General features: G+C 63.8%; 52 protein-coding genes and 1 tRNA gene (1 of these 53 cut by a window edge). 28 read left to right on the forward strand and 25 right to left on the reverse strand.

Features of this window, described 5'->3' with window-relative positions; genetic code table 11:
• Window positions 1-294 precede the first annotated feature (294 nt).
• Window positions 295-1,620, reverse strand: a complete 1,326-nt coding sequence (gene nhaD, locus ACH5N8_RS08905; RefSeq protein ID WP_460028732.1) for a sodium:proton antiporter NhaD — start codon at window positions 1,618-1,620, stop codon at window positions 295-297.
• 346 nt (window positions 1,621-1,966) lie between these two features.
• Between nhaD and ACH5N8_RS08910 the strand changes: the two genes are divergently transcribed.
• The 4 genes from ACH5N8_RS08910 (at window position 1,967) to ACH5N8_RS08925 (ending at window position 6,442) form a co-directional block, all read left to right on the forward strand.
• A complete protein-coding gene (locus ACH5N8_RS08910; protein ID WP_483281054.1) occupies window positions 1,967-3,619 on the forward strand; it encodes a nitrite/sulfite reductase in 1,653 nt (550 codons plus the stop codon).
• On the forward strand, window positions 3,606-4,088 hold the full coding sequence (locus tag ACH5N8_RS08915) for a DUF934 domain-containing protein (RefSeq protein ID WP_483281055.1): 483 nt from the start codon (window positions 3,606-3,608) through the stop codon (window positions 4,086-4,088). Before ACH5N8_RS08910 ends, ACH5N8_RS08915 begins: the two co-directional genes overlap by 14 nt.
• A 76-nt stretch (window positions 4,089-4,164) precedes the next feature.
• Entirely contained in the window at window positions 4,165-4,584 is a 420-nt protein-coding gene (locus ACH5N8_RS08920) for a putative lipoprotein (RefSeq protein ID WP_483281056.1), read from the forward strand.
• A gap of 1 nt (window position 4,585) precedes the next feature.
• The gene (locus ACH5N8_RS08925) at window positions 4,586-6,442 is read left to right on the forward strand and encodes a hypothetical protein (RefSeq protein ID WP_483281057.1); all 1,857 of its coding nucleotides are present in this window, start codon (window positions 4,586-4,588) and stop codon (window positions 6,440-6,442) included.
• A 66-nt stretch (window positions 6,443-6,508) separates the two neighbouring features.
• Here ACH5N8_RS08925 and chrA read toward each other — a convergent pair whose 3' ends face one another.
• Window positions 6,509-7,732, reverse strand: coding sequence for a chromate efflux transporter (gene chrA / locus ACH5N8_RS08930; protein ID WP_483281058.1), 1,224 nt, complete (start codon window positions 7,730-7,732; stop codon window positions 6,509-6,511).
• A 227-nt stretch (window positions 7,733-7,959) separates the two neighbouring features.
• Between chrA and mutY the strand changes: the two genes are divergently transcribed.
• Together mutY and ACH5N8_RS08940 are read left to right on the forward strand one after the other, a co-directional pair.
• A complete protein-coding gene (mutY, locus tag ACH5N8_RS08935) occupies window positions 7,960-9,000 on the forward strand; it encodes an A/G-specific adenine glycosylase (protein WP_483281059.1) in 1,041 nt (346 codons plus the stop codon).
• Between the two features lie 51 nt (window positions 9,001-9,051).
• Window positions 9,052-9,324, forward strand: a complete 273-nt coding sequence (locus ACH5N8_RS08940) for an oxidative damage protection protein (protein WP_460028724.1) — start codon at window positions 9,052-9,054, stop codon at window positions 9,322-9,324.
• A 12-nt stretch (window positions 9,325-9,336) separates the two neighbouring features.
• On the opposite strand, the gene ACH5N8_RS08945 is transcribed toward ACH5N8_RS08940, so the two are convergent.
• The 3 genes from ACH5N8_RS08945 to ACH5N8_RS08955 all read right to left on the reverse strand — a co-directional run bounded on the left by ACH5N8_RS08945 (window position 9,337) and on the right by ACH5N8_RS08955 (window position 12,529).
• The gene (locus ACH5N8_RS08945; protein WP_483281060.1) at window positions 9,337-11,055 is read right to left on the reverse strand and encodes a L,D-transpeptidase family protein; all 1,719 of its coding nucleotides are present in this window, start codon (window positions 11,053-11,055) and stop codon (window positions 9,337-9,339) included.
• Window positions 11,056-11,070: 15 nt separating this feature from the next.
• Window positions 11,071-11,988 (reverse strand): recombination-associated protein RdgC, encoded by a 918-nt coding sequence (gene rdgC / locus ACH5N8_RS08950; protein ID WP_460028722.1) that lies wholly within the window; start codon window positions 11,986-11,988, stop codon window positions 11,071-11,073.
• A 304-nt stretch (window positions 11,989-12,292) separates the two neighbouring features.
• A complete protein-coding gene (locus ACH5N8_RS08955) occupies window positions 12,293-12,529 on the reverse strand; it encodes a hypothetical protein (RefSeq protein ID WP_483281061.1) in 237 nt (78 codons plus the stop codon).
• An 843-nt stretch (window positions 12,530-13,372) separates the two neighbouring features.
• Here ACH5N8_RS08955 and ACH5N8_RS08960 point away from each other — a divergent pair.
• Entirely contained in the window at window positions 13,373-14,134 is a 762-nt protein-coding gene (locus ACH5N8_RS08960; RefSeq protein ID WP_483281062.1) for a DUF2490 domain-containing protein, read from the forward strand.
• Window positions 14,135-14,140: 6 nt separating this feature from the next.
• On the opposite strand, the gene ACH5N8_RS08965 is transcribed toward ACH5N8_RS08960, so the two are convergent.
• The 3 genes from ACH5N8_RS08965 to ACH5N8_RS08975 form a co-directional block, all read right to left on the reverse strand.
• Window positions 14,141-15,517 carry a VpsF family polysaccharide biosynthesis protein gene (locus ACH5N8_RS08965; RefSeq protein WP_483281063.1) on the reverse strand — a complete coding sequence of 459 codons (1,377 nt, stop codon included), beginning with the start codon at window positions 15,515-15,517 and terminating at the stop codon, window positions 14,141-14,143.
• A 24-nt stretch (window positions 15,518-15,541) separates the two neighbouring features.
• Window positions 15,542-16,996: an oligosaccharide flippase family protein gene (locus ACH5N8_RS08970; RefSeq protein WP_483281064.1), complete on the reverse strand. Its 1,455-nt coding sequence runs from the start codon at window positions 16,994-16,996 to the stop codon at window positions 15,542-15,544.
• A 100-nt stretch (window positions 16,997-17,096) separates the two neighbouring features.
• Window positions 17,097-18,710: a GumC family protein gene (locus ACH5N8_RS08975; RefSeq protein WP_483281065.1), complete on the reverse strand. Its 1,614-nt coding sequence runs from the start codon at window positions 18,708-18,710 to the stop codon at window positions 17,097-17,099.
• 263 nt (window positions 18,711-18,973) lie between these two features.
• On the opposite strand from ACH5N8_RS08975, the gene ACH5N8_RS08980 reads away from it, so the two are divergent.
• From ACH5N8_RS08980 to ACH5N8_RS08995, 4 genes are all read left to right on the forward strand, one after another.
• Window positions 18,974-20,383 (forward strand): undecaprenyl-phosphate glucose phosphotransferase, encoded by a 1,410-nt coding sequence (locus ACH5N8_RS08980; RefSeq protein ID WP_460026393.1) that lies wholly within the window; start codon window positions 18,974-18,976, stop codon window positions 20,381-20,383.
• A gap of 84 nt (window positions 20,384-20,467) precedes the next feature.
• Window positions 20,468-21,691, forward strand: coding sequence for a glycoside hydrolase family 5 protein (locus ACH5N8_RS08985; protein WP_483281066.1), 1,224 nt, complete (start codon window positions 20,468-20,470; stop codon window positions 21,689-21,691).
• 371 nt (window positions 21,692-22,062) lie between these two features.
• Window positions 22,063-23,136 (forward strand): glycosyltransferase, encoded by a 1,074-nt coding sequence (locus ACH5N8_RS08990; protein ID WP_483281067.1) that lies wholly within the window; start codon window positions 22,063-22,065, stop codon window positions 23,134-23,136.
• Between the two features lie 104 nt (window positions 23,137-23,240).
• Complete coding sequence (locus ACH5N8_RS08995) at window positions 23,241-23,687, forward strand: DapH/DapD/GlmU-related protein (protein WP_483281068.1); 447 nt, start codon at window positions 23,241-23,243, stop codon at window positions 23,685-23,687.
• Between the two features lie 163 nt (window positions 23,688-23,850).
• Here ACH5N8_RS08995 and ACH5N8_RS09000 read toward each other — a convergent pair whose 3' ends face one another.
• The 5 genes from ACH5N8_RS09000 to speE all read right to left on the reverse strand — a co-directional run bounded on the left by ACH5N8_RS09000 (window position 23,851) and on the right by speE (window position 29,341).
• Window positions 23,851-24,942, reverse strand: a complete 1,092-nt coding sequence (locus tag ACH5N8_RS09000; RefSeq protein WP_483281069.1) for a glycosyltransferase — start codon at window positions 24,940-24,942, stop codon at window positions 23,851-23,853.
• A 173-nt stretch (window positions 24,943-25,115) separates the two neighbouring features.
• Entirely contained in the window at window positions 25,116-27,542 is a 2,427-nt protein-coding gene (gene ppsA / locus ACH5N8_RS09005) for a phosphoenolpyruvate synthase (protein ID WP_483281070.1), read from the reverse strand.
• Window positions 27,543-27,630: 88 nt separating this feature from the next.
• The gene (locus ACH5N8_RS09010; RefSeq protein WP_483281071.1) at window positions 27,631-28,134 is read right to left on the reverse strand and encodes a peroxiredoxin family protein; all 504 of its coding nucleotides are present in this window, start codon (window positions 28,132-28,134) and stop codon (window positions 27,631-27,633) included.
• A 52-nt stretch (window positions 28,135-28,186) separates the two neighbouring features.
• Window positions 28,187-28,450, reverse strand: a complete 264-nt coding sequence (locus ACH5N8_RS09015) for a DUF4404 family protein (protein ID WP_460026386.1) — start codon at window positions 28,448-28,450, stop codon at window positions 28,187-28,189.
• 36 nt (window positions 28,451-28,486) lie between these two features.
• Entirely contained in the window at window positions 28,487-29,341 is an 855-nt protein-coding gene (gene speE, locus ACH5N8_RS09020) for a polyamine aminopropyltransferase (RefSeq protein WP_483281072.1), read from the reverse strand.
• A gap of 69 nt (window positions 29,342-29,410) precedes the next feature.
• Here speE and speA point away from each other — a divergent pair, with 69 nt between their 5' ends.
• The 16 genes from speA (at window position 29,411) to fdxA (ending at window position 43,524) form a co-directional block, all read left to right on the forward strand.
• Window positions 29,411-31,291: a biosynthetic arginine decarboxylase gene (gene speA / locus ACH5N8_RS09025; protein WP_483281073.1), complete on the forward strand. Its 1,881-nt coding sequence runs from the start codon at window positions 29,411-29,413 to the stop codon at window positions 31,289-31,291.
• Between the two features lie 8 nt (window positions 31,292-31,299).
• Complete coding sequence (locus ACH5N8_RS09030; protein WP_483281074.1) at window positions 31,300-32,187, forward strand: NAD(P)-dependent oxidoreductase; 888 nt, start codon at window positions 31,300-31,302, stop codon at window positions 32,185-32,187.
• A complete protein-coding gene (locus tag ACH5N8_RS09035; protein ID WP_460026382.1) occupies window positions 32,184-33,320 on the forward strand; it encodes an ABC transporter permease in 1,137 nt (378 codons plus the stop codon). Before ACH5N8_RS09030 ends, ACH5N8_RS09035 begins: the two co-directional genes overlap by 4 nt.
• A gap of 11 nt (window positions 33,321-33,331) precedes the next feature.
• A complete protein-coding gene (locus tag ACH5N8_RS09040; protein ID WP_483281075.1) occupies window positions 33,332-34,186 on the forward strand; it encodes an ABC transporter ATP-binding protein in 855 nt (284 codons plus the stop codon).
• Entirely contained in the window at window positions 34,179-35,228 is a 1,050-nt protein-coding gene (locus tag ACH5N8_RS09045; protein ID WP_483281076.1) for an MlaD family protein, read from the forward strand. The genes ACH5N8_RS09040 and ACH5N8_RS09045 overlap by 8 nt, the downstream gene beginning before the upstream one ends.
• Before the next feature lie 88 nt (window positions 35,229-35,316).
• On the forward strand, window positions 35,317-36,327 hold the full coding sequence (locus ACH5N8_RS09050) for a KpsF/GutQ family sugar-phosphate isomerase (protein ID WP_483281077.1): 1,011 nt from the start codon (window positions 35,317-35,319) through the stop codon (window positions 36,325-36,327).
• A complete protein-coding gene (kdsC, locus tag ACH5N8_RS09055) occupies window positions 36,324-36,863 on the forward strand; it encodes a 3-deoxy-manno-octulosonate-8-phosphatase KdsC (RefSeq protein ID WP_483281078.1) in 540 nt (179 codons plus the stop codon). Before ACH5N8_RS09050 ends, kdsC begins: the two co-directional genes overlap by 4 nt.
• A complete protein-coding gene (gene lptC / locus ACH5N8_RS09060) occupies window positions 36,841-37,440 on the forward strand; it encodes an LPS export ABC transporter periplasmic protein LptC (RefSeq protein ID WP_460026377.1) in 600 nt (199 codons plus the stop codon). Before kdsC ends, lptC begins: the two co-directional genes overlap by 23 nt.
• Entirely contained in the window at window positions 37,427-37,999 is a 573-nt protein-coding gene (gene lptA, locus ACH5N8_RS09065; protein WP_460026376.1) for a lipopolysaccharide transport periplasmic protein LptA, read from the forward strand. Before lptC ends, lptA begins: the two co-directional genes overlap by 14 nt.
• A gap of 6 nt (window positions 38,000-38,005) precedes the next feature.
• On the forward strand, window positions 38,006-38,731 hold the full coding sequence (lptB, locus tag ACH5N8_RS09070; protein WP_460026375.1) for an LPS export ABC transporter ATP-binding protein: 726 nt from the start codon (window positions 38,006-38,008) through the stop codon (window positions 38,729-38,731).
• Window positions 38,732-38,822: 91 nt separating this feature from the next.
• Window positions 38,823-40,301 (forward strand): RNA polymerase factor sigma-54, encoded by a 1,479-nt coding sequence (locus tag ACH5N8_RS09075; protein ID WP_460026374.1) that lies wholly within the window; start codon window positions 38,823-38,825, stop codon window positions 40,299-40,301.
• Between the two features lie 25 nt (window positions 40,302-40,326).
• On the forward strand, window positions 40,327-40,614 hold the full coding sequence (gene hpf, locus ACH5N8_RS09080) for a ribosome hibernation-promoting factor, HPF/YfiA family (RefSeq protein WP_460026373.1): 288 nt from the start codon (window positions 40,327-40,329) through the stop codon (window positions 40,612-40,614).
• 25 nt (window positions 40,615-40,639) lie between these two features.
• Window positions 40,640-41,497, forward strand: a complete 858-nt coding sequence (gene rapZ, locus ACH5N8_RS09085; RefSeq protein ID WP_483281079.1) for an RNase adapter RapZ — start codon at window positions 40,640-40,642, stop codon at window positions 41,495-41,497.
• A gap of 4 nt (window positions 41,498-41,501) precedes the next feature.
• Window positions 41,502-42,764, forward strand: coding sequence for an ABC transporter substrate-binding protein (locus tag ACH5N8_RS09090; protein ID WP_483281080.1), 1,263 nt, complete (start codon window positions 41,502-41,504; stop codon window positions 42,762-42,764).
• 77 nt (window positions 42,765-42,841) lie between these two features.
• Window positions 42,842-42,917, forward strand: a tRNA-Phe gene (locus tag ACH5N8_RS09095).
• A 283-nt stretch (window positions 42,918-43,200) separates the two neighbouring features.
• The gene (gene fdxA / locus ACH5N8_RS09100) at window positions 43,201-43,524 is read left to right on the forward strand and encodes a ferredoxin FdxA (protein WP_483281081.1); all 324 of its coding nucleotides are present in this window, start codon (window positions 43,201-43,203) and stop codon (window positions 43,522-43,524) included.
• A gap of 84 nt (window positions 43,525-43,608) precedes the next feature.
• Here the strand turns inward: fdxA and ACH5N8_RS09105 are convergent, their stop codons facing one another.
• From ACH5N8_RS09105 to ACH5N8_RS09160, 12 genes are all read right to left on the reverse strand, one after another.
• The gene (locus tag ACH5N8_RS09105; protein WP_460026369.1) at window positions 43,609-44,331 is read right to left on the reverse strand and encodes a phosphoadenylyl-sulfate reductase; all 723 of its coding nucleotides are present in this window, start codon (window positions 44,329-44,331) and stop codon (window positions 43,609-43,611) included.
• An 83-nt stretch (window positions 44,332-44,414) separates the two neighbouring features.
• The gene (gene groL, locus ACH5N8_RS09110; protein ID WP_460026368.1) at window positions 44,415-46,043 is read right to left on the reverse strand and encodes a chaperonin GroEL; all 1,629 of its coding nucleotides are present in this window, start codon (window positions 46,041-46,043) and stop codon (window positions 44,415-44,417) included.
• A gap of 46 nt (window positions 46,044-46,089) precedes the next feature.
• Window positions 46,090-46,383, reverse strand: coding sequence for a co-chaperone GroES (gene groES / locus ACH5N8_RS09115; protein WP_460026367.1), 294 nt, complete (start codon window positions 46,381-46,383; stop codon window positions 46,090-46,092).
• Window positions 46,384-46,550: 167 nt separating this feature from the next.
• Entirely contained in the window at window positions 46,551-46,757 is a 207-nt protein-coding gene (gene yacG, locus ACH5N8_RS09120; protein ID WP_460026366.1) for a DNA gyrase inhibitor YacG, read from the reverse strand.
• Between the two features lie 30 nt (window positions 46,758-46,787).
• Window positions 46,788-47,558 carry a cell division protein ZapD gene (gene zapD / locus ACH5N8_RS09125; RefSeq protein WP_483281082.1) on the reverse strand — a complete coding sequence of 257 codons (771 nt, stop codon included), beginning with the start codon at window positions 47,556-47,558 and terminating at the stop codon, window positions 46,788-46,790.
• A gap of 83 nt (window positions 47,559-47,641) precedes the next feature.
• Window positions 47,642-48,247: a dephospho-CoA kinase gene (gene coaE / locus ACH5N8_RS09130; protein WP_460026364.1), complete on the reverse strand. Its 606-nt coding sequence runs from the start codon at window positions 48,245-48,247 to the stop codon at window positions 47,642-47,644.
• A 7-nt stretch (window positions 48,248-48,254) separates the two neighbouring features.
• A complete protein-coding gene (locus ACH5N8_RS09135; RefSeq protein WP_483281083.1) occupies window positions 48,255-49,130 on the reverse strand; it encodes a prepilin peptidase in 876 nt (291 codons plus the stop codon).
• Between the two features lie 10 nt (window positions 49,131-49,140).
• The gene (locus ACH5N8_RS09140; RefSeq protein ID WP_483281084.1) at window positions 49,141-50,361 is read right to left on the reverse strand and encodes a type II secretion system F family protein; all 1,221 of its coding nucleotides are present in this window, start codon (window positions 50,359-50,361) and stop codon (window positions 49,141-49,143) included.
• Between the two features lie 3 nt (window positions 50,362-50,364).
• On the reverse strand, window positions 50,365-52,065 hold the full coding sequence (pilB, locus tag ACH5N8_RS09145) for a type IV-A pilus assembly ATPase PilB (RefSeq protein ID WP_483281085.1): 1,701 nt from the start codon (window positions 52,063-52,065) through the stop codon (window positions 50,365-50,367).
• Between the two features lie 67 nt (window positions 52,066-52,132).
• Window positions 52,133-54,955, reverse strand: a complete 2,823-nt coding sequence (locus ACH5N8_RS09150; RefSeq protein ID WP_483281086.1) for a valine--tRNA ligase — start codon at window positions 54,953-54,955, stop codon at window positions 52,133-52,135.
• Window positions 54,956-55,034: 79 nt separating this feature from the next.
• Window positions 55,035-55,469 carry a DNA polymerase III subunit chi gene (locus tag ACH5N8_RS09155; RefSeq protein ID WP_460026359.1) on the reverse strand — a complete coding sequence of 145 codons (435 nt, stop codon included), beginning with the start codon at window positions 55,467-55,469 and terminating at the stop codon, window positions 55,035-55,037.
• Window positions 55,466-56,956: a leucyl aminopeptidase gene (locus tag ACH5N8_RS09160; RefSeq protein ID WP_483281087.1), complete on the reverse strand. Its 1,491-nt coding sequence runs from the start codon at window positions 56,954-56,956 to the stop codon at window positions 55,466-55,468. The genes ACH5N8_RS09155 and ACH5N8_RS09160 overlap by 4 nt, the downstream gene beginning before the upstream one ends.
• 240 nt (window positions 56,957-57,196) lie before the next feature.
• On the opposite strand from ACH5N8_RS09160, the gene lptF reads away from it, so the two are divergent.
• On the forward strand, window positions 57,197-57,671 hold the 5' portion of the coding sequence (gene lptF, locus ACH5N8_RS09165; RefSeq protein ID WP_460026357.1) for an LPS export ABC transporter permease LptF. It continues 668 nt past the right edge of the window; only the first 475 of its 1,143 coding nucleotides appear in the window; its start codon is at window positions 57,197-57,199; its stop codon lies off the right edge, out of view.

Genomic DNA, 57,671 nt, shown 5'->3' on the forward strand with positions numbered 1-57,671 from the left:
ACGCGAGTGGACTGGCCAACCAGGCGTGTACGCATTCACCACCCAGCATGGATGCCTACCCCGACCATGGCGACCTGGCGCCGCAGACTGGAAGCCGACGCGTTCGATCATATCAAGACCTACGCCAACCCGGTCAGGCGGCATTCCGGGCCGAATTACCGGTCACCCTGGGAATTCGAAAAGCGGATGGCTGCTTGAGAAATCGGGCGTCGACAAAAAGCTGCAGGCTCAAAAAAGCCCCGCAGCCGGGGAGCTGCGGGGCTTTCGTTGTCCGGTAACGTCCGGCAAAACCGACTAGTGGTTGATCCAGTAATGCACCACGATTGAAGCCGCATAACCGACGGCGATGGCAGGCGTCCACTTCAGGTGGCTGAAGAAGGTGTACATCCCGCGGGAGGTGCCCATCAAGGCCACGCCGGCTGCCGAGCCGACCGAGAGCAGCGTACCGCCCACGCCAGCGGTGAGGGTCACCAGCAGCCACTGGTAGAGCTCCATGTCGGGGTTCATGTTCAGCACCGCGAACATGACCGGAATGTTGTCGACGATGGCCGACAGGAGGCCGACCAGAACGTTGGCGGTCGTGGCGCCCAGGCCGTCATACATGGCTGCGGAAGCGAGTTCCAGATAGCCGATGTAGCCGAGCCCACCCACCGCGAAGACCACGCCGAAGAAGAACAGCAGGGTGTCCCACTCGGAATCGCGTACATTGGCGAAAACGTCGAATTTGTTCTCCTCGCTGCGGCTGTAAAGCAGCTGCAGACGGTAGCCGAACAGCATCAGGAACGAGAGCCCCACCATCATGCCCATGAAGGGCGGCAGGTGCAGGAACTGCTTGAAGCTGACGGCGGTGGCGATGGTCAGGGCAAACAGGCCGCAGATCACCAGTGCGCCAGGCTTCATCTGAACCTGCGCCTCCTCGGGGAAGGACGGGGTTTCATCCGGAATGGCGAAATGCATCATGACCGCAGGGACCACAAAATTGACCACTGACGGGATGAACAGCTCGAAGAAGTCGAAGAATTCCGCCTTGCCGGCCTGCCAGACCATCAACGTGGTGATGTCGCCGAATGGGCTGAAGGCGCCGCCGGCATTGGCCGCGCTGACCAGGTTGACAAAACCCAGGGCGACAAAGGCCGGGCTGTTGGCGCCCACCGCCATGACCACGGCGCCAACCAGCAGGGCAGAGGTCAGGTTGTCAGCCACGGAGGACAGGAAGAAAGTGATGACGCCGGTGATCCAGAACAGCTTGCGATAGCCGAACTTGCGGCTCACCAGCCAGGAGCGCAGCGCCTCGAACACGTTACGCTCGGCCATGGCGTTGATGTAGGTCATCGCCACCAGCAGGAACAGGAACAGTTCGGCATATTCCTTGAGGTTATGCTCGAAAGCCTTGTGCACCTGCTCGGCAGGGACGCCATTGCTGGAGGCGAGATAGGCGACATGGGCCCAGATGATGCCCGCCGCCAGGATGACCGGCTTGGACTTGCGCAGATGCGTGAATTCCTCCGTCATCACGAAGGCATAGGAAATGATGAAGATCAGGACGCAATAGAGGCCCCGCTGCGTGCCGGTCAGGCCCAGGTTGGCCGATTCCTCGGCGGACGCCAACTCGGGGATCATCAGTAGCGTTGCCAGCAACAACAATAAACGGATCAAGGCGACATCCTCATGAAAGTTTCAGAAAAACGGCATCGCAACGGCATCACCCTGCCGCGCCCCAAAATTAACCCAGCATTATAGGTGATTTGTACTGCGCAAGGCGAAACAATGCATTTGCCATCCCCCTGACCGCCCGGCCGCCAAATGCCGGGAGTCGCGCCGATCCTGCCACGGCGTGGCCTGGCGGAGCGTGCCCCGAACCTACGGCATGCTGCTGCATTAGTGCCTGCTGTTTTTGGCCGACTGCCGGGCAGTGTATATTTCACGACTTGCCCAAGGGCCTGTCAGCCCTGACCATCAACGATCCATGTACCAATACGACGAATACGACCAGACCCTGGTCAACGAGCGCGCCGCTCAGTTCCGGGAACAGACCCGCCGTTTCCTGGCCGGCGAACTGACCGAAGACCAGTTCCGTCCGCTCAGACTCATGAACGGGCTTTACCTGCAGCGTCACGCCCCCATGCTGCGCATCGCCATACCCTACGGTTTGCTGGCCTCGCGCCAGCTGCGCATGCTGGCGCACATCGCCCGCACCTATGACAAGGGCTATGGCCACTTCACGACGCGCCAGAACATCCAGTTCAACTGGCCAAAGCTGGAAGATGTGCCCGACATCCTGGCCAATCTGGCAACGGTGCAGATGCACGCCATCCAGACCAGCGGCAACTGCATCCGCAACACCACCAGCGACCATCTGGCCGGCGTCGCCGCGGACGAGCTAGAGGATCCCCGCCCCTATTGCGAGATCATCCGCCAGTGGTCGACCCTGCACCCGGAATTCGCCTACCTGCCGCGCAAGTTCAAGATCGCCGTCAGCGGCGCCCAGCGCGATCGTGCGGCGACCCAGGTCCACGACATCGGTCTGCAACTGGCAAGGAACGAGCGGGGTGAAACCGGTTTCGAAGTGCTGGTGGGCGGCGGCCTGGGACGGACCCCGATGATTGGCGTGGTCATCCGGCCGTTCCTGGAAAAGCGGCACCTGCTCTCCTACCTCGAGGCTATCCTGCGCGTCTACAACCGCCATGGGCGACGCGACAACAAGTTCAAGGCACGGATCAAGATCCTGGTCAAGGAGACCGGTGCGGAGAAGTTCGCCGAGATGGTTGAGGCTGAGTGGCAGCATATCCGCAACGAGCTGCTGCTCGATCAGGCTGAAATCGACCGGGTCAGCGCCTTCTTCCAGCCGCCACCCTATGAAAATCTTGCGGCGGTCGACACGGATGTGGAAACGCTCAAGCATACCCGTGCCGACTTCGCCGCCTGGTATCGCCACAACACCGTGGCGCACAAAATGCCCGGCTACCGTGTCGTGCTCCTGTCCCTGAAGCCGCATGGCACGCCGCCCGGCGACCTCAGCGAACAACAGATGGAGGCCGTGGCAAACCTGGCCGACCGCCACAGCTTCGGCGAGGTGCGGGTCACCCATACCCAGAACCTGGTACTGGCGGACGTTCGCCAGTGCGACCTGCCCGCCATGTGGGAACAATTGCGACAACTGCACCTGGCAACGCCCAACGTCGGCACGGCGACCGACATGATCACCTGCCCGGGGCTGGATTTCTGCTCGCTGGCCAATGCCAGCTCGATTCCGGTCGCGAACGGTATCCAGAGCCTGTTCGACAACCTGGATTACCTCTACGATCTCGGCGACATCCGCATCAACATTTCCGGCTGCATGAACGGCTGCGGCCATCACACGGTCGGGCACATCGGCATCCTCGGCGTCGACAAGAAAGGCGAGGAGTGGTACCAGATCACCCTCGGCGGCTCCTCCAGCAACGATGCCGCGCTGGGCGAGCGGCTCGGCCCCTCGGTGGCCAGGGCGGACGTGACCGGCGTGATGGAACGCATCTTCCTCACCTATCGCGACCTGCGCGAAGGCGACGAGAGTTTCCTCGACACCGTTCGCCGCACCGGGATCAAGCCTTTCCAGGAGCGCGTCTATGTCAGTCATTAAGAATGGCCTGCCGGTATCCGATCCCTGGGTCCACCTGGACGACGAAGTCATCCCGGATGGCCGGAGCCCCTTCACCGTCACCTTGGCACGCTGGCTGGGGCACAAAGCCGAGCTGGTGACCCATGGCCAGCCCGTGGGTGTGCGGCTGGCTGCCGCCGACGCACCGGAGGCGCTGGCGTCGGATCTCGACACCCTGTCGCTGATCGTGCTGGACATGCACCTCTTCACTGACGGGCGCGCCTTCTCGCAGGCCCGGCTGCTGCGCGATCGCCTGGATTTCACCGGCGAAATCCGCGCCCGCGGCGACTTTCTGCGCGATCAGATGTATTTCCTGCAACGGGTGGGGGTCGATGCCTTCGAATTCCCGGAGGGAAGCGACCTTGACGACAGGCTCAAGGCTTTCAGCGAATTTACCGTAACCTATCAGGCTGCCGCCGATACGGCGGAACCGCTCTACCGCCGCCGCTGATCCCCCTTCACTGCCCATGGTTGCCACGCCGATGCCGATAACCCTGAAAATTTCGCCAACGTTCGGGTCCTGTGCGTTGGCTGCCCTGCTGACGATGAGTCTGGCCGGCTGCTCCTTCTCCTACTCCAGCGCCTCGATTTCGGAATCGCTGGAATCCAGCTCCGGCTCGGTTACCTCCAGTTCCGAATCCTCCAGTCCCAAGGGCGGGGTGGGCAAGGACAAGCTTCCCTACCGTGACGACGTCGCCAACCTGACCTACTCCATTGCCGGCTCCTCGATGACCTCGGCGGAATTTCCCAATGCCCTGAGCCGGACGGCCCGCCAGTACAAGATCAGCAACTGGGCGCAGGAAAAGGCCACCTATTACGGGATCGGTAAGGGCCTGAAGAAGGCCGGCATCGCCAAGGAAGAGGTCGCCAACCAGTCCTTCCTGGCCAATGTCCTCGCCGGCAACAAGGACGCCCTGAAGCTGATCCAGGAAGGCTACCGCTACTAGGTTGCGGGGGCAGGCCCGTTCCCGGCTGTGGCTGGCCCTACTGGCGGGCCTGAGCCTCTGCGCCGGGGAGCCTGACGCCGTTGCCGATACGCTCGATCTGCTCTACATCGATGCCAACGTCGATGGCTCCAGTGGCGGTCATACGGCGCTCCGGCTGGGCGACACGGTCTACCACTACCAGAATGATCGTGGCTACACCCGCCTCGCCCGGGACGGCTGGGAACGCTTTCGCTTCGTCTACAACGATCTCGAGAACCGCAGCATTGATCTCGTCCGCCTGAGTGTTCGGACCGAGGACGCCGAACGCATCCGGGAACGGCTGAATCTGCTGTATCTGGTGCAGAGCCGACAGGTCGAACATCTTGAGGACCTGCAACGCGACATCCGGCTGCTGAAGTCCTGGCGGGACGATGAGCCCCTGCTCATGCCCGGCGCCGGCTTCTTTGCCCCGACATCGCAGTCCGCGACCCTGAGCAGGCTGCGGGAACAGCTGTGCGAACGCGAGGGCCCCCGCTATCTCGCCAACCTGCAGTCGCGCTACCGGCACCGGCTGCAATCGCTGCGCTATCAGCCCGTTCACGGCCGATCCGACGCCAGCCTGGCACCGGATCGCTATCCGCGTTATCCGCTCACCTTCTCCGAACGCCTGACCGACGTCGGCGCGCGCTGGTTCGCCGTCAACGCCATGCAGGGGGGCTGGGCGGTGGCCGAGGATCGACTCATCGACGTATCGCGGCTTCTGCCACCCGGGCAGGCAAGCCTGACCGCACCCGAACGGGTGGTGCTGGCGCGTTACCGCGAACAGTTGCAGGCAACCATCCTTGCCGAGCTGGCGCGGGAATCCCCTGCCGGCGGACCGGCTCTGCTGCTGGCCCTGGCCCGTCTGGAGGCCGTCGGCGCCGCGCTGGACAGCGGACACCTGCTGGTGCTCGATATCCTGCCGTCCCGACCAGCCTCCGAACTGCGCGAGCTCTCGACTGAGGACCGGGCGGCCCTGATCACGCTGGCCGAGCGGCTCCATGAACGCTTGCAGCAGCAGCGCGCGGCAGCGCTATCCTCGGCGGAACCCGACGAGATGGCCTATCAACGGCTGGAGCTGGCGGGCTCCGAGCTGCATGAAATCGAACAGGGGCTGGCAACCGGGCGGGCCCTGCGGGTAAGCCGCGACGCCGGCCCGCCGGAAGGGTTGGGCTACATCCGCCCGCCTCTGCCGACTGTCGGCCACGCCAAGCTGGACCGCTGGCCGCGTCAGGCGGAGGAACAGGCCGCTGCCTTTCTGGCCCGTCTCCGCGCGCATTATGGTTACGAGCTGCTGACCCGCAACTGTGTGACCGAACTGGCGCGGGCCATCCACAGCAGCTTTCCGGACACGCCCGCCATTCGCGCCGCGCTGGGCGCATATATCGAGCCCGGCGCGGAGCAAGGCTTCATTCCATTTCGCTTTTTCGAGCTGGCCCGCCAGCGCTATCGAGCCCAGGCCGTGCGACACCTGCCGGCCTTCCGCCATCGGGCAGTCGAACGGCTGCTGGCGGCCCATGACGACTGGCTGACAGCGATCCGTGAAAGCATGACCCTGAGCTCGTCGGTCTATGAGTCCCGTGCAGGTGACTCGGCATTCCTCTTCTTCACCGAGCGGCAACCGCCCTGGGCCCGCCCTCTGCTGGGCAGCCTCAATCTCGGCTACGCGCTGGGCGTCAGCGCCTTCGGCACACTCAGCGCCCCCTTCGACCAGGGTTTGCGACTGGCGGAGGGACTGCGCGGCGCGCTCTTCAGCCTGCCGGAACTCGCCGGTTGGAACATCCGCAAGGGCAGCTTTGACGAGCTGACGGTGCGCGCAGCATCCCGTGACGCTCCCTGAGCGCGTGCCCTTCCCCGTCGCCCCGATCGCGAACGGCGGGAAACAACAATCCGGACCGCTGCCGCCTCAGCCCATGAGGCCTGTCGCATCGAGCAGCCAGGCTGTGCTGGCACTGGCGACAACGACCAGCCAGGGTGACCATTTCCAGAACACCAGCGCGACAAACGCCGAAAGCGCCAGGCCGAAGTCGGGAGCCTGCCCAATGGCGCCGGTCCAGACCGGCTGATACAGCGCCGCCAGCAGCAATCCCACGACCGCCGCATTGACGCCGGCCAGCGCGGCCTGGGTATGCCGGCTGCGGCGCAAACCCTCCCAGAACGGCAGGACACCCGCCACCAGCAGGAACGAGGGGACAAAGGTCGCCAACAGGCACAACATCCCGCCAAACCAGCCGGAATACGGCTCCGGCATCGAAGCCCCCAGAAAGGCGGCAAACGTGAACAGGGGACCGGGCACCGCCTGGACGGCGCCATAGCCGGCCAGGAAGACGTCCTGGGCAACCCAGCCGCTCGGCACCACCGCCGCTTGCAGGAGCGGCAACACGACATGGCCACCACCGAAAACCAGCGCTCCGGCGCGATAGAAGGCGTCCACTATCTGCAGCGCATGCCATGGCAACAGCGCCGCGAGTATCGGCAAACCCAGCAGAAGCGCCAGGAATGCTGACAACCACAAGAGGCCAGCGCGATGACCTATGGCGATGGGCAATGGCTCGTGCGTGCCGTCCCGCGGCACCCGGCAACAGACCAGCCCGACCAGCCCGACCAGACCGGCCAGCACGATCACCGCGGCCTGTCCAGCCGCAGACGGCAGCAACAGGACCAGGCAGGCCGCCGCCGCCATGAGAGTGATGCGCAGCCGGTCCGGGCACAGCGAGCGGGCCATGCCCCATACCGCCTGGGCAACGACAGCCACGGCCACGACCTTGAGTCCATGCAGTAGCCCCGACGGAATCCGTTCGCCATGGTGCGCAATGCCCTGGGCCAGGAGTATCAGGGCTAGGGCCGAAGGCAGGGTAAAGCCCGCCCAGGCAGCCAGGGCGCCAGCGTAGCCCGCCCGGGAAAATCCCAGGGCCATGCCGACCTGGCTGCTCGCCGGCCCGGGCAGAAACTGGCAAAGCGCCACCAGATCGGCATAACCACGCTCGGAGAGCCACTGCCGGCGGATGACGAATTCCTGCCGAAAATAGCCGAGATGAGCCACGGGTCCTCCGAAAGAGGTAAGACCCAGGCGCAGAAAGGCGAAAAAAATCCGCCAGGGGCTGTGATCGGACGTATGCGATGGCATCATGGGCGGCTAGCAAAGTCGTTGGTCCAGGCTCTGGCTGGACGCGACGCCGGGCAGACTTGCGCGGGAATATGGCAGGGCCGGCGGTTGGTGAACGACGATACCATCGCCACGCTGCCGGACCGGAATGTGCCCCAAAAGAGGCACGCGCCCCTGATCCGCCCTGACCATACCCGGGGATGAACCCGGTCGCCAATACGCATCCGTTACCTCAGTCTGTCCCAGCGCCCATGCAAGCTCCCGCGTTTGCCTACCGTGTCCTCGACTGGTACGACCGGCACGGCCGCAAGGATCTGCCCTGGCAAGTCCCGCGCAGCCCTTACCGTGTGTGGATTTCGGAAATCATGCTGCAACAAACGCAGGTCGCGACGGTCATCCCCTATTTCCGGAAGTTCGTCGACCGCTTTGCCGGGGTTGAGCCGCTGGCCGCGGCGCCGCTGGACGAGGTCATCGCCCATTGGGCCGGCCTCGGCTACTATGCCCGCGCCCGCAACCTGCACCGGGCCGCGAATCGCCTCTGGGCGGACCACCAGGGCCAGTTCCCGCAGGATCTCGACGCCCTGCAGCAGTTGCCCGGCGTGGGCCGTTCCACCGCCGGCGCCATCCTGAGCCTGGGACTGGGTGGCTGGGCGCCGATACTGGACGGTAACGTCAAGCGCGTGCTGTGCCGCCATGCCGGCCTGCATGGCTGGCCAGGCAGCCCCGCCATGTTGCGCACACTGTGGGCATTGAGCGAACGGCTGACGCCACGCGAGCGCACCGCCGACTACAACCAGGCGATGATGGACCTGGGCGCGCTGGTCTGCACACGCGGCAGGCCCCGCTGCGAGGCATGCCCGCTCGCGGCGGAATGTCGCGCCAGGCGCGAGGAACTCACCGCGGTCATCCCGTCGCCCAGACCACGCAACAGCCTGCCCGTGCGGCACTGCTGGCTGCTGGTGCTGCTGGACTCACGGGGGCGCGTCTATCTGGAAAAGCGTCCGCCAGCCGGCATCTGGGGCGGCCTCTACAGCCTGCCCGAATTCGATGATCCGGCATCGCTGGAGCTGTGGTGCCGGTCGCGAGGACTCGCAACCGCCGATCTCGAAGTCCAGCCGACCCGGCGGCATACCTTCTCGCACTTCCATCTGGATTACACGCCAACCCGGCTGGTCGCCGTCCCGATGACCGGAGTCGGCGAGGCGCTCGATCATGGCTGGTTTGAACCGGAGGCACTCCCGGGCCTTCCGGCTCCGGTAAAATCCCTGCTGTCCGGTCTGGCGGCCGGTTGAGCCTGGCCGCCGGGCTATCCGTCAACCAACCCCAGCCAACATGAGTTGTCCATGACCCGCATCGTTACCTGCCAGCGTACCGGCAAACAGGCCGAAGGCCTCGACAAACCGCCCTTTCCCGGCCCCGAGGGCGAGAGGATTTACCAGAACATTTCCCGCGAGGCCTGGCAGGAGTGGCTCAAGCTTCAGACCATGCTCATCAACGAGCACCGGCTGACGCCCTTCGAGGCGGAAGCCAGGCAGTTGCTGGCCCGGGAGCGGGAGAAATTCCTGTTCGGCGGCGCGAGCGATATGCCCGAGGGCTATCGCCCGCCAGCCGGCTGAACGGTCGGCCCGCTACTCTTCCTCGGCCTCGGCGTTATCCGGGGCGTCCAGGGGATCGAGACTGCCATAGGGTGAGGTCCGGGCATCGGTCGGGCGCGTCTCCGCCAGCGGTTCCGGCTCGCGCCCGGGGCGATAGGGATCGGCGGGAGAGTAGAACGTCTCGCTGTCGCGGGCTTCCCCAACGGCCGATTCGCCCCGGACGGTCGACGGCCGCAACGGTGCGACCCTGCCGCCGGCATACGGCTCGACCTCGCCAGCCGGACGGCGCGGCGGCACGGACCCGGGGGCCGGCAACCGGGCATCCAGCGCGCTCCGGTTCGGGTCTGCTTCCTGGCGGACCGGCGCGAGACCCTCATCGCTTGCGGCCGCCTGGCGCCAGTCGCCCCCGCTGCCGCCGATCACGAGCGGAATGCCGGTGGGCTTTTCCACCGCCCGGCGTACCTTGTCCATATCGACGGAGGCGCCGGTCCTGTCCTGCATCTTCTGGATTTCCGTCCTGGCGATGCGCAGCAGGAAACGTGCCCGCAGTTCATCCTCGCGCTGCAGCTGCTCCTTGCTGACATCCTCGTCCGGATCATGGCCACGGATACCGACGTCCTCGTCCAGTGGCTGGCTGACTTCCATGTACAGCAACCCACCCCGCCAGCCCAGCTTGACCGGCTGGTTGACCAGATAGACCGGAGCACCGACCGGCACCAGCGGGAACAGTTTGGCAATGTCCTCGTTGTACAGTCGCATGCAGCCGTGCGTCACGCGCATGCCGATGCCGTCGGCCTTGGCCGCGTCGGTACCATGGATCAGGTAGCCCGGCACCGACAGGCGCATGGCGAACTGGCCGAGGGGATTGTCGGGCCCCGGGGGCACCACATCGGGCAGGGGATCACCCTTGGCGGCATGCTCGCGCTTGATCGAGGCCGGCGGCGTCCAGGAGGGATCCTTCTGCTTGTGGACGACCGTGGTCTTGCCGATCGGTGTGCGCCAGTCCATCCGGCCCATGCTGACCGGATAGGTGATGACCTCCCCTGCTCCGGAAGACTCGAAAGCGGTAACGTCCGGCGCGGGTGCCGGTGTGGGCGGCCTGGGTGCGGCGCTGGCGACGCAGGGCTTGGCGGCAGCCTTGGGATTGGCCGCGGAGGCCGGCCTGGCAGCCGGTTTGGCCTTGGCTGCGACAGTCGATTGGTTGGCGGTTTTGCCGTTGGCTGCGGCGGTTGACTTGGTGGCGGCTTTGGCTCCCGGCTTGGCAGCGGTCGTCTTGGCACCGGCTTTTTCGGGATTCGCCGGCTTGTCGGCGGGTTTCTTGCAAGTGTTGACCACCGGGGCTTTTGCCGCCACCGGTACCTTCCGTGGTGCTGACGCCCGGACCGGGAAGTAGTAAAGCCGCATTTCCGGGATGTTGACGACGATACCGGCCCGCGGCGCATCCGGCAGGATGTACTCCTTGGGGATCACGACGTCGGTACCGGCCTTCGGCAGCCAGCGATCCACGCTCGGATTGGCCATGACCATTTCATCCTGGCCGATGCTGTAGCGACGGGCAATATCGATCAGGGTATCTTCCTGATGCGCGCGGGCATGGCGGATTTCTCCGATGATGTCGTCGCCGCTGTCGGGCGTTCGAAAAACCTCCGCCTGCGCGAGCAGGTCGGCACCCAGCAGCCAGGCAAGCGCCACCGCGCGCAACAGGGGACGGACAGGTCGCGTTGGAGAGGGTGTGATCGGGTGGTCGGACATGGAAATCACCTCGGACTAGGGCTTGGCCACGGGAGCCTCGCCGCCAAACCAGCCCAGCAGAACCGGCAGGAAGGCGTCGATTTCGAGGCTCATGAGCGCAAAATCGGTATCGAAGCGGGCTGCCCGGTCGCTGGTTTCAACCTCGGCTGCAGCTTCCTGAATGGCGTCCAGAAAACGCAACCGCCGGACCGTCAAGGACTCGTCCAGCATCAGGCTCAGGCGGTCGTTCCAGCTGATCGCCAGCTTCTGGACCTCCTTGCCGGCATGAATGTGGTTGAGGATCTCGGGAGCATCCAGTTCATGCCGACGGCAGCGGACGATGCCACCATCCTCCTCCGGTGCCTTCAGCTCGCATTCGTTCTCCAGGTTCACCCCATCCGGAACGCCGCCGCCAACCAGCCATTGGGTCATGATGGCAGCCGGACGCTCCCGCGTCGCGATCGGCGCTACCGGGAAACCGTCCAGCGTCTGCCGCAAGGCGGCAACAAAATCCTCCGCCTTGCGGGCGCTGGCACTGTCGACGACCAGCCAGCCAGCGCGCGGATCGATATAACCATAGGTGCGCCGGGTCTGGCTGAAGGCACGCGGGAGGATCTCGTGCAAGATCTCGTCGCGGATGGACTCACGCTCCTTGCGACGCACCTGGCGCAGCTGTTGCTCCTCGATCTCCGCCACACGCTCGGCAACCAGTTCGTTTACGACCGCAGCCGGCAGGATTTTCTCCTCGCGTTGCAGGGAAAGCATGATGAAGCCACCGGTCTGATGCAGCAGTGGCAGGTTTTCCTTGCCCAGCGGCGGAAACCAGCCTTCGCTCTGCGGCTCCAGGCTGCCGCAATGACGGAATCGCTTCTCTTCCAGCCGTTTTTCCAGCTCGGCGCCCTCCATCTGAAAGGGTTCGCCGAGACGGAGCAGAGTCAGATTCTTGAACCACATCCGGTTTGTACCGACCTTGAAGAAAAGCGTGCGATTATCGCCAGCCCGCCTTCATTTGTCACCCAAGAGACCGGATGGCGGCACGTTATGTCTCGAACGGTCAATAATCGACTGCGCCAGCTTCGCGCGATTCCGGCAGGGCCCTGCGCGGGAAGCGGAGTGCCCCGAGGAGCGTCATCAACGCCACGGGATCACGGGGCGATGGCGTGGGCCCGTGGTCAAACGGCGGCCGTGGGTAGTCCTGCGCCAGACGCCAGCCCGGAGGCTGGCTGGCAGAGGAGCACGCAGCGGGATACGGGGTTTCCTAGGAGGGGTGCCGTCCGGACTCGTGGCGATGCAGGGCATGAAGCTGCAAACGGGATTCGGGCCGGTGGTTGACCAGATGGCCGCGCCCCTGGTCATTCGACAACCAGATGTCACGAGACTCCAGTCCCGCCAGCCGTGCCTCATCCGCCTCGTAGGGAGCCTTGACAGGCGCACTGGAAGTCAAGGCGGCCAGCATCAGGATGATTGATGCCTGAAAAAGGTCGGGATTGCTCACTCGATGTCTCCGCGTCGTTGTTACCGGAGCTGCCCGCAGCAGGACTCGTGCCCATGGACAATAACATTTTGCCGAACAGCAGGTTATCGTCAAAGGCAACGGAACCCCATCAGGAGAATGGGCATAGCGCTGGGTTGATATGAACTGGCATCGGTGCAAAAGCACACGAACACGATATGCTCGGTATATTTTCCGGCGGAATCCAACCGATTTACCTAGTTACCAAATATGCCTTCGATACCATCAATCAATACCCACGATGTCATCATTCTGTAACAAATAAGACATAGACTTGTCATGCGTCCTTCATGAAGGCCTGCATGCCATCAAACGATGGGCTTATCCCAATAAAGCGAACCTCGGCAGGGACATCATTGCAGGTATTCGACATCCGCTTCCAGAGCACAAGAACGTGAAGGAATTCGACGCCAATCTGGGGGCTGCATCGACGCCGTGGCCGCCAGCGATGGCCTTGAGGATGCCAAACAGCGATTCGGGCCTTGGGACGTTATCGTTGCAAGCGGCAAAGATACCAAGGATATGGCGTGGCGAACGCCAGCACGACATCGGCCCGTCCTGCGACTCGCCCATAGAAATCAAGCCCTCTCCTTCTGGCTCAACCGAGGTAGTTTGCCAGCGTGATGCGCTATAGATCAGCAGCATTTGTTCGAACCTTCGCCGGCCGCCAGTTGCATCTCATGCATTACGGTCAGCAAACACCCGGCAGATCGCAGCGAATCACCAGCTTACCCGGCTTGCAATGTCCCGCGCATGCTGGCAAGACCAGGAAACAGCCAATATAGACAGAAACTTTCTTAAATAGCATATCTTTTCCAATTTTCCATGAAAAAAATACTACATCTGATTGTGTTATCGGCCTTTACTGTCCCGGTTCTGGCGGGAGGCGGCGGGGCCGACGGAGTAGAAGGCACCGAACAGCTGTTCGGCATGTGGGGCAATGTCATCGTCAATGGAAAATTTGCCAAGGATTCTCCATGGCTCTACTACGCGGACTTGTCCTTGCGTGCCGCACAACAATATGGATACCCGGGCAACAATGACCGCAACATGGTTCTGGCCGCGGTGGTGACGCATGATGCGATAGGCTACAAGTTCGATGACAATCATAGCGTCCACGTTGGTTATGCCTTCCAGACCGTCAAGGATCCTTACGCGAAACTAGAATCCCCGTTCAACGAGAATCGTGCCTGGGAACAATATACCTATTCAACGCCAACCCCAATCGGCAGTTTTTCCTCCCGATCCCGGCTGGAGCAGCGCACCGTAAACCTTAGCGAAGGCCGTTATAATGGCAGAGAAGTCGGGGTACGTTTTCGCCAGCAGTTCAAGCTCGCCTACCCCCTGGACGACAAATGGTCACTCATTGGCTCGGACGAATTATTCGTCAATGCCAATACCGTGAACTGGGGCCCGGTTTCCGGCATAGACCAGAATCGTGTTTTTGTCGGCGTCGGATACAAATTCGACAAGGTATGGCGCACGGAAATCGGCTACATGAACCAATACCTCAACAGAGATGTCGTCTATGATCGCGACTTTGACCTCGTATCGCTGAATCTCTATATCGATGTCCCCAACGACTGACGTCCGTCATGGCCGCGACATAGGCTCACGAACCGGCTGGCGCAGGCGCCGGAGATGGTTCCGATAGAGCTCATGCTGGCCGGGGTGAATCGGCTCCTGATTCTGGTGCGTGCGGGCAACGGCAGTGGCCCCGATCAGGGTCGCCAGCAGCAGGCTCAGGTTGGGCGATTTGTGGGACAGCGCATCGTTACTGGAAGCAAGCAACAAATAGACGAATGCCGCCAACCGCACCGGCGTCGGCCCCTTGCGTGCCACGCTGACCATCAGGCCAATCAGCCCCAGGGCAAACGGCACGAAGGCGAAAATACCGAGCTGGATGAGCAAAACCACCCAGAAGTTCTCGATATTGAAGTAGCCACCCTTGGCATCGATCAACTGCGCCAGTCCATCGGTACCCGCACCGAACAGGAACTGCCCCAGGGTCAGCTCATCCAGCAGCTGAACCGATTCGAGCCGGCTGGCCGCGCTATCGTCCCAGAACAGCTTTTCAAAGATGCGGGCGCCCAGATCCAGTTTCCAGGCGGAATATCCGCCGGCAGCAAGGACAAGTGGCAACAGCAGGCTAGCCCAGATCAACCAGCGAATATCGAGCCTGGAGGCAACCATCGCACGGAATGCGGCATACCCCGCCCAGGTGGACATGAACAACAGGGCTGCACCGAAGGCGCCACGACTGCCAAAGGCAAACAAGGAAAGGAACAGCACCAGCAGACAGGGAATGCGCCAGCCAACCGGCAGGATCAGGCATGCGAACAGGACCGGGACCGTGCGCTGAGCGCTCTCCAGAGGATGACTGGTCAACGCCGCGGAGCGGAAAAAATCCTCAACAACCTCCTCGTCGCCAATCATGTAGGGCAGGAGGCGCCACTGCGTTGCCGATTCCACGATGCCGAGCATCGCGTTCACCAGAGTCAACCCCAGTATCCAGTAGAAAAGACGCTGCCGGTAGGTATCGGGCGAGAGATACAATAGCGCGACCAGAAGCGAGGGGATAAACAGGGTATCGATGAAGAATCCGACCCCGCCCGTGCCGAAGCGGATCGTGGTGTAAACCATGATGCCGATCAGCATGAGTGCATACCCTGCAAGCGCCGGGAACTGACGTGACAGGGCGACAAACTGGCCCATCGGATCGCGGCGAACCATGGTCGCCACGAAGGCCAGGGCAATCAGATAGCTGCCCGGATGAAACTTGAAAGGCAAGGCGCCACCCGGGACGTTGTAGGGTATGCCAAGCAGAACCAGCAGATTGGCCGGCATGACGTAGTAGAGAATGAGGGCAAGCAGTCCGGCAGCTTGTGAAACGCTGCCGGTGGCAGGCAACAGCGGATATGCGCTCATCGCCGGATCTGTCGTCGGGGTTGCCCGGAAGACCGGCAGCATGTCAGGCGGCACGGAAGCGTGTCATCACCGTTTGGGGTCAGCCAAACCCCGGGCAATGCGCCTCCGGATCCCGGCCAAATCGAGCCAATAGGCGACGAGACCATAGCTCAGCACACCCGCGCCGACACCCTGCAGCAAACCCTGCACCGTGCCGGAAAAGGCCAGCAGGCGAACCACTCCGTACATCAGGCCACAGGCAAGCAAAGCCTTCAACATGTCCATCATGGGGGGCCGCCGGCGCAAACCGGCATCGGCCAACGCCACTTGCAGGATCATCGCCGTGACATAGGCCAGGACGGCGCTGGCGATGGCGCCGGGCAGACCGAATGCGGGTATCAGGATCAGGTTGGCCAGCAAATTGACGCCCAAGGCAGCGGCGTAGGTTCCGGAAAGCGCCGCGGTCCTGCCCGTCAGCTGGAATGTCTGGGCAAAGTAGTGATCCACAAAACCCTTCAGGAGTCCGGTCAGGGCAACCCATGGCAATAGATTGGCAACACCTTGGTGAAACTCCCTGCCCAGCATGAAAGTGGCGATTGGCTCAGCCAGGGCGGCCAGCCCGAACGCCATTGGCCAGGTGAGTAAAATCAGGGTGACCAGAGCCCCTTGCATGATGGCGTTCACAGCGCTGATGCCTTCGCGCTCATGCGCGTTGAAACTCAAGGAAATGGTAGCCGAACCAATCCAGTTAAAGGCGATCGACAGGGGTCTTTCGGCTATGGAAACAGCGGCACCATAGAGCGCTACCGCCTCCTCACCGGTCAAGTAGCCCAGAAGGAATCTATCGAGGCTGGCCAGCGACATGCAAAGCACCAGCGATACCGCCATGGGCCAGCCATACTGCCAGATTGATTGCAACAGAGGCCGGGAAAAACAGCCCGGGCGAAGGTTGCGCAGGATCCAGGGTAAATCCACCACCAAAAGCCCCAGATTGGCCAGTGCGCTACCCCACAAGGCAAATTCCGGCTGGCCCGCACCACGGCTGACCAGCACGTAGCCAAAACCCAGGCCCGCCAGCGCCTGGCTCGACTCCAGCAAGCTGTAGCGACCAATCCGCAGGTTGGCGCGATGGGATTCCAGGCCAATCTGAGCCATGCTGCGGCACACCATCATGCTCATGGTGGCAAAGACAAGCGGGCGGTAACGGCCCGACCCTTCCGGGTAAAGCATGTCAAGCCCCCAGGCCAGACCCATCAGGGCCAAGCCGACCATGAGAGCCATGGCATAGACGGTGGTGAGCAATTCACGGGCTTGCCGCGGCTTCCTCATGCGGGGCGTGAAGCGGGCCACGCTCATCGTCAGCCAACTGAACAGCAGCCACTGCCCCAGCAATTGCGCCGTCAGGGCAAGAACATAGGCGCCATACTGCTCGGTCGTCATCAATCGGCTATACAAGGCCAGACCGCCAAGCCCGACAACGGCCAGCAGCAAATTGGCCGGCGCCAGGCTGGTGAGATGGAAATGCCAGCCGCGGGTTTTCATGATCCGGCAGCGGCCTTGGCGATTCGCCCGTCGGTCGGGTCATCGGCCAGGCACAGGGCTGGTGCCTGGCAATCTTCCGCGCCTGCCGTGATGGCAAACATCAGGTCTTGCCGGCCGGGACAGTCAGATCGGCCTTGAAGGGAACGGTGACCAGGACAGGCAGGCCGAGCTTTCGCTCAACCTCCTCTGGCGCGATGAAGACCTGCCGGAAATAATGCTTGATCAGGGCGGCAGCGAGCGCCATGAAAGCACCGATCAAGAGCGCCGCAACGCTGATCATCAGAAAAAGATTGGACCCCTGTTCGACAGGGCGTGGATAATCGATGATGCGAACATTATCCATTTTCTGGCGGTCCATTTCTTCGAGTATCATGGCTTCCTCGACTTTCTGCGCATAGACCTTCAGGTTATCCTCCAGAAAATCGCGCTGTATCTTCAGATTCTTGAAATCCTTCTCCAGGTGGTCGAATTGCTGAAGCTTGTCATTGAGCGAGTTCTGTTCCGCGATCAGGCTGCTCAATCGCCCCCGCAGGGAGGCCGCTTCGACGCTCCGCATGGCGAAATCGGATTCCAGCGCGTCTAGAATCGGATTTCGCCCCACACGCCGATGCCTTGACTCGGTCGGCGGCAGGGCTTTCATGTTCTGCTTGAGCGCCTGGATCTGATCGTCGATATCGCGGATGTAGCGGCTATCCTCCGTGAACTTGGTCAGCAACTCGTTGCGGCGCGCTTCCAGGGTGATCAAGGTGGCGCGGGCCGAGTCGCTATTCTCCGAGCGGATATTTTCCTGGTAAAGGGCCACCTCGGCCGGCGTCGTGGCCAATTTCGCACCAAGCGCCTCCAGTCGGCTTTCGGTTTCCCGAAGCCTGGTCTCGGCCTCCATGCGACTACCCAGCAACTCGGCCTGCTGCCGGATCAGCAAAGACTTCTGGTCCTCGAAGTCACTGATCCGATGGGCCAGCTTGAAGTTCTCGATTTCGCGTGCTTTTTCGTTGAGTCGATCCGCGATTTTTTCCCTCTGCTCCCTGAACACTTCCGAGCGTGTCTGGGCATAAATCTTGTGGCGGGTATCCAGATAGGACGCCATCAAGGCGTTGAGGGCATCCGCTGCGACGAAGGGATTCCTGTGCCGGAAATTGAGCAGAATGACGTTGGCATTCTTGATGCTCCAGACCTTGAGCGCTTTCTCGAAGCGGACGACGGCCTGATCCATGAGCTGCGCCCGCCGGGCGCGGATCTTCTGCCGCCGACTCAGGGGGGCAGACTCAAGACCCAGTCCGTTTTTGACGGCGCCCACCAGGCCTTGCCAGAAAGAAGGGCGTGAACGCCGGAGTTTCCTGGCGATGTCAGGATAGAGGCGCTCCAGGCCGGTCAGCTTGATGGCTTGCCAGATGGCTTGCCGATTCTTGAAAATCTCGGCCTCCGAGAGAACAAACTCCTCGCTGGTCATGCTCAGCGAGATATTGTCGCTGCCGACTTCCTGCTTCATGGTGTAGGCACGGCTCGGCAATACCAGCACCCGGCCTTCGGCGGTATAAACCTTCCCAGCCATAGAACCTGCCAGTATGCCGATGAGGCCAATGATGAGAAATACGGCCAGACAGAGCCGTTTCTCGCGAAAGATTTGCGTCAGCAGTTCGCGCAGCCCATACCCGGTGCCCGTCGGGGAAAAGTTGCGGGCGACCTTGTCGGCCAGGTTCACATGATTCGACATAGGGTTGGGTTCACCATCCGGGGTGGACGAGAGGATCCAGATGCTGACGCCTCGCCGGCCGCGCAGCCGCCGGCAAAGTACGGAAGCCGCGGTCACAGGCGCGGGACCGCAGGCTGCCCGGGAACCCGTCCCGCTCACGCATCAGCCCCGAAAACATCAGGTAACCAGCTGTAAATTCAGAAGAAAAATCATTTGCCCAAGATGCGCATCAGGGCACATGGTAGCATGGCAACTCAATGCCACGACGGGTGAGGATCGAGCCGATGGGTTCCCGCGTTTATCTGCAAATTGCCCTGATGCTGCTGGATTTTGGCTGGGGCATGCTGTCATCCCGGATAGCACTGTGGCTGGTATTCGGCGGCAATGCCGAAGTGCTGCCGGAGTATCAATTTCTCACCGTGGCCATCCCGCTGGTCTTCGTTCTGAAGATGCGGGACGTCAAAGCCTATGACGTGGGATATTGCGGCGTTCTGCGTGAATGCCTCAAGCGAACCGCCTACTGGTGGCTGCGGGTCTTCGTGCTGCTGGCGGCCGTGCTGGCCATCACGGGTACCGCTCACTATATCGTCAATCGCTGGTGGTTGATCTGGGCGCTGATCGGCCTCCTGGGGCTCTGGCTTTTCCGCGGGTTGCTGCTCATGGCCTACCGGGCCGGCTGGTTACGGTCGATATCCGTCACACGCCTGGCCATCGTGGGAGCCGGGAGTGAGGGTCAGGAACTGGCCGCCCGCATCCATGGCAGCGTTTCCCGCGAATTCGAGCTCATCGGGCTGTTTGACGACCGCAGCGACCCGTTGCGCGACCAGCAGGCCTCCCCTGAGCAACCTCGGCTTGAAAGAGCCGGCAATACTGACGACCTGCTGCGGCTGATTCGGGACAATCGCGTCGATCAGGTCCTGATCGCCATACCGCTCCGGGCTCAGGAGCGCATACAGGCATTCATCCACAAGCTGCGGGTGACGCCCATCGACATCTACGTCAACATGATGCCGCTGCAAAGCCTGGGGCTGAAGTCGGGAGATCTGCGTCTCTCGACCCTGGGCGAGGTTCCCTTGCTGCGTGTCATCCACAGCCCGATCGGCCCATGGGCGGCGTGGCTAAAGCGGCTTCTCGATATCGTCATTGCCAGCCTCGCCCTGATCGTACTGGCGCCGGTCATGGCCCTGATCGCACTGGCCGTCCGGCTGGATTCGCCCGGACCGATCTTCTTCGCGCAGCGGCGCGGTGGTTTCAACACCCGCAGCTTCGACATGTACAAATTCCGCTCCATGCGCGTCGCCGCGGCCGAGAGGATGATCCAGGCACGCCCCGGCGATCCGCGCGCCACCCGCGTCGGCAAGTTCCTGCGGCGCTGGAGTCTGGACGAGCTTCCGCAGCTATGGAACGTTCTGGTGGGCGACATATCGGTCGTGGGGCCGCGTCCCCACGCGGTGGAAATGGACGACGAGTACGCCAAGATCCTGGACGAATACGTGTCCCGCACACGCGTCAAGCCCGGCATCACGGGCTGGGCCCAGATCAATGGCAAGCGCGGTCTGACCGACACGCCCGAGAAAATGGCCCAGCGCCTCGAGTACGATCTTTACTATATTGAACACTGGAGCTTCTGGCTGGATTTTCTGATCATCCTCAAGACCTTCGGGGCCGTGATCAAGGGTGACAATGCCTACTGACCCGGATCGAGTCACCCAAGCGCCATCAACATTGAAACCAAGGGCATTGCGATCCGTCGATGTCCAACCATCAGGAGAACAACCATGCAAGTTTTCAAGTCGTTACGATGGGCGATACCGGTGGCGCTTGCCATGCTGGTCTGGCCTTGGCTTTGCCTGGGGGCCCCCCCCGGCAAAGCCGCGCCATCACCAGCCACGCTGCCCAACCTGCAACGCGGGGTCAACCTTTCCCACTGGCTGACCTACTATGGCCGCCAGCCGATCGTCCAGGCGGACATGACGCGCATCGCCAGCGCGGGCTTCGATCATGTCCGCATCAACTTTGATCCCGGTCTCCTGGGCTGGAACCCGGACAGCCGCAGCAATTCGGCGTCGCTGCCGCAGATCAGCAAACTGGACAACGCCGTCAACATGGCCCTGCAGGCGGGCCTGGTGGCCGTGCTGGACTTCCACCCCTCCGCCACCCTGAAACAGCGGATCGAAAAGGAGACCAGCGTTCAGTCGGCTTTCATCAACTTGTGGGGAACCCTGGCCAAACGCTACAAGAGCAGACCCCAGGACAAGCTGGTTTACGAGATCCTGAACGAACCACAGTACTGGGATGGCACGGGCCCCAAACCCTGGTTTGAACTGCGCAACAGGGCACTCGCCTCGATCCGGAAACAGGACCCGGGACATCTGGTCCTGCTGTCCGGCAGCTATGGCGGCGGGTTGCGTGGACTGCTGGAGGATCAGCCCGTGAACGATCCTGCCGTGGCCCACACCATTCACTATTACGAACCCTATCTGTTCACCCACCTCGGAGCCCCATGGGAGCCGCATCTGTCGCGGCCGGAAGGGATGTTCACCGGCCTTGCCTACCCCGCCTCCAGCAGCACCTGGGAAAGCCTGACCCTCAAGCCGGGGGTGAACGAGGCGGTGGTCAGGGCGGCGTTCGATGAGTACAAGGACCAGAACTGGGGTTACGACCGAATCCTGCAGGATCTGACGCTGATACAAAACTGGGCCGCCACCAACAAGGCGAAGGTGATCTGCAACGAATTCGGCGTCGTCCGGATTCATCCCACGCCGGTCACCGATCCGGCCTATCGCTCTGCCTGGCTGAGGGACATGCGCAATGCCCTCAGCGCCAAGGGACTGGGCTGGACCGTATGGGATTATGCCGACATCTTCGGCATTGCCGTTGCCACGGGCAATACCTACCTCTCCTCCGATGGCGCGGTGATTCCCTCCGATACCAACAACCCCGTCAGGGAGTGGAATCCGGGCGATCTGGAGGCCCTGGGGATGACCGTCACCGCAAAGTAAACGGGGTGGAGTCGCGCTTGACCCGGCGGCAGCACTCGACCTGCGACGCCCTTCCGCCTTGTCCCTGGCTGCTGCGGGAAACCGCACAGCCAGGACACCTGTGTGGTGCCGCCAGACGGGATGGCGCCATCGCCGGAATCCGGCAGGATTCGCGCTGTCCGGGATTTCGGGGCACCTCGAAAAACCTCTTTTTCCGAAAAATCACGTCCTGTAAATCAGTAGGTTATAGAGATAAATCTGACGAAATCCGGGGTTTTTCGAGGTGCCCTTCGGCGAACCCTTGGCCGGCGCTCACGGAGAGATCATCACCCGCAACTGGCCGAGACCGGCCTGCGCCACGCCCATCAACCTTTGCCCAGCGGGTTAGCCCCATGAAAATCAGCATCCTGCTGCCCAGCCTTGCCGGGGGTGGCGTCGAAAGAATGAGTCTCAACCTTGCCGAGGACTGGCTCCGGAAGGGACATGAGGTCGAGTTTGTTCTCCTGGAAAATCAGGGGGAGCTGGTCGACAAGCTGCCATCCGGGGCAAGCCTCCAGAATCTCGGCTCATCCAGGCTGCGCTGGGCCATTCCAGGGCTTTGCCGACATCTCAAGGCCAGCAGGCCCGACGTCATTCTGTCCAGGATGTGGCCACTCACCGTCGCGAGTGCCATGGCCTGGTTTTATGCCGGCTGCAAGGGCCGTTTGTTCCTGTCCGAACACAACCATCTGAGCAGCGAAAGAAGTTCCATACCATTTCTGCTAAAACTGAGCCTGCGCGTGACCTACCCGTATGCCAGCGGCATTATCGCGGTATCAAGAGGTGTCAAGGACGATTTGCTCACCCTCACCGGCCTGGCGGACGACAAGATACGAGTCATCTATAACCCTGTGCTCAGGCAACGGGTCGACGCGGCGCCACGAGCAATCAGGCAGGGTAACGGGCCGAAGAGGATCATCACGCTAGGTCGCCTGGTCCCGCAGAAGAACCATGCCTTGCTGCTGAGGGCCCTCAAGGAACTGCGCAACACCATGGACGTCAGCTTGACCCTCTATGGTGAAGGCCCGTCAAGGCAAGCGCTGGAATCCCTGGTGTCTGAGCTTGGCCTGGGCGAGTCGGTTGCGCTCCCGGGATACAGGGAAAATGTAGACGACTGTTTCAGGAACGCGGATCTGTTTGTCCTGTCGTCCGACCACGAAGGATTTGGCAACGTGCTTGTCGAAGCCTTGGCCCATGGCATCCCGATCGTCAGCACGGATTGCCCGAGCGGCCCTGCGGAAATCCTCAATCATGGTGAGTTCGGCACCCTCGTCCGCTGCCACGATCCCCAGGAACTGGCCCGAGCCATGCGGGAGAGCCTGATATCCAGGCATGCTCCCGAGCGGCTGATGGCACGCGCCAACGACTTTACGGTCGAGAAGATTTCAGACGAATACCTTGACTATTTCATGAGCGTCCAGAAATGAATAAGGCACATCTCTTATTGAGGGCCCTCTATCATCGGTTCATTCGCGGGAACGAACTTAAAGACCATATCCGTCGGGGCCTTAAGGTTGGAAGAAACTTCAAGATGCTGGAAGAGGTCAAGCTTGACCATTCCCATATCTGGCATATCGAAATCGGTGATGATGTTACCTTAGCGCCACGTGTCCACATTCTGGCGCACGACGCCAGCACCCGCACGCATCTGGGGAGTACCCGCATCGGCAAGGTCACGATCGGTGACCGGGTGTTCGTCGGCGCCAGTTCGATCATTCTTCCCGGCGTCACCATCAGCGACGATGTCGTCATCGGCGCAGGCAGCGTGGTCACGCACGATATTCCGCCCGGCTCGGTCGCCGCGGGCAATCCGGCCAGAGTCATCGGCACACTCGACGCTTTTCTCGACAGGAGGCACAAGGAGATGCAGGCTCATCCCTGCTTCGGTAAGGAATATACCGTTGAGAAGCATCTCTCCGACGCCATGAAGGCCGACATGAACGCGCGCATGCAGGACCGTATTGGCTATGTGACCTGAACGAGGCCGGAAACCCGAGATCCGGGCTCCCGTCCGGGCCCCGCAAAACACGGCTGGACGGATCCCGCACGGAACACGAGGATCATGCCGACAGATCAGGTCCTGCTCCCGTGCAATCGCATCGTGAAAGGGCTCGAGCAGACCGGGGCGAGCGAAGCCCCACTCAGCCCCCCCCCCCTCTGAGCACTTCACGGTAGACGGCCAGATTCGCCTCCACCATCACCTGGGGAGAGAATTCACGCATGACCCGCTGCCGGCCCGCCATCCCCATGCACCGGCGCAAGCCGGGGTCCTCCAGGAGCCTGGCCAAGGCGCCTGCCAGTTCGAGCGGATCGGCTGGAGCAACCAGGATGCCGGTTTCGCCGTCGCTGACCGCCTCGGGTATTCCACCCACCCGCGATGCGATGATCGGCACCGCAGCACAGGCGCCCTGCAGGAGGGAAACCCCCATGCCTTCCATCAATGCCGGATGGACCAGCACATCCAGGCAGGGCAGGATGCGCGGCAGGTCAGGCCGGAAACCGGCCAGCCGGATAGTGCGCTCCAGCCCCCGGTCCTGGATGGCCTGGATCAGCTCGACCTCTTGCGGACCCTGGCCGAAAAACAGCACCTGCAGGTCGGGATGATCGCCCACGATACGGGCTACCGCCTCGATCAGATACCGGTGTCCCTTGCGGGGGATCAACTGTGCCACCACCCCGATCACCGGTTGCGCCGGCCCGATACCGAACGCCTGCGCGAACCAGTCGCGGTCGCGCGGCTCCTGCCACTCCTCCGCATCCACCGCATCCCTGGCATAGCGGAGTTTAGCCGCCGGCAAGCCCTCGCTCAGCAGCACCCTGCCGATGCCTTCGGAGATCGCAATCACCCGGTCATGCAGGCGATACTTGAGGGCCACCATCCACCGGCTCTCGGGATTGTCATTGCGGCGCGAATGGACCACGGGAGTGCCGCCAAGTCGCGCCGCCAGGCCGCCCATCACGTCCGCGCCGATACGGCTGTGCAGATGAACGATATCCGGCTTCACGGTCTGGATCAGGCGATACAGCCGGGCAATCAGACTCACGTCGAGATCGCCCCTCATCGGCACAGGGTGAACCGTTGCCACGGCGACTGCCCGCTCGGCCAACTGGCAGCCCGGTCGACAGGCAAGGTGATTTTCAATACCCCGGGCCTTCAGACCCTCCATCAGGAGCAGGACCTGGTGGGGACCACCATACAGGTTCCGTCCTCCTTCCACGTGCAGGATTTTCATCGTTCGATTGTTGGGCTTGTTTCCGAATCGGGGCGCCGCCGCTCGCCCGTCCTGGGCGAGTACAAGGGTATGGGCCTCGGGTGATTTCCATCACGAGTCAGCCATGGACACGCTCCAGGGCGGAGTGATCCTGCCTTGCAGGAAATGGAACCATCACTTGGGCAGGCAGGACCTCAGGAGCGTTGCGCCAAACCGGCCTCGATCTCCAGGAGATCCATGGTCGTTCGCAGGACCGCATCGGGGTTCAACGATATGCTGTCGATGCCGCATTCGACCAGGAAGCGGGCGAATTCCGGATAGTCGCTGGGCGCCTGGCCGCAGATGCCGATTTTGCGGCCCGCTGCCTTGGCATCGCGGATGACCGAGGCAATCGAGCGCATCACCGCCGGGTTCCGCTCGTCGAAGATATGCGCGACGATCTCGGAATCGCGGTCCACGCCCAGGGTGAGCTGGGTCAGGTCGTTGGAACCGATCGAGAAGCCATCGAACACCTCGGCGAACTCCTTTGCCAGCAACACATTGCTGGGGATCTCGCACATGACGTAGATCTCCAGCCCGTTCTCGCCGCGCTTGAGACCGTTCTTCTCCATCTCCGCCAGCACCCGTCTGGCTTCCTCGACCGTGCGGCAGAAGGGAATCATGATCTTCAGGTTGGTCAGGCCCATCTCGTCGCGGACCTTCTTCATGGCCCGGCATTCCAGGGCGAAGCCGTCGCGATAGCGCGGGTCGTAATAGCGGCTGGCGCCCCGGAAGCCGATCATCGGGTTTTCCTCCGTCGGCTCGTAGGGCCGGCCACCGACCAGGTTGGCGTACTCGTTGGTCTTGAAGTCGCTCATGCGGATGATGACGTCGTTCGGATGGAACGCCGCCGCGATCATCGCCACGCCCTGCGCCAGTCGCTCGACGAAGAAGCCGGGTTTGTCGTCATACCCCACGGTCAGCCGGTCGATCTCCTCCTTCACATCCGGATCGTTCAGGCGCGCGTAGTCCAGCAGCGCCTTGGGATGGATGCGGATCGAGTTGGAGATGATGAATTCCTCGCGCGCCAGGCCGACGCCGTCGTTGGGCAGGAAGGACAGACGGAATGCCTCCTCGGGGTTGCCGACATTCATCATGATCTTGGTGCGCGGACGCTGCAGATTGGCCAGCGTCCGGCGCTCGACCGCAAAGGGCAGCAGCCCGTCGTAGACGTTGCCGGTATCGCCCTCGGCGCAGGACACGGTAACGGGCTGGCCGTCCCTGAGCAGTTCCGTCGCCCGCTCGGTGCCGATCACGGCCGGCAGCCCCAGTTCGCGACTGACGATCGCGGCATGACAGGTACGCCCACCGCGATTGGTGACGATGGCGGCAGCCTTCTTCATCGACGGCTCCCAGTCCGGATCGGTCCTGTCCGCCACCAGTACCTCACCGTCCTGGAAACGGTGCAGGTGCTTGACCGACTGGACAACACGGACCGGGCCGGCGGCGATGCGATCGCCCACGCTGCGACCGGTGATCAGCGGCTCACCGCCCGGCCCGCGCAACCGGTAGCTTTCGATGACACCGGCGGACTTCTGCGACTGCACCGTCTCCGGACGCGCCTGGACGATGAACAGTTCGCCGCTGCAGCCATCCTTGGCCCATTCCATGTCCATGGGCGTGGCCTGGCCGCGCTTGCGGGTATAGTGCGCCTCGATCAGGCAGGCCCAGCGGGCCAGGATCAGGATGTCCTCCTCGTCGATGCAGAACCGCGTCCGCTCCTCGGGCGGGACAGCCACGTTGCGCGTCATCCTGCCGCCGCCGATGTCGTAGATGAGCTTCTGTTCCTTGCTGCCCAGCGACTTGCGGAGTATGGGCCGGAAGCCCTGCCGCAGGGTCGGTTTGAACACGTAGAACTCATCGGGATTGACGGAGCCGGCGACAACGTTTTCGCCCAGCCCGTAGGCCGCATTGATCAGCACCACGTCGGGGAAACCGGTTTCGGTATCGATGGAGAACATGACCCCGGCAGCCGCCAGATCCGAGCGCACCATCCGCTGCACGCAGACGGAAAGCCCGATGCGCAGCTGGTCGAAACCCTTGTCGGCGCGGTAGGAAATGGCCCGGTCGGTATACAGGGAAGCGAAACAGCGCTTGCAGGCTTCCAGCAAGGCCGAGGGACCCTGCACATTGAGATAGGTTTCCTGCTGGCCGGCGAAGCTGGCATCGGGCAGATCCTCGGCGGTGGCGCTGGAGCGCACGGCCACGTCCGCCAGCACGGCGCCATCGCCGGAAAGCCGATGGTAGGCCGCGAGGATCGCCCGCTCCAGTCCCGCCGGCAGTTCCGCCGCCAGGATCGCATGCCGCGCCGCCAGGCCGCGCCGCTGCAGATCGGCGATGTCGTGGGTGTCCAGCCCGGCCAGGATTTCCCGCAACCGTGCCGCGACACCGGCATGCTCGAGGAAGTCGCGGTAGGCAGCAGCCGTGATGGCGAAACCGGGCGGGATGCGGATCCCCTGGGGTGTCAGCTCCCGGTACATTTCGCCGAGGGAGGCGTTCTTGCCGCCCACCAACGGCACGTCCTCAATGCCGATGTCCTCGAACCAGAGAATTTCCGCCTGGGTCCGGTCCACGCTGGCCATGGTCTCCTCCGTATCGGTGTCGCGTCCAGGGCCCGAGGGTACCACGGGCTATCCGCGGGCGGGAAACATGGGACGCCTCACGGCGGGATCAAGGCCAGTGTGGTTCCTGGTCGGGTTCCGGTTCCGGCTCTGCCAGCAGTTGGCCCAGCAGGAAGCCGAGCCGCATGTCGTCGACCTGGCCGAAGGCGTGCTGGCGGATGCGCCCGCACCTGTCGATCACGATCATCGAGGGTGTGCCCCGTAGCGCGTACGCCTGCATGGTCCGCGGAACGGGGCCGCTGCCGGGCATGTCGACGCCGATGGCAAAGCCAAGGCGGTACTCGTGGATGAAGGCTTCCAGGGAAACCGGCTGCATCGCCGCATGATGCTCGAACACCGTATGCAGACCGATGACCGTGACACCCCGACCACCGAAATAGTCGTGGATCCGCTGGGTCTGCGGCAGGCCGTGACTGACACAGCCGGGGCACAGCATCTGGAAAGCATGCAGCACCACGATCTGGCCACGCAGGGCGGAAAGGGACAACAGCTCGGGGGTGTTGAACCATTGCGCCACGGTCAGCGGCGGCGCCAGCGGGAAACCGGATGGCATCGACATCTGCTCCAGGGCTGGGGACGGGCGGCGGAGACTCGGCGCCTGGAACCTAGATGCCGAGATTGCCGAGGGTGATCATCAGTTCGTTGAGGACACCGGCCGCGGTGGGATGCTCGACCTCGAACTGCGACACCGCCGCCTTGAAATCCTCGACCAGGTGCAGTTCGTGGGGATTCTCGCTGACGTCGAGCCGCTCCTCCAGGCTGCCGAGCAGGGCATCGAGCTTGTCCTTCAGTTCCGGATGGCTGTCCTCGAGCTGCTCGACTTCCCGCCGCAACGTGAACAGCGCTTCGTTGATTTCTTTCTCGGCCATGGGTGGTTCCTCGATGGAAGATGATGGACCCGGGCTTCAATCGACCGCGAGCGGCCGGCGAAGAAATTCGGGAGTGGCGAAGGCCGCCTTGTGGATATCCACATTGTAATAGCGGGTCGCGAACGGTTTCGCCAAGGCCGCAGCCTCGCGAAACCCGCCGAGCGCGTCCTTGCCGGCCATGGTGCCGCTCCACCAGCCGGAGGGATAGATACACTGCGGAAAGTAGAAGGTGCGGGTGTCGGCGAAACCGGCACGGCGCATGGTGCCGTGCATGGCCTCGATGAGGTCGGCGTGGAACAGCGGCGACTCGCTCTGCTGCACGAGGATGCCACCCTGATCCAGACAGCGGAAACATTCACGGTAGAAGGCTTCGTTGAACAGGCCCTCGGCCGGACCAACCGGGTCGGTGCTGTCGACGATGATCACGTCGACGCTGCCGGGCGCGGCGTCCCTGACCCACTGGATGCCGTCGATGAACAGCAGTTCGGCACGCGGATCTGCATTGGAAGTGCAGAGATCGGGAAAATGGATCTCGGCCAGTCGCGTGACGCGCTCGTCGATCTCGATCTGTACCGCCTGCTCCACCTCCGGGTGGCGCAGCACTTCCTTGAGGCTGCCGCAGTCTCCGCCGCCGATGACCCATACCCGTCGGGGATGGGGATGCGCATAGAGCACCGGGTGCGTCATCATTTCGTGGTACAGGAAATTGTCCCTATCGGACACCATGGTGCAGCCGTCGATGACCATCAGCTTGCCGAACCACTCGGTATCGAAGATCTCGATCTTCTGGAACGACGTCTGCTCCTCGTGCAGCCGTGCCTTGATCCTGAGCGAGAAGGCGCTGCCATGCCTGGGATAGATTTCGGTGAACCAGCCGGCGGGGTCGATCATCAGGAAACCTCAAATGGAAAAGAGCGGGGATTTTCCACATAATTGCCGGCCTTATCAAAGGAATTCATCATGACGACGCGCTGGAGCTCCGCACGGTCACGCGACATCTACGGCATCGAACACTGGGGCGAGGGATACTTCGACATCAATGACGAGGGCCATGTCGTCGTGCGCCCCGCCGGCCGCGACACCGGCGCGACGCTGGACCTCATGGCCATCATCCAGTCGGTGCGCCAGGAAGGCCTGACGCTGCCGGTGCTGGTGCGCTTCACCGACATCCTGCGCGACCGCATCGTCCGGCTGGCGGGCGCCTTCGAGGCGGCCCGCCAGGAATACGGCTACCGGGGCCGCTATACGCCGGTCTATCCGATCAAGGTCAACCAGCAGCGTGGCGTGGTGGACGGCATCCTGCACAACGGCGCGCACCCGGTCGGGCTGGAGGCCGGCAGCAAATCCGAACTGCTGGCGATCCTGGCCCTGTCCCAGGCCGGCACGGTCATCTGCAACGGCTACAAGGACCGCTCCTATATCCGTCTGGCGCTGATCGGCAGCCGGCTCGGACTGAACGTCCACATCGTCATCGAGAAACTGTCCGAACTGGACGTGGTGCTGTCCGAGGCAGCCGCGCTGGAGATCGAGCCGCAACTGGGCGTGCGGGTCCGGCTGTCGAGCATCAGTGCCGGCAAATGGCAGAACAGCGGCGGCGAAAAATCCAAATTCGGCCTGCACAGCGGCGAAATCCTCCGGCTGGTCGACCGGCTGTCGGCAGCGGGCAAACTGGACTGGCTGCGGCTGATGCACTTCCACATGGGCTCGCAGATCGCCGACATCGGCGACGTCAAGACCGCCCTGCGCGAGGCCGGACGCTACTACGCCGAGCTGCACCGGCTGGGGGCCGCCATCGCCGTGGCCGACGTCGGCGGCGGACTCGGCATCGACTACGAGGGAACCCGCTCGACCAGCGACTGCTCGATCAACTACAGCATCGACGAATACGCCCACAGCATCGTCCGCGCCTTCAGCGAGGTCTGCGCCGAGCATGACCTGCCCCAACCGGACATCGTCACCGAGTCGGGCCGCGCCATGAGCGCCCATCACGCCATCCTCATCACCCATGTCACCGACATCGAGCGGGTGCCCGAGGACACCTCGCCACCCGCCCCGACGGCAGCCAAGCCCTTGCAGGATCTGGCCGAATGCCTTCAGCAACTCCCCACCGAACCGGTGCTGGGGGTGTATCACGATGCCCAGTTCGACCTTACCGAGGCCCGGGCCATGTTCGTCCAGGGCCAGCTCTCGCTGGCGGAGCTGGCCGAGGCGGAGCGCCTGAACGCGGCGGTCTGCCATGCTGTGCAGCGCCGGCTGGACGTGCGCCTGCGGGCCCACCGGGAGTTGCTGGACACCCTCAACGAGCGTCTGGCGGACAAGGTGTTCTGCAACTTCTCCCTGTTCCAGTCGATGCCCGATGCCTGGGCCATCCACCAGGTGTTCCCGGTCATGCCCCTGCAACGCCTGGACGAGGAGCCGAACCGCCGTGGCGTGATCCAGGATCTTACCTGCGATTCCGACGGCCGCATCGACGCCTATATCGACCAGCAAAGCCTGGAGACCACCCTGCGCCTGCATGAGCCGCGCGCGGGCGAGAGCTATCTGCTGGGTATCTTTCTGGTCGGCGCCTACCAGGAGATCCTCGGCGACATGCACAACCTGTTCGGCGACACGCACTCGGTCAACGTGGAACTGGATGGCGCCGGCGGCTACCGTCTGGTCAATCCCATGCATGGCGACGGCGCCGACGACATGCTGCGCTACGTGCACATCGAGCCCGAGGAACTGGAACGCGCCTACCGCAAGAAACTGCTCGAAGCCCGGCTGCCGGCCGAACGCCGCAAGCTGTTCGAGAGCGAGCTGGTCGCCGGCCTGTCGAGCTACACCTACCTGGAAGAATGAGCGGCAACATGACGGCGACGGCTGACAGCACCGGCCCCATGACCGGCTTCATCGGCCTGGGCTCGATGGGCGCAGCCATGGCCCGCAACCTGGCCAGGGCCGGCCTCCTGGGCAGTGTCTGGAACCGCAGCGCCCCTGTCGCCGAGGCGCTGTGCCGGGAACTTGGCGTCGCGCAGGCGGACTCGCCGGCCGGGCTGGCGGCAACGGCCGATGTCATCCTCGTCTGCGTATCGGCCGATGCCGACGTGCTCGCCATCGTCGATGCCCTGCTGCCAAGCCTGAGGCCCGGCCAGATCGTCGTCGACCTTTCCACCGTCAGTCGGGAAACCGCCTGCGCGGTGGCGGAGCGCGTCCGCGGCCAGGGAGCCGACTTCCTCGATGCGCCGGTCACCGGCGGCATGGAGGGTGCGCGCCATGGCACGCTCGCCATCATGGTCGGCGGCGCGGCGGCCACCCTGGAGCGGGTGCGGCCGGTGCTGGCGGCCATGGGCAGCCGCATCGTCCACATGGGCGACGTCGGCATGGGACAGTCGGCCAAGGCGGTCAACCAAGCGATGTGCGCCGGCATCAACCAGGCGGTGACCGAAGCCCTGACCTTCGGCGAGACCCTGGGGCTCGACATGGACAAACTCATCGAGGTGATGGACAGTGGCGCGGCGGGCAGCTGGTTCCTGGAAAAGCGCGGGCGCACCATGGTCCGGGGCAGCTATGTGCCGGGCTTCAAGCTGGCGCTGCACCAGAAGGATCTCGGCATCTGCCTGGCAATGGCGCGCGAGCACGGCGTCGCCCTGCCCCTTGCCGAGATGACGGCCCGCGATTACGACCGCCTGCTGGCCGATGGCCATGGCGACGAGGACATTTCGGCACTCTACCGGCTGAAACGGCCCGCGCCGTGAATCCGCAGCTGGATTACATCGCCACGCCGTCCGGCACGCTGACACTCAGGCTGGCGGGCGCCTGGACGACGCAGACCAACATCCCGCCGACGGCCGAGGTGCTGGCGCGGCTCGAATCCGGCGCCGCCTTCACCGTCCTGGCGTTCGACTGCGCCGAACTGTCGCGCTGGGACAGCCGCCTGCTGACCTTCCTCAAGGCCCTGATCGCCGGGCAGGAGGCGCTCGGACGGCGGATCGACCGCTCGGGTCTGCCCAGGGGCATCCAGGGCATGCTGGCCCTGGCCAACGCCGTTCCCGAACGCGAGGACGTGCACCGCATCGACAAACCCGGCGGCTTGCTGGCCCTGCTGGGCGGACACGCCCTGCGCGGCTGGCGGGATTTCCTGCACCTGGCCGATTTCATCGGCGAGACCTGCCTCGCCTTCGGCCGCCTGCTGCTGGGCCGGTCCTGCATGCGCGCCGTGGATCTTGGCCGGCTGATCCAGGGCACGGGCCCGCATGCCTTGCCCATCATCAGCCTGATAGCGGTGCTGGTGGGGATGATCCTGGCCTTTGTCGGTGCGGTGCAGCTGAAGCTGTTCGGCGCGCAGGTGTTCATCGCCGACCTGGTCGGCCTGGGCATGGCGCGGGAGATGGGCGCCATGATGACCGCCATTCTCATGGCCGGCCGCACCGGTGCCGCCTATGCCGCCGAACTCGGTTCCATGACCGTCAACGACGAGATCGACGCGCTGAAAACCTCCGGTTTCTCGCCCATGGAATTCCTGGTACTGCCGCGCATCCTGGCGCTGTTCCTGACCATCCCATTCCTGTGCCTGTATGCGGACATCCTCGGCATCCTGGGTGGCGCGCTGGTGGCGGCCGGCATGTTCGACGTTTCCTTCGCCGAATACCAGATCCAGATTCAGAACCGGCTCAGGCTGATAGACTTCGAGGTCGGCATCGGCAAAAGCGCCGTGTTCGGCATCCTGGTCGCCATCGCCGGTTGCATGCGCGGCCTGCAGTGCCAGCGGAACGCCACCGCCGTCGGTCTCGCGACAACGTCGGCCGTCGTCACCGGCATCGTCTACATCGTGATTTCCGACGCCATCATGACCCTGCTGGTCACCACCCTGAACGTCTTCAAGCGCTGAGCACCGCGACCATGGCTCACCTCCCAACGCCGCCGGCCGCCGCGCATGTACGGGTCAGCGGGCTGACCATGGCCTACGACCGATTCGTGGTGCAGCGCGATCTCGACTTTGCCGTCCGGCGCGGCGAAATCTTCATCATCATGGGCGGCAGCGGCTGCGGCAAGAGCACCCTGCTCCGTCACCTGATCGGCCTCAAACCACCGGCCCGGGGACATGTGTGGTTCGACGGCATCGATCTGTGGGAAGCCCCGCCGGCCGTGCGCAACGGCATGCTGCTGAAAATGGGCATCCTTTACCAGAGCGGGGCGCTGTGGAGTTCGATGACCCTGGCCGAGAACATTGCCCTGCCGCTGAGCGCGCATACCCGGCTGGGCCGGACGGAGATCGCCGAACTGGTATCGTTCAAGCTGGCGCTGGTGGGGCTGGCGGGCTTCGAGGACTTCTATCCCGCCGAGATCAGTGGCGGCATGCAGAAACGGGCCGCCCTCGCCCGGGCCCTGGCGCTGGATCCCGAAATCCTGTTCTTCGACGAACCCTCCGCGGGCCTGGACCCGATCAGCGCCCGCCGCCTGGACGAGCTGATCCAGCATGTCAGCGAGAGTCTCGGCAGCACCGCCGTCATCGTCACCCATGATCTCCCCAGCATCCTGAACATCGGCACCGATTCGGTGTTCCTCGACACGGACAGCAAGACCATCATCGCCCGGGGAGCACCCCGGGAGCTCCTGGCGCATGCCGAACACCCGACGGTCCGCAACTTCCTGAGCCGGGGGGATACGGGACCGGGCAGGGGACAGCAACCGCCGGGTTCCGCCGGCGAACAGACCTTCCCGGCATCCGGCATGAGGATTTCGGACCATGGATAACCGCCTCGATGTCCGGATCATCGGCCTTTTCGTGCTGGGTGGCCTGGCGCTGGCAACGGTGCTGGTACTGATGTTTGGCGGCGGCTATTACTTCAGCCATGTGCAACGCTTCGTCGCCTATTTCCCGGGATCGGTGAACGGCCTCAACAGCGGTGCGCCGGTCAAGCTCAGGGGCGTCAGCATCGGCCGCGTCGACAACGTCTTGGTGCAGTACGACCTGGACCAGAACCGGGTGCTGACCCCGGTGGTTCTGGAAATCGACCTGGAAAAGGTCATGGAGACACGCGGGCAGAAGCCCGGACATGCACACCCGGGCCTTGGGGAGCTGATCGAGCGCGGGCTCAGGGCCAAGCTGGCGCTGCAGAGCCTGGTCACCAACCAGCTGTACGTCGACATCGACTTCCTGCCGGGACAGCCCGCTGTGCTGGTCGGCCAGAAGAGCTTCCGGTGGCCGGAGATCCCGACCGTCACGTCGAGCAAGGATGAAATCGAGAAGACGGTCCAGCAGGTGGCGCGCGAAGTGCGGGAACTGCCCCTGAGGGATACGGTGGAGGCCGCCCTGGGCGCGATCCGCCGGGTGGACAGCCTGCTGGCCAAGCCCGAGACGGACGCCGCCATCGTCAATCTCAACCGGACCCTGCTGGACCTGCAGCAATTGCTGCGGCATGTCGACGGCAAGGTCGACAATCTGAGCAGCAACGTCGACCAGACCGCCCGCGAAGCCCGCCAGCTGGTCAAGCGGCTGGATCAGTCGGCCGCCACCCTCACCACGGCCGTGGACGGCCTGGCACGCGATGGCCGCGTGCTGGTCAACCACCTGAATGCCGGGGTGCCGGACCTGCTCGGCAACGCCAACAACAGCCTGAAACAGGCCCGCGCCACGCTGTCCACGCTCGAGGGCATGACCCAGCCGGACGCCGAGCTGTCGACCGCGCTGCGGGACATGTCGGAGGCCGCGCGCGCCATACGGCGGCTGGCCGATACCCTGGAACGGCACCCGGACAACCTGCTCTATGGGCGGCGCCCGCCGGCACAGCCCTGACGACCGGGACATGCGCGACGGTACTCCGGCAGGCGAAGCCGGGAACCGCGGCATGGCATAATGCCGGCATGCCGACCCCGACCGATTCATGACACCCTGTCCGACGCGCCAGCTGCCCCGTCCCGCGTACGACCATGAGCGCCTCCGTGCCGCCGGCGCGCGCGTCGTTACTGTCGAAGCCGCCGCCGTGGCCGCCCTCGGCGAACGCATCGACGAGCGCTTCGCCCAAGCCTGCGAGCTGCTGTTGGACTGCCGGGGACGCGTGGTGGTGACAGGCATGGGCAAGTCCGGACACATCGCCGGCAAGATCGCCGCCACCCTGGCCAGTACCGGCACACCCGCCTTCTTCGTGCACCCGGGCGAAGCCGGTCATGGCGACCTGGGCATGATCACCGGCCAGGATGTCGTGCTGGCCCTGTCGCATTCGGGCGACTCCGCCGAAATCCTGACCATCCTGCCCATGCTCAAGCGGCTCGGCATTCCCCTGGTGGCGATGAGCGGCAACCCGCTGTCGCCGCTGGCGCGCCAGGCCGATGTCACCCTCGACACCCGTATCGACGAGGAGGCCTGCCCGCTGGGACTGGCGCCGACTTCCAGCACCACCGTCGCCCTGGTCCTGGGCGACGCGCTGGCGGTGGCCCTGCTGGAGGCGCGCGGCTTCAGCCGTGAGGATTTTGCCTTCTCGCACCCGAGCGGCAGTCTCGGCCGCCGACTGCTGATCCGCGTCAGGGACATCATGCATGCCGGCGATGGCATCCCGGCGGTACGGGAGCTGGCACCGATCCGCGAAGCCGTGCTGGAAATGACGGCCAAGCAACTGGGCATGACCGCCGTGGTCGATGAGCAGGGAAAACTCCGGGGCATCTTCACCGATGGCGACCTGCGGCGGCAGCTGGAGCATGGCATCGATATCCACGCCACGCCGATCCAGGCCGTCATGACCCGCGATTGCGCCACGGTCGGCCCGGAGCGGCTGGCGGCCGAGACCGTGCGCATCATGCAGGCGCGACGCATCAGCGCCCTGCTGGTCGTGAACGAGGAGCATGACCTGATCGGCGCGCTCAACATGCACGACCTGCTGCGAGCCGGGGTGGTATGACCTTGCCGCCCCTGCCCCCGGACGTGCTGGCGCAGGCGGCGAACATCCGCCTGCTGATCTGCGATGTCGACGGCGTGCTGACCGACGGCCGCCTGTTCTTCACGCCGGAGGGCCAGGAACTCAAGAGCTTTCACGCGCGCGACGGCCACGGCATCAAGCTGTTGCAACGTACCGGCGTCGCGACCGCCGTCATTTCCGGCCGCAGCTCGCCGGCCGTGGCGCTGCGCATGGCAAGCCTCGGCGTGGAGCACGTTTACCAGGGCCGCGAAAGCAAGCTGGAACCCTATCTGGAGCTGCTGGAGCTGCTGCGACTGGATCCGGCGCAAACCGCCTTCGTCGGCGACGATGTGCTGGATCTGCCACTGCTGCGCCGGGTCGGTCTGGCCGTGGCCGTGGCCGACGCGCACACGAGCCTGTACCCGGATGTGCACTGGGTCACCACCCGGGCGGGCGGGCTGGGCGCGGTCAGGGAAGTCTGCGACCTCATCATGCAGGCCCAGGGAACGCTGGAGCATGTCCTTCAAGGCTATCGCTAGGCTGCTGGCCAGCGCCGGCAACCTCTCCCGTTACGTGCTGCCGGTTCTGCTGGCGCTGGCGTCCTGGTGGCTGGCGGAACGCTATGGACCCGCCTTCGAAAAGGGCGTGAAGCTGGAACCCGGCAAGGTGGATTACTACGCGAAGCAGCTCCAGCGCACGGTGATGGACGAAACGGGACAGCCGAAGGAACTGCTGGTGGCGGACGAGCTGGTGCATTACGACGGCGACGACCGCACGGAAATCGCCCGGCCGGTGATGAACCTGTTCGTGAAGGATGGCCCCCCCTGGATCATTCATGCCGAATCGGCCACGCTGCCGGGCAAGAGCGACGAAATCCTGCTGCATGGCGACGTGCTGGTAACCCGGGAGGCCAACCGCCAGGGGCGCACCATGCGCATCGAGACGACCAATGCGCGCGTCCAGCCCGACAAGAACTACGCCGAAACGGATGAAGACATCCGCGTCATCAGCCCGCCCGACTACATGACCGGGACGGGCGCCAGATTCAAATTCGGGGACGGCATCCAGTACTCCATCCTCGCCAATGTCCGCAGACGACACGATGTGCAAGAGTAATCCACGCCCCCTTCCGCGACTCCCCGCTCGCTGGCCGCTGGCCTCCCTGTTGCTGGCGGCAGCCGTCGCCGCGCTGGCCCCGGCCCCCGCCCGCGCCCTCAGCAGCGATTCCAAGCAACCCATGTTCATCGAGTCCGACGCGGTGGTCTTCGACGAAAACAAGGGCGAGACGGTCTATACCGGCAACGTCACCGCGCGCCAGGGGAGCCTCGAAGTCAAGGGCGACAAGATGATTGTCAACCAGCAGAAGGGCGAAGCCGACCAGATCATCATCTATGGCAATCCCGCCCGGCTGAAACAGACACCCGACGGCGGCGGTCCCGACAATCACGGCATCGGCAAGCGGGCCGATTATTTCCCGGATTCGGGCATCCTGATCCTCAACGGCGACGCCATGACCTGGGAAGGCCCCGATCCCGACAGCAGCGAACACACGGTCAAGAGCGACCACATCGAATACGACACCCGCAACGCCATCTACAAGGCGGGTTCCAGCCGCTCCGGCAGCCGCCGCGTGCATGTCCGCATCATTCCCAAGGAAGAGAAGCCCTCCGAGTAATCAAAGATGCCGACACTCAGCACCCACCACATCGTCAAGCGCTACCACCGGCGCAATGTTGTCGACGGGGTCTCGGTTTCCATCAATACCGGCGAAATCGTCGGCCTGCTGGGTCCGAACGGCGCCGGCAAGACCACCAGCTTCTACATGATCGTCGGCCTGATCGGCCCCGACGAGGGCCAGATCCGGCTCGACGAGCGCGAGATCACCCACTTGCCCATGCATGAGCGGGCGCGCCTGGGCATCGGCTACCTGCCCCAGGAACCCTCGATCTTCCGCAAGCTCACCGTCGCGGAGAATCTCATGGCGGTACTGGAACTGCGCAAGGAACTGACCCACGGTCAACGGGAACTCATCATCGACGAACTGCTGGAGGAGTTCAGCGTCGGCCATCTGCGCAACCAGCCGGCGATCGGCCTCTCGGGTGGCGAGCGACGCCGGGTGGAGATTGCCCGGGCCCTGGCCTGCGAACCGCGCTTCATGCTGCTGGACGAACCCTTTGCCGGCGTCGATCCGATCTCGATCATCGATATCCAGAAGATCATCGTGCACCTGCGGGAACGCGGCATCGGCATCCTGATTACCGAACACAACGTGCGCGAGACGCTGGGCACCTGCGACCGGGCCTATATCCTGGCCGGAGGTCGGGTCATTGCCGACGGTCATCCGGAGGAGATCGTCAGCAATCCGGAGGTACGCCAGGTCTACCTCGGTGAAAACTTCTCGATGTAATCTAGCAATCGCCATGCCATGGGGATAAGCTAACGCAATAGCCCCCATGCGATGGAGGTGATCGCATGGGCGAAAAAGACATCAGGACACCATGAAACAATCGCTGCAAATCCGCATGGGCCAGCATCTGGCCATGACTCCCCAGCTTCAGCAGGCCATCAAGCTGTTGCAGTTGTCGAGCCTGGAGTTGCAACACGAGATCCAGGAGGCCCTGGATTCCAACATGATGCTGGAAATCGCTGACGAGGAGCCCGCGGCCGCCGCCAATCAGCCCACGGACCTCGCCGCGCCCGCGGAAACCACGGCAACGGCACAGACCGAATACGGTGAATTGCGCGACATGGACGCGCCGGCCGACATACCAAGCGAATTGGCGGTCGATGTTTCCTGGGAAGACGTGTACGACAGCCTCTCGTCCGCAGCATCCTCCCCGGCCGGCGGCGACAGCCACGACGACTACGTCTTCCAGGGCATCGCCGGCGAGAACCTCCATGACCAGTTGGCCTGGCAGATGGAACTGGCGCGCTTCAGCGACCGCGACTATGCCATCGCCACCGCCCTGATCGACAGCATCAACGAGGATGGTTACCTCAGCAGCACGCTGGAAGACATTCACCAGGGGCTGGCCCAGCAGATCCAGTCGCTGGAGCTGGACGAAGTCAAGGCGGTACTGCATCGCATCCAGAACTTCGAGCCGCCCGGCATCGGGGCGGTCGACCTTGCCGACTGCCTGCGCATCCAGCTGAAACAGCTGCCCGAGGATACGCCATTCAGGGACCAGGCCCTGCAGCTGGTCGAACGCCATCTCGACCAGCTGGCGCGCAAGGACGTGGCCGGGCTGAAACGCGGGCTGGGCGTGGACGATGCGGCGCTGGCCGGCATCGTGACCCTGGTCCGCAGCCTCGAACCGAAACCCGGCCGCCGCATTCCGGCGGATGACTCGCAGTACATCACCCCGGATGTCTATGTCGTTCGCCAGGGCAACCGCTGGGTGGTCCGGCTCAATCCGGAAATCGCGCCGAAACTGCGGGTCAATCCGCTCTACTCGGGCATGGTCAAGCGCGCCGACACCAGCACCGACAACGCCACCATGCGCCACCACCTGCAAGAAGCGCGCTGGTTCATCAAGAGCCTGCAAAGCCGCAACGAAACGCTGCTGAAAGTGGCCCGCAGCATCATCGACCGCCAGCAGGCATTCCTTGACGAGGGCGCCATGGCCATGAAGCCGATGGTGCTGCGCGACATCGCCGAGGAGGTGGGCATGCACGAATCCACCATTTCCCGCGTGACCACGCAGAAATACCTGCACACGCCCAACGGCATCTTCGAATTCAAGTACTTTTTCTCCAGCCACGTTTCCACCCAGGGCGGCGGCGAATGCTCGGCGACGGCGATCAAGGCCTTCCTCAAGCAGATCGTCGAGCAGGAGGACGCGCGCAAGCCCCTCAGCGACGAGGCCATCGCCAAACAGTTGCAGGCACGGGGCATCAACGTCGCACGGCGGACCATCGCCAAATACCGCGAGGCCATGGCCATCCCGCCCTCCAGCGAGCGCAAGCAGATTTTCTAACCATCAAACCAAGGAGATTCGCGACATGAACATCGACATCACCGGCCACCAGCTTCAGGTCACCGACTCGATCAGGCAGTACGTCCTGGAAAAATTCGCCCGCCTGGAGCGCCATTTCGACCGGGTCATGGACGTGCATGTCGTTCTGGAAGTCGAAAAGCTCGAGCAGAAGGCGGAAGCGACCGTGCAGGTCAACGGCGCCACCCTGTTCGCGGCCGACACGCAGGCTGACCTCTACGCGGCCATCGATGGCCTGGTCGACAAGCTGGACCGGCAGATTGTCAAGCACAAGGAAAAACATCAGGACCACTGAAGCAGCAGACGCGAGTTCGGCACGCATGGACCTGGTCATCGTCAGCGGGCTGTCGGGCTCCGGCAAAAGCATCGCGCTGGAGACGCTGGAGGACTGCGGCTACTACTGCATCGACAATTTTCCCATCGCCGTTTTCGCCGCCTTCGTACGCGGCGCGATGCAGGAGAGCCCGCAGGCCTACCGCAAGGTGGCCATCAGCATCGACGCCCGCAGCCGTTGCAACAGCCTGCAGCAGTTTCCCAGCACGCTGGAACTGGCGGCGCAGCTTGGCATCAACTGTCAGGTCCTGTTCCTGCGGGCGCGCATGGAGAGCCTGCTCCGGCGCTTCAGCGAAACCCGGCGCAAGCATCCGCTGACCGATAATCACCACTCCCTGACCGAGGCCATCGAGCGGGAAAACCAGCTGCTTATCCCCATCGCCAGCCGGGCGGATCTGGTGATCGACACCAGCCACACCAATATCCACCAGCTGCGCGAACTGATCCGCGAGCGGGTCGGTGCCCAGCGGGAATACCGCATGTCGGTGTACTGCCTGTCATTCGGCTACCGCAATGGCATTCCTTTCGACGCCGATTTCACCTTCGATGTCCGCTGCCTGCCCAACCCCCACTGGGATCTCGCCTTGCGCCCGAAAACCGGGCGCGATCCCGAGGTCCGGACCTTTCTGGAGTCGAAGCCGGAGGTCCAGCGCTACCTGGATGATCTGACGCATTTCATGCGGAGCTGGGCGCCACGTTTCGCAGCCGAGAACCGCAGCTATCTGACCATCGCCATCGGCTGCACCGGTGGCCAGCACCGTTCGGTATACCTGACGGAAGCACTGGCCGAGCGCCTGGCCTCGGACGATTACGATCTGCTCGTCCGTCATCGCGACCTGCGTTGAACCGATGATGAAACGCCCCCCCACAGCAGCCCGACCGCTCTGGCACACACTTGCGCTGGCATTGCCGCTGGGTTCCGCCCTGCTCTGCCAGCACGGGATTGCCGAGGCCGCCGCGAGGAAGAAAGTCGCCGCGCCCCCGGCGGAGGCTCCCAGGGCCGAAGCGCCTGCCAACAACACCCTGACGCTGGGGTATCTGCACGAACCGCGCGAGCTTGCACCCAGCCGCCCCTACTTCGACCCGCTCCCCGCAGACGAGGGTGTCCAGGGCGCCCGCCTGGGTATCCGGGACGACAACACCACCGGCAGTTTCACCCGGCAGCACTTCGAGTTGATCGAGGCCGAAGTCCCGATCACCGAGGATCCCGCCAATGCCCTGAAGGGACTGCTGGCCCGGGGAACACGCTTCGTTCTGGTGGACTTGCCAGCCGAACGGATCCTGCAGCTGGCCGACCTGCCGGAAGCGCGGGAGATCCTGCTTCTGGACGTGGCCAACCGCGACGATCGGCTGCGAGGCCGCGATTGCCGGAAAAACCTCGTGTACCTCCAGCCCTCGCACGCCATGCGCGGCGATGCCCTGGCGCAGTACCTGAGCAAGAAGCGCTGGAACAAATGGCTGCTGATACAAGGCGCCAGCGATGCCGATCGGCGGCAGGCCGACGCCCTGCGGCGCTCGGCAAAGAAGTTCGGTCTCGATATCGTCGCCGAGAAGACCTGGAATCCTGAGTTCGACGACCGGCGAACACCGGAATCCGAGGTACCCGTCTTCACGCAGGAGGGCAACTACGATGTGGTCGTGGTGGTCGATGAACTGGATGCCTTTGGTGACCTCTTCCCCTACCGGACCTGGTTGCCGCGCCCGATTGCCGGCGGCGCCGGTCTGCGACCGCTGGCCTGGCATCAGGCCCACGAAGCCTGGGGCGCCCTGCAGCTTCAGACACGTTTTCGCGAGCAGGCCGGACGTTTCATGACGGAACGGGATTACGGCGGCTGGCTGGCGGTTCGCGCCATCGGCGAGGCCGCAACCCGCGCCCGGTCGGTCGAGTTCGCCACCGTCAGCGGTTTCCTGCTGGATCCCGAGTTCTCGTTGGCCGGATTCAAGGGCGTGCCCCTGTCATTCCGGGCCTGGGATCACCAACTGCGACAGCCGGTGCTGGTGGCCTCGGATCGCGCGATCGTGGCTGTCGCCCCTGTCGAAGGTTATCTGCACCCCAAAAACGAGCTGGATACGCTGGGCTTCGACGAACCGGAATCGACCTGCCGCCGTTGAACGCAAGATGCAGACTGTCATGGATGCCTTGACGTACATCTTTTTTTACGGTTTAATACTCGGATTGTTAGTGACTTGGCCAAGTAGCTCAGTTGGTAGAGCAGGGGATTGAAAATCCCCGTGTCGGCGGTTCGATTCCGTCCTTGGCCACCAATGTTTTCCGAGGCTTACGCTACTGTTTTCCCAGGTCGTAAGCCTTTTTATTTTGCAGCCGGTGCTTCGTTGGTCTCCTGCCGCATCAGGATTTCATCGAGTCCGGCATCAGGGCTATAATCGCGCGACCGCCGGGGTCAGCAATAACTCCGCAACCCATCGCCATCGGGGTTACGGTTGTCTCCAGCCACCCCAGTGTGCGCACTATCGGCAAGGCGCGGGGTAGTCTCCCGTCGGCATGACTGCCACTGATCGGCCTATTCGCAAGACGACAGGACTAGAAATGACATTCGTAATTACCGAAAACTGCATCAAGTGCAAATATACCGATTGCGTGGATGTATGCCCGGTCGATTGTTTCCATGAAGGCCCCAATTTCCTGGTCATCGATCCGGACGAATGTATCGATTGCACGCTCTGCGAACCGGAGTGTCCCGCCAATGCCATCTTCTCCGAAGACGAGGTGCCGGAGGATCAGAAGCAGTTCATCGAACTGAATGCCGAGTTGTCCAAGATCTGGCCAAGCATCACCGAAGTGAGGCCGGCCGCCGAAGATGCCGACGAATGGAACGGCAAGCCCGACAAGCTCCAGCATCTGGAACGGTAGGTACCCAAGGTACAGAGACAAAAATAGCGGCTCCGGAGCCGCTATTTTTTTGTCCGCTGTTGGCGGCAACCAAACTCGGTCGGCCTAACCGCCATCCCGCACGTGGAGACCACACTCCTTCTTGGCGCCATCCTCCCACCACCACCGCCCCTCGCGCTCATGCTGATTGGGCAGTATGGGGCGGGTGCACGGCTCGCAACCGATACTGGCGTAGCCCTTGCGATGCAGCTCGTTGAACGGCACATCGTAGGCCTCGATATGATCCCAGACCTGGGCCGAGGTCCAGCCGGCCAGAGGGTTGAATTTCACCAGCACATGCCCTTCCCCGCCGAAGGCCTGATCGTACTCGACCTCATGCAATGCGGTTCGTGTCAGGCTCTGATCGCGTCTCTGACCGGTAACCCAGGCATCCAGTGTGGCCAGCTTGCGCCTGAGAGGCTCCACCTTGCGCAGACCGCAGCATTCCTTGTGGCCATCCTCATAGAAGCTGAACAGCCCCTTAGCCTTGACCATCTGCTGCAATGCGAAGGGATCGGGTGACAGCACGTCGATCGCCAACCCGTAACGCTTGCGCACCGCCTCGATCAGACGATAGGTTTCCGGATGCAGGCGTCCGGTGTCGAGCGTGAAGACCTGTACATCCGGCCTGAGCTGCACGGCCAGATCCACCAGCACCACATCCTCGGCACCGCTGAAGGAGATGGCGATGTTCTCGAAGTGAGCCAGCGCGGCCTTCAGGATCACCCGGGGATTGCTGCCCGCCAGCTCTGCTTGCAGGGATTCCAGGTCAAAGTTTGTTGCATTCATCGGAACATCGATTCCCAGCAAAAGAAAGCCCCGTTGCCTGCCGGCAACGGGGCCCGGAAAAGTCTAATCGACTTCGGCGTGAATTACATCATGCCATCCATGCCGCCAGCAGGCATGGCCGGCTCCTTTTCCTTCTTCGGCGCTTCGGCGATCATGGCCTCGGTGGTCAGCATGAGACCGGCGACGGAGGCAGCGTTCTGCAGAGCGGAACGGGTGACCTTGGTCGGATCGAGGATACCCATGTCGATCATGTCGCCATACTCGCCGCTGCCGGCGTTGTAGCCGAAATTGCCGCTGCCGTCCTGAACCTTGTGCAGGATCACGGAGGGCTCCTCACCGGCATTGGCGACGATCTGCCGCAGCGGCTCCTCGATGGAGCGCCGCAGGATGTGGATACCCACGGTCTGATCGGCGTTCTTGCCCTTCAAATCCTGCAGGACCCTCTGCGCACGGATCAGCGCGACGCCACCACCCGGAACCACGCCCTCTTCCACCGCGGCGCGAGTCGCGTGCAGGGCATCCTCGACACGGGCCTTCTTTTCCTTCATCTCGACCTCGGTCGCCGCCCCCACCTTGATCACGGCCACACCGCCGGCCAGCTTGGCCACACGCTCCTGCAGCTTCTCGCGATCGTAGTCGGAGGTGGTTTCTTCGACCTGCTTGCGGATCTGCTCGACCCTGGCCTTGATGGTCTCGGCGCTGCCGGCGCCATCGACGATGACGGTGTTTTCCTTGTTGACCTGTACCTTCTTGGCGCTGCCCAGATCGGACAGTTCCACCTTCTCCAGCGACAGGCCGACTTCCTCGGCGATCACGGTGCCACCGGTCAGCACGGCGATGTCCTCCAGCATGGCCTTGCGGCGGTCGCCGAAGCCCGGTGCCTTGACCGCGCAGACCTTGAGGATGCCGCGCATGGTGTTGACCACCAGCGTGGCCAGCGCCTCACCCTCGACATCCTCGGCCACCAGCAGCAGCGAGCGTCCGGCTTTGGCGACCTTTTCCAGCACCGGCAACAGGTCGCGGATATTGGAAATCTTCTTGTCGTGCAACAGGATGTAGGGATTCTCCAGCTCGACGCTCATGGTCTCCTGCTGGGTCACGAAGTAGGGCGACAGGTAGCCGCGGTCGAACTGCATACCCTCGACCACGTCCAGTTCGTTGGCTAGGCCCGAGCCCTCCTCGACGGTGATCACCCCCTCCTTGCCGACCTTGTCCATGGCATCGGCAATGATCTGGCCGATGCTATCGTCCGAATTGGCCGAGATGCTGCCGACCTGGGCAATCTCCTTGCTGGTGGTGCAGGGTCTGGAAAGCTTCTTCAGCTCCTCGACAACCACGCCGACGGCCTGATCGATGCCGCGCTTGATATCCATCGGATTGGCACCGGCGGCAACCGACTTCAGACCCTCGCGCACGATGGCCTGGGCCAGCACGGTCGCGGTGGTGGTGCCGTCGCCAGCGATGTCGGATGTCTTGGACGCGACCTCCTTGACCATCTGCGCACCCATATTCTCGAACTTGTCCTTCAGCTCGATTTCCTTGGCGACCGACACGCCGTCCTTGGTGACGGTCGGAGCACCCCAGGATTTCTCCAGCACGACGTTGCGGCCCTTGGGACCCAGCGTCTGCTTGACGGCATCGGCGAGGACATTCACACCGGCCAGCATGCGCTGACGGGCATCATCGGAAAAGCGGACTTCTTTGGCTGCCATAGATTCAAACTCCTTGTGACGGTTGATGGGATTCGTTCACGGACGATCAGGCTTCGAACACGCCCATGATGTCGTCTTCCCTGAGGATGAGGTAATCGTTGCCATCCACCTTGACCTCGGTGCCGGAATATTTGCCGAACAGCACCTTGTCGCCAGGCTTGACGCCAAGTGCGCGGACCTGGCCGTCGTCCATCGGCTTGCCCGGACCCACGGCGATGACTTCGCCCTTGATGGGCTTTTCCTTGGCATTGTCGGGAATGACGATGCCGCCAGGCGAGGTCTTTTCTTCTTCCCAGCGCTTGACCACGACACGATCATGCAGAGGACGAATATTTCCCATGCTTGGAACTCCTTTAAGGTTTTCTCGAAACGGATGACGATGTAGATGCCTTGCCGACCGGAGCCGGCAAGCCAGCCTGTATCAGGCTGGGCAGCGAAATGGGATTCGCCCTTGCCCATTTCAAGGGGGCGGCCGGCTTTCCCGGTGAAAGCCGATGCGTCTACCGGTCAGGCGTCGGTCTCGGGACGAGCCGGCGGCAGTGGCAGGGCGCCGTCGTCCTGGCTGGCGGGCTCGGCCGGTATGGCGTAGCTTCCCGCCGCCCACTCGCCAAGGTCGATGAGGCGACAACGCTCGGAACAGAAGGGGCGGAACGGCGCGGCCGGAGACCAGCACACCGGCTGGCGACAGGTGGGACAGGAAACGATGATGCTCACGGTCTTGAGGAGGGCGGCGGTCCGGCTGGCTCAGAACAGGCAGGCCGTCAGCAGGAATTCGACATCGTCCAGGCACTGCGCCGGTCTCAGCAGCGGGTCGCGCAGCATGAAGCGGATGGTGAAACGATGCTTGCCGCCACTGATCTCGGCGAAATAGGGAGCCGCCCGGGGCACTGCCACGCGCAACAGCTGGAACGCCAGGGAATGATCGAGCGTCTTCTGGAAGAATCCCCCGGGCGCCAGCTCCCGCACCGGCATGGCGCTGGTGCGGATGAAATTCAGCAGCAGGTCAATGGCCACACGGGTCTGTTGAAATGGCTCAATCCAGCTCAGGAGATCCTGCCGGCGCGCCTGCTCGTCGCCTTCCAGCCAGTGGTGATAGGCCGGCAGATCGAAGGAGCAGCTGCCGCCCGGCATGCTGCTGCGCTGGATGATGCCCTTGAACAGATCGTTCTCCATCAGGCTGGCTCCGAGCTTGCCCGGTACCGCGTACAGCTCGCGACTGATGGCTTCCAGACGGCCGACGACCTCGGCCAGCCGCCCCTGGTCGATCCCCTCATGGAGTCTGGCCATGCGGTTCAGCACGGTGGTCTGGCGATCGATCTCCTGCAGGGCCTCGGACTTGAGATCGTTACGGTTGAACAGACCCACGATATCGATGAGGGTCGACACCACGGCCCGGCAATCCCAGCTGGAGCGTCCCGGCATGAAGTGATCGAACTGCCGGAACAGGTGTTCCAGGCGCATGAAGAGGCGAATCCGCTCGTTGAGGGGAAATTCGTAGGTAATCAGGTCGCTCAAGGGTGGGTTCCCGCACCAAGGCAGTGATTGCGCAATCGGCAAGGCGTAGTTGAAGTATAAACGGATGCCCGGCCGATGACCCCTCAAGCCCCGGCCCCCGGCGCAGCCAGGCGCAGGTAGCGTTCGTGCAGCATCCGCACCCGGTCGCGCAGCACGCCCAGATCGCCATTGTTTTCCAGGACATCGTCGGCCGCCGCCAGCCGCGACGAGCGGGATGCCTGCGCCGCCAGGATGCCCCGGAAAGCCGCCGCATCGATACCATCCCGGGCCATGACCCGCCGCTGCTGGACCTCCGGCTCGCAGTCGACCACCAGCAGCCGGTCGACGAAATCCCGGCGTCCGGTCTCCAGCAGCAGGGGAATGGCCAGCACGGCATAGGCATCCGGCAAGGCATCGACACGTCGCTGCATGTCGGCATAGATGAGCGGATGCAGGAGATTTTCCAGCCAGACGCGCTGCCGCTCGTCGGCGAAGATGCGGGCGCGCAGGCGTGCCCGATCCAGTTGGCCACCGGCGAGCAGGCTGTCGCCGAAATGCCCGATGATCGCCGCCAGCGCCGGTTCGCCAGGTTGCACCAGCTGCCGCGCGATCTGGTCCGCGTCGATGACGGGAACCGTCAGCTCGGCAAAGATATTGGCGACGGTGGTCTTGCCGCAGCCGATGCCGCCGGTCAGGCCGACCTTGAACATGCTGTCCTCAAACCGGGGCGATCCAGGCCAGGTAGGTCGTGTTGATGGCATCGCCGAACAGCAGGACCAGCCAGCCGGCCGCGGCAAGATAAGGACCGAAGGGTATCGGCTGATGCCGGTCCCGGCCGCCGAATCCGATCAGCAGCAGACCCGCCACCGCGCCGACGCCGGAGGACAGGATGATGATCGAAGGCAGGACGCCCCAGCCCAGCCACGCCCCCAGCAGGGCCAGCAGCTTGAAGTCGCCGTAGCCCATGCCTTCGCGGCCGGTCAGCAGGCGGAAAAGCTGGTACACCAGCCACAGGCTGAGGTATCCCGAGACGGCGCCGAGGATGCTCGCCGGGCTGTCCGTGAAGACGCCGAACAGGCTGAGCAGCAAGCCCAGCCACAAGAAGGGCAGCGTGATCGCATCCGGCAAAAGCTGCCGTTCGAGATCGATGGCGGCCAGCGCCAGGAGTCCCCAGCTCAGCACCAGTGCCGGCAGCAAGGGCAGGCTCCAGCCGAACCGCCAGGCCACCGCCGCCGACAACACCGCCGAGAGGAGTTCCAGCAGCGGATAGCGCGGAGAAATCTCCGTCCCGCAATGGGCGCAGCGCCCGCGCAGCCACAGATAGCCGAGCAGCGGGATGTTTTCAGCGGCGCGCAGCGGCGTCCGGCAAGCGGCACAGCGCGAGCCGGGCCAGAACAGGTTCCCCGGATCTTCCGCATCGCTCGCGGTCTCCGCCGGCTGACCCAGGAACAGCAGGCATTCCCGCCGCCATTGCCGCTCCAGCATCCGCGGCAGCCGGTGGACAACCACGTTCAGAAAGCTGCCCATCGCCAGCCCCAGCAGGGCCGTCATCACGATCAGGAAGGCCGGCGCGTCGATCCACAAATCCTGCATGGCATACACCTCAGACAACCGAACCCAGCTTGAAGATGGGCAGGTACATGGCAATGACCAGCCCGCCCACGACGACGCCCAGGATGGCCATGATCATCGGCTCGATCAGGCTGCTGAGCGAATCGACCGCATTGTCGACCTCTTCCTCGTAGAAGTCGGCGATCTTGGCCAGCATGTTGTCCAGCGATCCGGCCTCCTCGCCGATGGCCACCATCTGCACCACCATATTCGGAAACAGGGCTGTCTGCCGCATGGACTGCTGCAACTGCGAACCGGCGGAAACGTCGTCCCGCATGTGCATGACCGCGGTGGAGTAGACGACATTGCCCGTGGCCCCCGCCACCGAGGCGAGCGCCTCCACCAGCGGCACGCCGGCGGCGGACATGGTGGCCAGGGTGCGGGCGAAACGGGCGATCGCGGCCTTGTTGACGATGGTGCCGATGGCCGGGGCGCGCAGGGCAAGGCGGTCCACCATGTGATTGAAACCGACCGAGCGCCTCTGCAGCTGGACCAGGACATAGACCAGGGCCATCAGCCCCTCGAGGACAAGGTACCATCCGTCCTGCACCCAGCGCGACAGGTCGACCACCATCCGCGTAAAGGCCGGCAGGTCGGCGCCGAACCCCTTGAACAGCTCCTCGAACTGCGGCACCACGAAAATCAGCAGAATGGCCGTGACCGCCACGGCGACGATGATGACGGCGATCGGGTAGGTCAGCGCCTTCCGGATATTGCCCTTGATCGACTCGGTCTTTTCCTTGTATTCGGCGATCTTGTGCAGCAGCGTCTCCAGCACGCCGGCCTGCTCGCCGGCCTGCACCAGATTGCAGAACAGCTCGTCGAAATACTGCGGGTGGCGTCCCAGCGCCTCCGCCAGGGCGACGCCGCCCTCGATGTCGGTCTTGATCTTGAGCAGCAGGTCCTGCATCGACGGGTTTTCGTGTCCGCGCCCGACGATATCGAACGCCTGTACTAGCGGCACGCCCGAGGACAGCATGGTTGCCAGCTGGCGGCTGAAAATGGCGATGTCCCGGGTCGTGATCTTTTTCTGCCCGGAGGGGAACAGCGCCTTGGGCTTCCTGCGGATCTTGACCACGCGGACACCCTGGCGGCGCAGCTCGGCGCGGGCGATCATCTCCGTGCGGGCGGTAAGCTCGCCCCTGGTCCGCAGGCCGCGCGGGTCGGTCCCCTCCCAGACAAACCAGACGAGATGTTCTCCGCTCCTGGGCACGTCCTACTCCCGGGTGATGCGGTCGATTTCCGCGAGGCTGGTGATCCCCGCCCGCACCTTGCGGAGACCGGAGGTGCGCAGATCGGTGATCCCCTCGGCGCGGGCCTGCTCGGCGATGCGGCTGACATTCGCCCCCTCCAGGATGATGCGGTTCAGGGCCTCGGTGATCGGCATCACCTGGTAGATGCCGACCCGCCCCTTGTAGCCCTTCACGCACTGGTCGCACTCGCCGGGACCATAGAGGGTCAGCCCATCCAGATCGGCCTCGGCAAAACCCGCCTCCAGCAGGGTTTCCGGCGGCAGATCGAGCGGGCGCTTGCAGGACTCGCACAGTCGCCGCGCCAGCCGCTGGGCCATGATCAACAGCACCGACGAGGCGATGTTGAAGGGCGGGATGCCCATCTGCATCAGTCGGTTGAGCGTCTGCGGCGCGTCGTTGGTGTGCAGGGTCGACAGCACCAGGTGACCGGTCTGCGCCGCCTTGACCGCGATCTCGGCGGTTTCGAGATCGCGGATCTCGCCCACCATGATGATATCGGGATCCTGCCGCAGGAAGGCCCGCAGCGCCTCGGCAAAGGTCAGGCCCGTCTTGACGTTGACATTCACCTGGTTGATGCCCGGCACGGTGATCTCGACCGGATCCTCGACGGTGGAAATGTTGCGATCGCTGGTGTTGAGGATATTGAGCCCGGTATACAGCGTCACGGTCTTGCCGCTGCCGGTCGGCCCTGTCACCAGGATCATGCCGTAGGGCTTGTTGATCGCCTCAAGGAAATTCACCCGCTGCTCCGGCTCGAAACCGAGCCGCTCGATGCCGATCTGTGCCGTGGTCGGGTCCAGGATGCGCAGGACGATCTTCTCCCCGAACAGCGTCGGACAGGTATTGACGCGGAAATCGATCGCCCGGTGGCGGGAAATCTCCAGTTTGATGCGGCCGTCCTGCGGCACCCGGCGTTCGGCGATATCCATGCGCGACATGACCTTGAGCCGGGCCGAGATGCGGGTCGCCAGACCGGCCGGGGGACTGGCGACCTCATGCAGCAGGCCGTCGTTGCGGAAGCGGATGCGGAACACCTTTTCATAGGGCTCGAAGTGGATGTCGGAGGCGCCCTTCTTGATGGCATCGAGCAGGATCTTGTTGACGAAGCGCACGATCGGCGCGTCGTCGACCTCGACCGCGCCCTCGGCCCCGCCGCTATCGGCGCCAGTCAGGGGGATGGCGTCGAGATTGACGTTCAGCAGTTCCTTGAAGGTGGTGTCGGCCGCTTCCAGCGCCGCCTCGATGGCCTTGCCGAGCTTGTCTTCCTCGACAACGACAATGTCGACGATCAGACCCGAGTGGAACTTGATCTCGTCGAAGGCCAGATGCTGGCTGGGGTCGGATACCGCCAGGAACAGGCGATTGCCGCGCTGGAACAGCGGCAGGGCATGATGCTCCAGCATCAGCCGCTCGCTCACCGCCTTGAGGGGGATGAACTCGGGCAGGAAGACGGCCAGATCCAGCAGGGGCACGCTGAATTCCTCAGCCACCGTCTCGGCGATCTCCAGGCTGCCCAGTATGCCGCCGGCCACCAGATGGCTGACCAGCGGGACATTCTTGCGCGCCGCCTCCTCCGTGCAGGCCAGGGCCTTGCCTTCTGTGATCAGGCCCTGCTTCACCAGACATTTGGCCAGGCCGGACAGGCCGGCAGGAACGGCAGCCATGCGTACCTCAAGCGGACGAACGCGCCGGACCGGCCATCGGGAACTCGGCGCTCACCTGCCGCCCCGGCTAGAGCGCCCGTATCCTCGCCATCTGGGCTTCGAGTTCGGCGAGGTTGGCGCGCAGTTCCTGCAACCGCTGCTGTTCCTTGGCCACCACGGCAGGCGGCGCCTTGGCCAGAAAACCGGCATCCGACAATTTGCCTTCGAGCCGGGGTAGCTCCCTGGCGATCCGCTGCATTTCCTTGTCCAGCCGGGCCAGTTCGGCATCCTTGTCGATCAGGCCGCGCATGGGGATCAGCACCTTCAGATCGCCGACCAGGGCGATGGCGGCGTCCGGCGCCGTGGCACCCGCCGCAAGCCAGTCGATCGACTCGATGCGGCCGATCCGGTGGATATAGTCGCGGCAGGCGTCGACATGGGCATGATCCTGCGCCGAGCCGTTATCCAGCAGGATATTCAGTGGCTTGCCGGGGGCGATGTTCATCTCCCCGCGGATGCGACGGATCCCGAGCAGCAGCGCCATCAGCCAGTCCAGCGCCGCCTCGCTATCGGCATCGCAGCCGGCCGGCGCGACCGCCGGATAGGGCCGCAGCATGATGGTCTCACCGCCCTGCCCGGCCAGCGGCGCGATGCGCTGCCAGATCTCTTCGGTGATGTAGGGCATCACCGGATGGGCGAGGCGCAGCACGGTCTCCAGTACCTCGACCAGGGTCCGTCGCGTGCCGCGCTGCCGGGCCACATCGGGAGCTTGCAGGCTGACCTTGGCCAGTTCCAGATACCAGTCGCAGTACTCGTTCCAGATGAATTCGTAGATCGCACGGGCGGCAAGATCGAAGCGGAAATCGTCGAAGGCCGCCAGGGTCTCGCCGACCGCACGATTCAGGCGGGAGCGGATCCAGCGATCCGGCAGGCTCAGGGCCATCTCGCCCGCCAGGCCACAATCCTGGCCTTCGGTGTTCATCAGCACGAAGCGCGCCGCGTTCCACAGCTTGTTGCAGAAATTGCGGTAGCCCTCGACCCGGCCCATGTCGAACTTGATGTCGCGGCCGGTCGAGGCCAGCGAGGCGAAGGTGAAGCGCAGGGCATCGCAGCCGTAGGCGGCGATGCCGTCGGGAAATTCCTTGCGGGTACGCTTGTCGATCTTTTCCGCCATCTGGGGCTGCATCAGACCGGTGGTGCGCTTGGCCACCAGTGCCTCCAGGCCGATGCCGTCAATGATGTCCAGGGGATCGAGCACGTTGCCCTTGGATTTGGACATCTTCTGGCCCTCGGCATCGCGGACCAGACCATGGACATAGACGGTCCTGAACGGAACCTGCGGTGAGCCGTCCGGGTGCTTCATGAAGTGCAGCGTCATCATGATCATCCGCGCCACCCAGAAGAAGATGATGTCGAAGCCGGTGACCAGCACGTCGGTGGGATGGAAGGTCCGCAGCTCCGGCGTTTCGTCCGGCCAGCCCAGGGTGGAGAAGGTCCACAGGGCGGAGGAAAACCAGGTGTCGAGCACGTCCTCGTCCTGGCGCAGCGGCGTGGCGGCAGCCAGGCTGTACTTGGCGCGCACGTCGGCCTCGTCACGACCGACATAGACCTGCCCGCGGTCGTCGTACCAGGCCGGGATGCGGTGACCCCACCACAGCTGGCGGGAAATGCACCAGTCCTGGATATCGCGCATCCAGGAGAAGTAGAGATTCTCGTACTGCTGCGGCACGAAGCGGATGCGGCCGTCCTCGACCGCCTCGATGGCGGGCCGGGCCAGCTCCCTGGCGTTGACGTACCACTGGTCGGTCAGCCAGGGCTCGATCACCACCCCGGAGCGATCGCCGCGCGGCACCTTCAGGGTATGCGGCTCGATTTTTTCCAGCAGGCCCAGGGCTTCGAACTCGGCGACGATCTGCCGGCGCGCCGCGAAGCGGTCCAGCCCGGCATAGGCTTCCGGCGCCTTCTCGCCGTGGGCGCCGGCATAGCCCTCGAAGGTGAGCACGGTGAACTCGTGCAGGATGCGCGCATCGCGGTCCAGCACATTGATCAGCGGCAGGTTGTGGCGCTTGCCGACCTCGTAATCGTTGAAATCATGGGCGGGCGTGATCTTGACGCAACCGGTGCCGAATTCCGGGTCGACGTAATCGTCGGCGACGATGGGAATCTCCCGGCCCACCACCGGCAGGCGGACCGTGCGGCCGACCAGATGCCGGTAGCGCGCATCTTCCGGATGCACGGCCACGGCGGTATCGCCCAGCATGGTCTCCGGCCGGGTGGTCGCCACCACCAGGTGGCCCGAGCCGTCCGCCAGCGGATAGCGGAAGTGCCACAGGCTGCCCTTCTCTTCCTCGCTCTGGACCTCCAGGTCGGAAATCGCGGTGTGCAGCTTGGGGTCCCAGTTGACCAGGCGCTTGCCGCGATAGATCAGGCCCTCGTCATAGAGCCGGACGAAGGCCTCCTGCACGGCGCGGGACAGTCCCGCGTCCATGGTGAAACGCTCGCGGGTCCAGTCGACGGAGGAACCCAGGCGGCGCAGCTGACGGGTAATGGTGCCGCCGGATTCGGCCTTCCACGCCCAGACCTTCTCCAGAAACGCCTCGCGCCCGAGATCGTGGCGGGTCAGGTTACCGGCAGCCAGCTGCCGCTCGACCACCATCTGCGTGGCGATGCCAGCATGGTCGGTCCCCACCTGCCATAGCGTGTTGCGGCCCTGCATGCGACGCAGCCGGATCAGGGTATCCATGATGGTGTTGTTGAACCCGTGCCCCATGTGCAGGCTGCCGGTGACGTTGGGCGGCGGGATCATGATGCAGTAGGACTCGCCGCTGCCGGACGGCCTGAAATGGCCCTGGCGCTCCCAGGTGTCGTACCAGCGTTGTTCCAGCGCATGCGGTTCGTATGTCTTGTCCATAACGTCTCGGGGAATCGTCCGCGGCTCGCGCGCGAACGGTATGTTTGCAAGGATTCGGGGCCTGGAGATCCGGCGCGCCTCAGCCGGCGAGCCGATCGAGCTCGTGCGTGTGGATCGGGTGATCGCCGGCCTGATAGTGACGGTAGCGCTGCCGGCCGGCCTGCTTCACCGCCGCATCCTGGTCCACCAGCTCGGCGACCCGCTCGAAATGCTCGAAGCCCGGCGGCACCCCGGCGCCCAGGTTGACCAGCACATCGGCCAGTTCCGGCCGGGGTGGGCCATGACCGATGAGCACCGGCGCCTCGTTGATCTCCGCCGCGCACTCGTGCGGCACGAAACTGCCCTGCCGGAACGTCCAGAGCAGATCATCCAGCTCCCGGGTTTCCTCGGCGGTTTCCGTTCTCACCCAGAGCCGGTGGCCCTGGCGATAGGCCTTTTCGATCAGCCGGCAGGCCATCAGCCGGCGTGACTGCGGATCGCGGGTCGACAGGAGGTAGAAGTCGATGCGGGTCATCGCGCCCGGTCGATCAGGTACTGCACCAGCAATGGCACCGGCCGCCCGGTCGCGCCCTTCTCGGCGCCGGTATGCCAGGCGGTGCCGGCGATGTCGATGTGCGCCCAGGGGTATTCCTTGGCGAAGCGCGACAGGAAACAGGCCGCCGTGATACTGCCGCCATCGGGCCCGCCGATGTTGGCGACATCGGCAAAATTGGACTTCAGCTGCTCCTGGTAATCGTCCCACAGCGGCATGCGCCAGACCCGGTCGCAACTCTCGTCACCGGCCCTGGCCAGCGCCGCCGCCAGATCCTCATGGTTGCTCCACAGGCCGCTCGGATGGCGGCCCAGAGCCACCACGCAGGCGCCCGTGAGCGTCGCCACATCGATGACCGCCGCCGGATCGTAGCGCTTGGCATAGCAGAGCGCGTCGCACAGCAGCAGACGCCCCTCGGCATCGGTATTGAGGATCTCGATGCTGATGCCGGCCATGCTCCTGACGATGTCCCCGGGCTTGTTGGCCGAGCCGGATGGCAGGTTTTCCGAGGCCGGCACCAGACCCACCACATGGATGGGCAGTTGCAGTTCGGCGACGGCAGCCATGGTGCCGATGACGCTGGCGCCACCGCACATGTCGTATTTCATCTCGTCCATGTTGGCGGCGGGCTTGATCGAGATGCCGCCGGCATCGAAGGTCAGGCCCTTGCCGACCAGGACATAGGGTTTGGTCTTGGCCGGACCGCCGGCATATTCCAGGACGATGAACCGGGCCGGTTCCTGGCTGCCACGCGACACCGAAAGAAAGGCACCCATGCCCAGTTCCTCGATGTCCTTCTCGGCCAGCACCTTGACCTTGAGCTTCTTGTGCTTCTTGCCGATCCGCTCGGCCTGCTCGCCCAGATAGGTCGGCGTGCAGACATTGCCGGGCAGGTTGGCCAGGTCCCGCGCCAGGTTGGCGCCCTGGGCGATGGCCTGCCCCTCCCGGATGGCCTGTTCGGCCGCCTTGAAGCCGGCCGTTTCGGCGACCAGGAACGCCAGCGACTCCAGCTTGCGCCTGGCCTTGTTTTCCTCGCGCTTGAATTCGGTGAAACGGTAGAGCGCCGCCTCCAGGATGTCGATGAACTGGCGGATGGCCCAGGCCGCATCCCGCTCCGCCGGCTCGACATCGTGCAACAGGCTGACCGCCTGCCGGGCATGGCTGTCCCGGAGCGCGCGGGCCGCCACCGACAGGGCCTTGCGGTAGACCGCCGCGTTAAGCTCGTCTTTCTTGCCGAGCCCGACCAGGATCACGCGCTCGATGCCGGCATCCCCCGTGTGCGCCACCACCAGCAGATCGCCCGGCTTGCCGTCGATGTCGTCGCGCTTGAGGAGCCGCTCCAGCAGACCACCCAGGCGGGCATCCAGCGCCGCCGCCGCAGGCGTCAGCTTGCGCTTGTGGTGAAACCCGGCGATGACGCAGGGCGTGGCCAGCTGTTCGATGAGATCGGATTTTGCGAGATAGTCCATAGTAAACTGTCCTGATTTGAAGGTAGGGAGACGCCGGCACGCCGCGCGAACCGCGCCCGCCGGATGGCGGCTCCGACGTTGCGCCCCGCACCCGAGGCGGAAGGATAGCAAGGGAGCGGGGCCAGCGTCCAAACCGTTCCCGTGCAGAACAAGACCACACCAGCGATCCGTGCCGAAACCCCATCACCCCTGTCCCCGCGGCCATTTTCCGACCCTGGCCCGCCACACCGGTTCCGGCCGATGAAAGCCGGATCGGACAGCCGCCGGGGCCGCGCCGGCCGCCCCCTGTTCGCGGTCATCGACCGCATGATGTGTCAGGAACTGCTCAAGACCCTGCTGTCCATACTGCTGGTCCTGGTCACCATCATCGTCAGCCGCAAGTTCCTGGGCATCCTGACCAAGGCGATCGAAGGCGAGGTGGCCACCGAAACCGTGTTCTCGCTGCTGGGCCTGAAAACCTTGTCGGCCATCGCGGTACTGATCCCGCCCTCACTGTTCATGGCCGTGCTGACCCTGATGGGACGCATGTACCGCGATCACGAAATTTCGGTGCTGGCCTCGGCCGGAATCGGCGCGAGGCGGCTTTACCGCGCCCTGGCCTGGACTGTCATTCCCCTGCTGCTGCTGTCCGCCTACATGGCGCTGGAAGTCATGCCCTGGAGCGAGCGCCAGGCCCAGCAGTTGCTGATGCGCGACGTGGAAACGCACGATATCC

The organism is Methyloparacoccus sp. NF-16 (assembly GCF_056880625.1).

Excerpts from the sequence above, each read along its gene's own strand:
- ACH5N8_RS08985 (WP_483281066.1), top strand. The coding sequence starts at position 20,468 with ATGCAAGTTTTCAAGTCGTTACGATGGGCGATACCGGTGGCGCTTGCC.
- rapZ (WP_483281079.1), top strand. The coding sequence starts at position 40,640 with ATGGACCTGGTCATCGTCAGCGGGCTGTCGGGCTCCGGCAAAAGCATC.
- ACH5N8_RS09040 (WP_483281075.1), top strand. The coding sequence starts at position 33,332 with ATGGCTCACCTCCCAACGCCGCCGGCCGCCGCGCATGTACGGGTCAGC.
- ACH5N8_RS08945 (WP_483281060.1), bottom strand. The coding sequence starts at position 11,055 with ATGTCCGACCACCCGATCACACCCTCTCCAACGCGACCTGTCCGTCCC.
- ppsA (WP_483281070.1), bottom strand. The coding sequence starts at position 27,542 with ATGGCCAGCGTGGACCGGACCCAGGCGGAAATTCTCTGGTTCGAGGAC.
- ACH5N8_RS09050 (WP_483281077.1), top strand. The coding sequence starts at position 35,317 with ATGACACCCTGTCCGACGCGCCAGCTGCCCCGTCCCGCGTACGACCAT.
- speA (WP_483281073.1), top strand. The coding sequence starts at position 29,411 with ATGACGACGCGCTGGAGCTCCGCACGGTCACGCGACATCTACGGCATC.
- lptC (WP_460026377.1), top strand. The coding sequence starts at position 36,841 with ATGTCCTTCAAGGCTATCGCTAGGCTGCTGGCCAGCGCCGGCAACCTC.
- ACH5N8_RS08915 (WP_483281055.1), top strand. The coding sequence starts at position 3,606 with ATGTCAGTCATTAAGAATGGCCTGCCGGTATCCGATCCCTGGGTCCAC.
- ACH5N8_RS08990 (WP_483281067.1), top strand. The coding sequence starts at position 22,063 with ATGAAAATCAGCATCCTGCTGCCCAGCCTTGCCGGGGGTGGCGTCGAA.
- ACH5N8_RS08965 (WP_483281063.1), bottom strand. The coding sequence starts at position 15,517 with ATGCTGCCGGTCTTCCGGGCAACCCCGACGACAGATCCGGCGATGAGC.
- lptA (WP_460026376.1), top strand. The coding sequence starts at position 37,427 with ATGTGCAAGAGTAATCCACGCCCCCTTCCGCGACTCCCCGCTCGCTGG.
- ACH5N8_RS09090 (WP_483281080.1), top strand. The coding sequence starts at position 41,502 with ATGATGAAACGCCCCCCCACAGCAGCCCGACCGCTCTGGCACACACTT.
- groL (WP_460026368.1), bottom strand. The coding sequence starts at position 46,043 with ATGGCAGCCAAAGAAGTCCGCTTTTCCGATGATGCCCGTCAGCGCATG.
- nhaD (WP_460028732.1), bottom strand. The coding sequence starts at position 1,620 with ATGATCCCCGAGTTGGCGTCCGCCGAGGAATCGGCCAACCTGGGCCTG.
- ACH5N8_RS09075 (WP_460026374.1), top strand. The coding sequence starts at position 38,823 with ATGAAACAATCGCTGCAAATCCGCATGGGCCAGCATCTGGCCATGACT.
- mutY (WP_483281059.1), top strand. The coding sequence starts at position 7,960 with ATGCAAGCTCCCGCGTTTGCCTACCGTGTCCTCGACTGGTACGACCGG.
- chrA (WP_483281058.1), bottom strand. The coding sequence starts at position 7,732 with ATGATGCCATCGCATACGTCCGATCACAGCCCCTGGCGGATTTTTTTC.
- ACH5N8_RS09160 (WP_483281087.1), bottom strand. The coding sequence starts at position 56,956 with ATGGACTATCTCGCAAAATCCGATCTCATCGAACAGCTGGCCACGCCC.
- speE (WP_483281072.1), bottom strand. The coding sequence starts at position 29,341 with ATGATCGACCCCGCCGGCTGGTTCACCGAAATCTATCCCAGGCATGGC.
- hpf (WP_460026373.1), top strand. The coding sequence starts at position 40,327 with ATGAACATCGACATCACCGGCCACCAGCTTCAGGTCACCGACTCGATC.
- ACH5N8_RS09000 (WP_483281069.1), bottom strand. The coding sequence starts at position 24,942 with ATGAAAATCCTGCACGTGGAAGGAGGACGGAACCTGTATGGTGGTCCC.
- ACH5N8_RS09155 (WP_460026359.1), bottom strand. The coding sequence starts at position 55,469 with ATGACCCGCATCGACTTCTACCTCCTGTCGACCCGCGATCCGCAGTCA.
- ACH5N8_RS08940 (WP_460028724.1), top strand. The coding sequence starts at position 9,052 with ATGACCCGCATCGTTACCTGCCAGCGTACCGGCAAACAGGCCGAAGGC.
- ACH5N8_RS09030 (WP_483281074.1), top strand. The coding sequence starts at position 31,300 with ATGACGGCGACGGCTGACAGCACCGGCCCCATGACCGGCTTCATCGGC.
- coaE (WP_460026364.1), bottom strand. The coding sequence starts at position 48,247 with ATGTTCAAGGTCGGCCTGACCGGCGGCATCGGCTGCGGCAAGACCACC.
- lptB (WP_460026375.1), top strand. The coding sequence starts at position 38,006 with ATGCCGACACTCAGCACCCACCACATCGTCAAGCGCTACCACCGGCGC.
- groES (WP_460026367.1), bottom strand. The coding sequence starts at position 46,383 with ATGGGAAATATTCGTCCTCTGCATGATCGTGTCGTGGTCAAGCGCTGG.
- ACH5N8_RS08970 (WP_483281064.1), bottom strand. The coding sequence starts at position 16,996 with ATGAAAACCCGCGGCTGGCATTTCCATCTCACCAGCCTGGCGCCGGCC.
- kdsC (WP_483281078.1), top strand. The coding sequence starts at position 36,324 with ATGACCTTGCCGCCCCTGCCCCCGGACGTGCTGGCGCAGGCGGCGAAC.
- ACH5N8_RS09015 (WP_460026386.1), bottom strand. The coding sequence starts at position 28,450 with ATGGCCGAGAAAGAAATCAACGAAGCGCTGTTCACGTTGCGGCGGGAA.
- ACH5N8_RS09045 (WP_483281076.1), top strand. The coding sequence starts at position 34,179 with ATGGATAACCGCCTCGATGTCCGGATCATCGGCCTTTTCGTGCTGGGT.
- ACH5N8_RS08980 (WP_460026393.1), top strand. The coding sequence starts at position 18,974 with ATGGGTTCCCGCGTTTATCTGCAAATTGCCCTGATGCTGCTGGATTTT.
- pilB (WP_483281085.1), bottom strand. The coding sequence starts at position 52,065 with ATGGCTGCCGTTCCTGCCGGCCTGTCCGGCCTGGCCAAATGTCTGGTG.
- ACH5N8_RS09010 (WP_483281071.1), bottom strand. The coding sequence starts at position 28,134 with ATGCCATCCGGTTTCCCGCTGGCGCCGCCGCTGACCGTGGCGCAATGG.
- ACH5N8_RS09150 (WP_483281086.1), bottom strand. The coding sequence starts at position 54,955 with ATGGACAAGACATACGAACCGCATGCGCTGGAACAACGCTGGTACGAC.
- ACH5N8_RS08975 (WP_483281065.1), bottom strand. The coding sequence starts at position 18,710 with ATGTCGAATCATGTGAACCTGGCCGACAAGGTCGCCCGCAACTTTTCC.
- ACH5N8_RS09135 (WP_483281083.1), bottom strand. The coding sequence starts at position 49,130 with ATGCAGGATTTGTGGATCGACGCGCCGGCCTTCCTGATCGTGATGACG.
- ACH5N8_RS08995 (WP_483281068.1), top strand. The coding sequence starts at position 23,241 with ATGCTGGAAGAGGTCAAGCTTGACCATTCCCATATCTGGCATATCGAA.
- ACH5N8_RS09105 (WP_460026369.1), bottom strand. The coding sequence starts at position 44,331 with ATGAATGCAACAAACTTTGACCTGGAATCCCTGCAAGCAGAGCTGGCG.
- ACH5N8_RS08910 (WP_483281054.1), top strand. The coding sequence starts at position 1,967 with ATGTACCAATACGACGAATACGACCAGACCCTGGTCAACGAGCGCGCC.
- rdgC (WP_460028722.1), bottom strand. The coding sequence starts at position 11,988 with ATGTGGTTCAAGAATCTGACTCTGCTCCGTCTCGGCGAACCCTTTCAG.
- ACH5N8_RS08960 (WP_483281062.1), top strand. The coding sequence starts at position 13,373 with ATGAAAAAAATACTACATCTGATTGTGTTATCGGCCTTTACTGTCCCG.
- fdxA (WP_483281081.1), top strand. The coding sequence starts at position 43,201 with ATGACATTCGTAATTACCGAAAACTGCATCAAGTGCAAATATACCGAT.